At 42.9% G+C, this 50087-nt stretch carries 42 protein-coding genes, 1 tRNA gene and 3 pseudogenes (1 of these 46 running past the window's edge); 18 read left to right on the plus strand and 28 right to left on the minus strand.

What is annotated here, in order from left to right; genetic code table 11:
* A tRNA-Glu gene (locus N0824_RS15165) sits at positions 1-2 on the minus strand; it reaches 71 nt to the left of the window's first position.
* Between the two features lie 128 nt (positions 3-130).
* On the opposite strand from N0824_RS15165, the gene N0824_RS15170 reads away from it, so the two are divergent.
* On the plus strand, positions 131-1636 hold the full coding sequence (locus N0824_RS15170; protein ID WP_108937337.1) for a hypothetical protein: 1506 nt from the start codon (positions 131-133) through the stop codon (positions 1634-1636).
* Between the two features lie 471 nt (positions 1637-2107).
* Here the strand turns inward: N0824_RS15170 and plsY are convergent, their stop codons facing one another.
* The 3 genes from plsY to N0824_RS15185 form a co-directional block, all read right to left on the minus strand.
* Positions 2108-2791: a glycerol-3-phosphate 1-O-acyltransferase PlsY gene (gene plsY / locus N0824_RS15175; RefSeq protein ID WP_108937338.1), complete on the minus strand. Its 684-nt coding sequence runs from the start codon at positions 2789-2791 to the stop codon at positions 2108-2110.
* 69 nt (positions 2792-2860) lie between these two features.
* Positions 2861-3556: a 3-oxoacyl-ACP reductase FabG gene (gene fabG, locus N0824_RS15180; RefSeq protein ID WP_108937383.1), complete on the minus strand. Its 696-nt coding sequence runs from the start codon at positions 3554-3556 to the stop codon at positions 2861-2863.
* Between the two features lie 82 nt (positions 3557-3638).
* Positions 3639-4664, minus strand: coding sequence for an ABC transporter ATP-binding protein (locus N0824_RS15185; protein WP_002789414.1), 1026 nt, complete (start codon positions 4662-4664; stop codon positions 3639-3641).
* Positions 4665-5398: 734 nt separating this feature from the next.
* On the opposite strand from N0824_RS15185, the gene lpxD reads away from it, so the two are divergent.
* Both lpxD and N0824_RS15200 read left to right on the plus strand, forming a co-directional pair.
* Positions 5399-6430, plus strand: a complete 1032-nt coding sequence (gene lpxD, locus N0824_RS15195) for a UDP-3-O-(3-hydroxymyristoyl)glucosamine N-acyltransferase (protein WP_108937339.1) — start codon at positions 5399-5401, stop codon at positions 6428-6430.
* A gap of 307 nt (positions 6431-6737) precedes the next feature.
* On the plus strand, positions 6738-8273 hold the full coding sequence (locus N0824_RS15200; RefSeq protein ID WP_108937340.1) for a TolC family protein: 1536 nt from the start codon (positions 6738-6740) through the stop codon (positions 8271-8273).
* Positions 8274-8353: 80 nt separating this feature from the next.
* Here the strand turns inward: N0824_RS15200 and thiO are convergent, their stop codons facing one another.
* Positions 8354-10285, minus strand: coding sequence for a glycine oxidase ThiO (gene thiO / locus N0824_RS21675; RefSeq protein ID WP_108937341.1), 1932 nt, complete (start codon positions 10283-10285; stop codon positions 8354-8356).
* Between the two features lie 243 nt (positions 10286-10528).
* On the opposite strand from thiO, the gene N0824_RS15210 reads away from it, so the two are divergent.
* Entirely contained in the window at positions 10529-11155 is a 627-nt protein-coding gene (locus tag N0824_RS15210) for a DUF2301 domain-containing membrane protein (protein ID WP_108937384.1), read from the plus strand.
* A gap of 31 nt (positions 11156-11186) precedes the next feature.
* Here N0824_RS15210 and N0824_RS15215 read toward each other — a convergent pair whose 3' ends face one another.
* The 4 genes from N0824_RS15215 to N0824_RS15230 all read right to left on the minus strand — a co-directional run bounded on the left by N0824_RS15215 (position 11187) and on the right by N0824_RS15230 (position 16780).
* On the minus strand, positions 11187-12185 hold the full coding sequence (locus N0824_RS15215; protein ID WP_108937342.1) for a nitrate ABC transporter ATP-binding protein: 999 nt from the start codon (positions 12183-12185) through the stop codon (positions 11187-11189).
* A gap of 46 nt (positions 12186-12231) precedes the next feature.
* Entirely contained in the window at positions 12232-14238 is a 2007-nt protein-coding gene (locus N0824_RS15220) for a nitrate ABC transporter ATP-binding protein (RefSeq protein ID WP_108937343.1), read from the minus strand.
* A 248-nt stretch (positions 14239-14486) separates the two neighbouring features.
* A complete protein-coding gene (gene ntrB / locus N0824_RS15225; RefSeq protein WP_108937344.1) occupies positions 14487-15314 on the minus strand; it encodes a nitrate ABC transporter permease in 828 nt (275 codons plus the stop codon).
* Positions 15315-15457: 143 nt separating this feature from the next.
* Positions 15458-16780 carry a CmpA/NrtA family ABC transporter substrate-binding protein gene (locus N0824_RS15230; protein ID WP_108937345.1) on the minus strand — a complete coding sequence of 441 codons (1323 nt, stop codon included), beginning with the start codon at positions 16778-16780 and terminating at the stop codon, positions 15458-15460.
* An 860-nt stretch (positions 16781-17640) separates the two neighbouring features.
* On the opposite strand from N0824_RS15230, the gene N0824_RS15235 reads away from it, so the two are divergent.
* From N0824_RS15235 to N0824_RS15245, 3 genes are all read left to right on the plus strand, one after another.
* Positions 17641-17832, plus strand: a complete 192-nt coding sequence (locus N0824_RS15235) for a hypothetical protein (protein WP_108937346.1) — start codon at positions 17641-17643, stop codon at positions 17830-17832.
* Positions 17833-17855: 23 nt separating this feature from the next.
* A complete protein-coding gene (locus tag N0824_RS15240; RefSeq protein WP_108937347.1) occupies positions 17856-19598 on the plus strand; it encodes an ABC transporter ATP-binding protein in 1743 nt (580 codons plus the stop codon).
* Positions 19599-19674: 76 nt separating this feature from the next.
* Positions 19675-21336 carry a metallophosphoesterase family protein gene (locus N0824_RS15245; protein WP_108937348.1) on the plus strand — a complete coding sequence of 554 codons (1662 nt, stop codon included), beginning with the start codon at positions 19675-19677 and terminating at the stop codon, positions 21334-21336.
* A gap of 332 nt (positions 21337-21668) precedes the next feature.
* On the opposite strand, the pseudogene N0824_RS15255 reads toward N0824_RS15245, so the two are convergent.
* Positions 21669-22818, minus strand: a pseudogene (locus N0824_RS15255) (IS1634 family transposase).
* 335 nt (positions 22819-23153) lie between these two features.
* Between N0824_RS15255 and kdpC the strand changes: the two are divergent.
* Entirely contained in the window at positions 23154-23798 is a 645-nt protein-coding gene (gene kdpC / locus N0824_RS15260) for a K(+)-transporting ATPase subunit C (RefSeq protein ID WP_108937349.1), read from the plus strand.
* A 132-nt stretch (positions 23799-23930) separates the two neighbouring features.
* On the opposite strand, the gene N0824_RS15265 is transcribed toward kdpC, so the two are convergent.
* Together N0824_RS15265 and N0824_RS15270 are read right to left on the minus strand one after the other, a co-directional pair.
* Positions 23931-24614, minus strand: a complete 684-nt coding sequence (locus N0824_RS15265) for a YdcF family protein (protein ID WP_108937350.1) — start codon at positions 24612-24614, stop codon at positions 23931-23933.
* A gap of 3 nt (positions 24615-24617) precedes the next feature.
* Positions 24618-27278 carry a DNA topoisomerase (ATP-hydrolyzing) subunit A gene (locus tag N0824_RS15270; RefSeq protein ID WP_108937351.1) on the minus strand — a complete coding sequence of 887 codons (2661 nt, stop codon included), beginning with the start codon at positions 27276-27278 and terminating at the stop codon, positions 24618-24620.
* Between the two features lie 82 nt (positions 27279-27360).
* Between N0824_RS15270 and N0824_RS15275 the strand changes: the two genes are divergently transcribed.
* Positions 27361-27765, plus strand: a complete 405-nt coding sequence (locus N0824_RS15275; protein ID WP_108937352.1) for a response regulator — start codon at positions 27361-27363, stop codon at positions 27763-27765.
* A gap of 78 nt (positions 27766-27843) precedes the next feature.
* Here the strand turns inward: N0824_RS15275 and N0824_RS15280 are convergent, their stop codons facing one another.
* From N0824_RS15280 to lepA, 8 genes are all read right to left on the minus strand, one after another.
* Positions 27844-28536, minus strand: coding sequence for a M15 family metallopeptidase (locus N0824_RS15280; RefSeq protein ID WP_108937353.1), 693 nt, complete (start codon positions 28534-28536; stop codon positions 27844-27846).
* A gap of 70 nt (positions 28537-28606) precedes the next feature.
* The gene (dndC, locus tag N0824_RS15285; protein WP_108937354.1) at positions 28607-30208 is read right to left on the minus strand and encodes a DNA phosphorothioation system sulfurtransferase DndC; all 1602 of its coding nucleotides are present in this window, start codon (positions 30206-30208) and stop codon (positions 28607-28609) included.
* 18 nt (positions 30209-30226) lie between these two features.
* Positions 30227-31186, minus strand: coding sequence for an HNH endonuclease (locus N0824_RS15290; RefSeq protein WP_108937355.1), 960 nt, complete (start codon positions 31184-31186; stop codon positions 30227-30229).
* 217 nt (positions 31187-31403) lie between these two features.
* Positions 31404-31691, minus strand: coding sequence for a DUF4164 family protein (locus tag N0824_RS15295; protein WP_046663852.1), 288 nt, complete (start codon positions 31689-31691; stop codon positions 31404-31406).
* 141 nt (positions 31692-31832) lie between these two features.
* Positions 31833-32186, minus strand: a complete 354-nt coding sequence (locus N0824_RS15300) for a DUF4164 family protein (protein WP_108937385.1) — start codon at positions 32184-32186, stop codon at positions 31833-31835.
* A 57-nt stretch (positions 32187-32243) separates the two neighbouring features.
* Complete coding sequence (locus tag N0824_RS15305; RefSeq protein WP_108937356.1) at positions 32244-34058, minus strand: ABC transporter ATP-binding protein; 1815 nt, start codon at positions 34056-34058, stop codon at positions 32244-32246.
* Positions 34059-34401: 343 nt separating this feature from the next.
* Complete coding sequence (locus N0824_RS15310) at positions 34402-34716, minus strand: hypothetical protein (RefSeq protein WP_233256456.1); 315 nt, start codon at positions 34714-34716, stop codon at positions 34402-34404.
* Positions 34717-34775: 59 nt separating this feature from the next.
* Positions 34776-36587 (minus strand): translation elongation factor 4, encoded by a 1812-nt coding sequence (gene lepA / locus N0824_RS15315; protein ID WP_002762209.1) that lies wholly within the window; start codon positions 36585-36587, stop codon positions 34776-34778.
* A gap of 333 nt (positions 36588-36920) precedes the next feature.
* On the opposite strand from lepA, the gene N0824_RS15320 reads away from it, so the two are divergent.
* From N0824_RS15320 to N0824_RS15330, 3 genes are all read left to right on the plus strand, one after another.
* Positions 36921-37151, plus strand: coding sequence for a type II toxin-antitoxin system CcdA family antitoxin (locus N0824_RS15320; protein ID WP_002732463.1), 231 nt, complete (start codon positions 36921-36923; stop codon positions 37149-37151).
* Positions 37152-37377: 226 nt separating this feature from the next.
* Positions 37378-37698 carry a hypothetical protein gene (locus tag N0824_RS15325; protein WP_108937357.1) on the plus strand — a complete coding sequence of 107 codons (321 nt, stop codon included), beginning with the start codon at positions 37378-37380 and terminating at the stop codon, positions 37696-37698.
* Positions 37695-40526: a CHAT domain-containing protein gene (locus N0824_RS15330; protein ID WP_108937358.1), complete on the plus strand. Its 2832-nt coding sequence runs from the start codon at positions 37695-37697 to the stop codon at positions 40524-40526. The genes N0824_RS15325 and N0824_RS15330 overlap by 4 nt, the downstream gene beginning before the upstream one ends.
* Positions 40527-40553: 27 nt before the next feature.
* Here the strand turns inward: N0824_RS15330 and N0824_RS15335 are convergent, their stop codons facing one another.
* The 5 genes from N0824_RS15335 to N0824_RS15355 form a co-directional block, all read right to left on the minus strand.
* A complete protein-coding gene (locus tag N0824_RS15335) occupies positions 40554-41282 on the minus strand; it encodes a trans-aconitate 2-methyltransferase (RefSeq protein WP_052276598.1) in 729 nt (242 codons plus the stop codon).
* Positions 41283-41285: 3 nt separating this feature from the next.
* Positions 41286-41417 (minus strand): hypothetical protein, encoded by a 132-nt coding sequence (locus N0824_RS21615; protein WP_002744308.1) that lies wholly within the window; start codon positions 41415-41417, stop codon positions 41286-41288.
* 95 nt (positions 41418-41512) lie between these two features.
* Entirely contained in the window at positions 41513-41965 is a 453-nt protein-coding gene (locus N0824_RS15340; protein ID WP_002744307.1) for a hypothetical protein, read from the minus strand.
* A gap of 5 nt (positions 41966-41970) precedes the next feature.
* Positions 41971-43464: a hypothetical protein gene (locus tag N0824_RS15345; RefSeq protein ID WP_108937359.1), complete on the minus strand. Its 1494-nt coding sequence runs from the start codon at positions 43462-43464 to the stop codon at positions 41971-41973.
* 448 nt (positions 43465-43912) lie between these two features.
* Positions 43913-44101, minus strand: a complete 189-nt coding sequence (locus N0824_RS15355; protein ID WP_104397005.1) for a hypothetical protein — start codon at positions 44099-44101, stop codon at positions 43913-43915.
* A 348-nt stretch (positions 44102-44449) separates the two neighbouring features.
* Between N0824_RS15355 and N0824_RS15365 the strand changes: the two genes are divergently transcribed.
* Together N0824_RS15365 and N0824_RS15370 are read left to right on the plus strand one after the other, a co-directional pair.
* Positions 44450-44674, plus strand: a complete 225-nt coding sequence (locus N0824_RS15365; protein WP_108937360.1) for a toxin-antitoxin system HicB family antitoxin — start codon at positions 44450-44452, stop codon at positions 44672-44674.
* 163 nt (positions 44675-44837) lie between these two features.
* On the plus strand, positions 44838-45071 hold the full coding sequence (locus N0824_RS15370; protein ID WP_108937361.1) for a DUF433 domain-containing protein: 234 nt from the start codon (positions 44838-44840) through the stop codon (positions 45069-45071).
* 102 nt (positions 45072-45173) lie between these two features.
* Here N0824_RS15370 and N0824_RS21755 read toward each other — a convergent pair.
* A pseudogene (locus tag N0824_RS21755) lies at positions 45174-45368 on the minus strand (tail length tape measure protein); the annotation flags it as partial.
* Between the two features lie 141 nt (positions 45369-45509).
* Between N0824_RS21755 and N0824_RS15375 the strand changes: the two are divergent.
* The 4 genes from N0824_RS15375 to N0824_RS15400 all read left to right on the plus strand — a co-directional run bounded on the left by N0824_RS15375 (position 45510) and on the right by N0824_RS15400 (position 48426).
* On the plus strand, positions 45510-47000 hold the full coding sequence (locus N0824_RS15375) for an HlyD family efflux transporter periplasmic adaptor subunit (RefSeq protein WP_108937362.1): 1491 nt from the start codon (positions 45510-45512) through the stop codon (positions 46998-47000).
* A 476-nt stretch (positions 47001-47476) separates the two neighbouring features.
* The gene (locus N0824_RS15390; RefSeq protein WP_108937363.1) at positions 47477-47680 is read left to right on the plus strand and encodes a hypothetical protein; all 204 of its coding nucleotides are present in this window, start codon (positions 47477-47479) and stop codon (positions 47678-47680) included.
* Positions 47677-47946: a type II toxin-antitoxin system RelE/ParE family toxin gene (locus tag N0824_RS15395; protein WP_108937364.1), complete on the plus strand. Its 270-nt coding sequence runs from the start codon at positions 47677-47679 to the stop codon at positions 47944-47946. Before N0824_RS15390 ends, N0824_RS15395 begins: the two co-directional genes overlap by 4 nt.
* A 141-nt stretch (positions 47947-48087) precedes the next feature.
* On the plus strand, positions 48088-48426 hold the full coding sequence (locus N0824_RS15400) for a XisI protein (RefSeq protein WP_108937365.1): 339 nt from the start codon (positions 48088-48090) through the stop codon (positions 48424-48426).
* Positions 48427-48975: 549 nt separating this feature from the next.
* Here the strand turns inward: N0824_RS15400 and N0824_RS15405 are convergent.
* Both N0824_RS15405 and N0824_RS21930 read right to left on the minus strand, forming a co-directional pair.
* Positions 48976-49662, minus strand: coding sequence for a DUF3782 domain-containing protein (locus N0824_RS15405; protein ID WP_108937366.1), 687 nt, complete (start codon positions 49660-49662; stop codon positions 48976-48978).
* Between the two features lie 271 nt (positions 49663-49933).
* Positions 49934-50087, minus strand: a pseudogene (locus tag N0824_RS21930) (RNA-directed DNA polymerase); the annotation flags it as partial.

Genomic DNA, 50087 nt, shown 5'->3' on the forward strand with positions numbered 1-50087 from the left:
GCGTGGATTTCAGACCTTTTTAAATATAACAATAATCTTTCTGGGAGTCAAGGGTTTTGGCAAAAATTTTTTTTTATCCCGCCCTTGCACAATAGGATAGTCTAAATGAAGATGTTATCGCCCAAAATCCATGGCTGCCGATCCCTATAAAAGCCGACTGTTCAACCTGATCAACCGTCGCTTGATCCGTCTGAAAGATAACCTCGGCCGCGTTTCCCGTCGCGGTCAAAATGCGATCGCTCTTGCCCTGCAAATAGCCATCTATCCCGTCTATTTGCTGGTACAATCCCTGCGGGTGACAGCTAATCAATTGGGGAACAGTCTCCAGAAACAATTATCACCCCCCGGCAACGATGGAACCGATGCGATCGCAGAATTTCTAAAGAGCTTATCCGACCGAGAAACGGCATTTATTGGCATAGCAGCCGATTTAGAGGATCAAGCTTTAGTTTTCGTCACTAACGATCACCAGACTGTTAAAATCACCGATAATCAAACCCAAAGACAAATAGAAAAACAAATTAGGACGGCACTGGCTAACTACGCCCTCGAAAAACGGAAAATTAAGCGATTAAATCGTCAATATCCGCCTTTATTACCAAATTTTACCGATAAAAATCCTGTCTTGCCTCCGATCCGTTGGTTTTGGAACCTACTACGCTGGGAACAACAGGGACAAATAGCGATCGCCATAAATCTATTCCAAGAATCCCATCTCGTCAAAACCCCGACACCACTCTCCTTACCACTGCCTAATTTAAATTCCCAAGCGATTTTAGAAGTCATTGACGAAAAATTAGCAATTTTCGAGGCTAAATTTCTCGCTATCTCCCCCGCAATCCCCAGCAGTTTGAGCCACACCTCTAAACCCCCTTCCGATCTCGTTAACGAGTCCCCGAATCTGGAGAAAAATTCCTCCTATCTCTGGCGACTTTATTGGTTAATTTATGCGGCGATCGAGCATTTCTGGGCAAAAGAGAAGAATAATTTAGAATATAGTGCCGATTCCCCCGCTTTATCGGCAAAATATCCCCTAAGTCTTCCTAATTCTCTGCTGATCACCTTCAAGCAACGTCTCCAGGATTGGCTAGAAAAACAAACCCAAGCGGATCCCTTCACGATCGGCAAACTCATCCAAGCGGCGATCGATCACTTCTTTTCCTCTGGCCAATCCCTGACGTTTTCCGCCGTCAGTGAGCCACCTTGGCTAGAATCCGCCGATATCTTGGCTATTTCTCCCCAAGACTCCGAAAAACCCCGCCTTAACCCCGCTAATTCCCTTCGCCAGTCCCTAGAAATCACAGCCGAGCCTACTATCACAAAAAAAGCTTTTAGTCAAGAAAAACAAAATAAATCTTTACAAAAAATCCCCCCGGCCGCTGCCCAAATTACTCCTGGAGAATCCTCCCTCCCAACCCAATTAGATCCCCGCTATGCCAAGGAGATAATTCAACCAATTAACGAAGAATGGTTAGAAACCGAATCAACCCCCGTCGGTTACGTTAAACACCCCTTAGAACGGATTTTAGAGGGATTAGATGCGATTATTTTATGGGTAGAGGAATTAGTCATTAAAATTTGGCGTTGGTTGCGGTATGATCGACGCATTTCTAAATTACTCAAACGCAAACGTTAAATTGATCGGTTTTGGGTATAGTCGATCGGGTAGTCTTTCTGTTGTGAGAAACTTGAGACTATCTTTAGGGACTTACACCAATTTTCTAAACTAGCGGCAGAGATGGCTAGTTAAAAAAGGCACTCAACTCACCGATATTATCGTATGGGAATGCACCACCGTTTTATTGCTTTTGATAGTCCCTTCGATTAGTCCCAAACCCTATCAAACACCGAAACCAACTTTTTGGCAAAAAGTAACCAGAAAACTCGGCTTAGGAAAACAATAATTAGGAGTGATACTAAATCCGGTTATTAAAGACCGATTATTTATTGCCCCTTTTGCCTTTTGCCTCTCCTGATATGTAGCCTATACTCAATGGATTTAGTATCAGTTATCTTAAGGGTGAGTTACGAAGTCTCTGGTTTTAGGGAACAGGCAACAGGCAACAGGGAACATTAGTCAGTCGTCTGGGGATGATAGCAAATTAGGTTACATTTTATCTGTAGAAGAAACGCTGTAACCTAATTCCGATGATGGCTGTACTTTCTGACCTATTTTCGGTTCTGTGCCTGCCAACAATCTTTTAATATTACCCTGATGACGAACAATCACATAGATTCCCCCCATCAAACTAAATAAAATATAGGGGAGAGGTTGACCTAAAATAACCATTAAAATATTCACCACCAGCGCCCCGATAATCGAACCTAAAGAAACAATCCGGAAAAGTGCGAGAATAACTAAAAAACTCGCCAAAGTTCCGAAAGCCACTAGGGGATTCATCACTAATAAAACCCCTAAACTGGTGGCGACGGATTTACCCCCGCTAAAATTCAAGAAAATCGATTTACTATGACCAATGATTGCCCCCAATGCTGCCCCGATAATTAACCAGTAATACCAACTTTCTGGGAGAGGATTGACATCAATAAAATATAGCCCGCGTACCAGGGCCACCGCCGCCATTCCTTTTAACATATCAATTAATAACACCGTTGCCCCAGCAGTTTTTCCCAGAGTTCTTAGCACATTGGTAGCCCCAGTAGAACCAGAACCATAGTCACGAATATCGATACCTTTGCTGTATTTACCGATTAAATAACCCGTGGGAATCGAACCGAACAGATAGGATAAAAGTAAGATACCAAGACTGATAAGAATCGGAATAAGCATAAATTAACCCCAATTTTTAGCAAGAGCGAGCGCCGTCATCAGTGTATCAGCCTGAAGACAAAAAAACACTCACAGGGAACCATAGACGGGAATTGCCGCCCCGCGCAAGTCTTTCGCCCCTTCCCCCGCCAGAAAACAGATCACCTCGGCTAGAGATTGGGGACTTACCCAGTCCTTGGCATTTGCCTCTCCCATCGCTTCCCGGTTACTGGGAGTATCGATAATGCTGGGCAAAACCACGTTAGCGGTAATATTAGTCTGTTTGGTCTCTTCTGCGATCGCTTGGGTTAAAGCCACTACCGCCGCTTTCGAGGCACAATAGGCGGCCAAATTTGCCCCCGGTTGTACGGCGCCACGAGAACCGATAGTGACTATACGACCATAATTATGGAGTTTCATCGAGCGTAAACAGTGTTTACACAGTAAAAAAGTGCTATGGAGGTTTAAATCGAACATTTTTAGCCAATCTTCATAGCTAAACTCCTCCGTCGCCCCCATGGTAAAACCCCCGACTAGATGAATTAAAACATCGACCCGACCGAGATCATCAATTAATCTAGCCACGGCAGTTTCTTGGGTCAAATCCACCCTGACAAAGCGAATACGCTCAAATTCCGCCGCACTCAGCCGAGATTTCAGACGACCTACCTCCCTTTCCTCCCGATAGGTCATGGTTAGATGACCGCCATGGTGTAAAACCGCCGGAGTGACTCCTAAACCCAGTCCTCCCGTACCGCCGGTCAGCAATACCCGTTTATCTTTCATATTGATTGATAGATAGTCGATCGCTCCAATTATAGAGGATTTAACCGGGCAATTGGGCAATATTACAGCCTTTCTCGCCGGACTAGGATTCCTTCATCGCTTGTTTTTTCTCCGCCTTCAGGTCGCGACTGCTGGCGGCGGCAATTTCCGCATCCATCAGGGTGCGTCCGGTGGCCGCTAGATAGACATCATCGAGACTAGGACGGGATTGGGCCATGCTAAACACGGGTAATCCCGATTCGGCTAGGGTTTGTTCAATTTTGCTTAAAGGATTGCTATTGGCCGTGACGATAAGATTAAGGGAGTTACCCTGGGCGGTATTGACGATCACTTCCTCGACAAAAGGCAGACGGGATAATAACTCTTTCGCTTTTAGGGCCTCTTCCTCTGGGGAAAATTCTCGCACTTTTAGGGTAATGCGATCGCCACCCAGTTGCTCCTTCAGTTGTGAGGGGGTACCGCGAGCGATGACGATACCATTGTCGATAATTGCCAAGTTATCGGCCAAAGCGTCGATTTCTTCGAGATAATGGCTGGTAATTAATACACTGGTTCCGGCCGCCCGCAATTGTCGCAGAAAATCCCAGACAATCAAACGACTTTCGATATCGAGGCCCACAGTCGGTTCATCCAGCACCAAAACTTCCGGCTGATGCAATAATCCCGCCGCTAAATCCAGCCGTTTTTTGATGCCGCCGGAATAGGTCCCCGTTTTTTTGTCGGCGTATTCCTCTAATCCTAAAAGATTTATTAATTCTTTAATTCTATCTCTTGACTTTTGAGCGGGAATGTGATATAGAGCCGCTTGTAGTTGCAACAGTTCCCGGCCGGTGAGCATTTTATCAAGGGCGACTTCTTGGGCAACGTAACCCAGGCGTTTACGGGCGGATTTGGGGTTATTCAGGGCATCGACACCCCCCACCTCGATTTTGCCGCCATCGGGTTTAGCAAGGGTGCAAAGACAGCGAATCGTGGTGGTTTTCCCCGCACCATTGGGACCGAGTAAACCGAAGATTTCTGCCGCTGCCACGGTAAAGGATATATCTTTAACCGCTGCTGTCTGACCGTAGGATTTTTTTAACTTTTCGATCGCCACCGCAAGGGTCATAAGCTAATTTTCGCCCACTTGAGCGAGACAATTTTTTTGTTAACTTTCTCGGTCTATTTTAACCCAGATTCCCCACTTGAAAATCTGCTATTGTAAATTTGACTTCCTCACTGCGCTCTCGGTGGCGGTGATGACTGGCAGCTCAACTGTTGAGAAGGTGGCACTCGTTGGCAATCCCCACGGATTGGCTATTGTTTGGCCAGGGTTTCCAGTGTAATCTCAACGACAAGGTGTAAAAAATAGCGATTCGCAGCGTCTTTAATTACCGTAACTGCTCAAGGTTCTGAAGAGATCAACAAAGGCCGTCGTGAAACGTGGGCTTTTTAACCTCAATTTTTCGATAACTTCTCCTTTGTAGCAAAGTTTCTTCCCCCTTGACCAGGAAAATATTCAGCCAGTTTTAAGCCAGTAGATACGGTTGTTTATTGGGGAGATTCAGGAATTTTTCACCTAGATTTTCCAACAGTTACCGAAGCATCAACTAGGATCGGCTTAATACTGTTCGGATCAATTTTATTAACTCGATCAAGCAGTAAAAACTAAAACTAATCGGTTTTGGAGAGAGCCAACTTATCTCCAAAACCGCTCTAGATCGACATCGGCTTTGTTGAAATGGAAAACAGGGATTATTCCCTAAAAAACTAGCAACTTTTTTGACTATAATAACGACAAGATTATCAGTATAGTTTTAAACTATCCTAGGATAAGCCCTATCTCGATCGCAGTATATATTTATGAAATTTAGTGAAATTGCCCAAAAATTAAGCCCTTTAGTCTCTGCTCACAGTTTAACTGCCTATCCCGACAGAAATCCCCAAATTAAAGCCATAACTCCCATCGAAACCGCCCTAGTCGATACCATTAGCTATATCGAAGGGGGAAAATTTGCTTCCTTTGTCGCCAAAACTGAGGCTACTGCCCTAATTCTGCCTCTGGATACCAATTTACAACAACAGGCCGACGAACGCGGCATCGCTTGGTTAGCTAGTGCCAATCCCCGACTTTTATTTGCCCACGCCATCAAATTATTCTATCAACCCTTTCAGCCCCAACCCTACATTCACGCCACCGCCGTGGTGCATCCATCGGCCAAAATCGGCCATAAAGTCGCCATCGGGGCCCATGCTGTGGTGGAAGCCAATGTCACCCTCGGTGATGGCGTGTGCATTCATCCTAACGCCGTTGTTTACCCCGGGGCGCATATTGGTGAGCGCACAATTCTCCATGCTAACTGTACTATCCATGAACGGGTACAAATCGGCAATGATTGCGTTATCCACAGTGGCGCTGTTATCGGTGCTGAGGGCTTCGGTTTTGTGCCGGTTCCCGAAGGCTGGTTTAAGATGGAACAATCCGGTATCGTGGTCTTAGAAGATGGGGTAGAAATTGGCTGTAATAGTGCCGTGGATCGTCCGGCAGTGGGAGAAACCCGCATCGGTAGCCAGACTAAGATCGATAATCTCGTCCATATTGCCCATAATTGCCAAATTGGCCAAGCTTGCGCCCTAGCAGGACAGGTGGGCATGGCAGGAGGCGTAAAATTGGGCAATCGGGTTATTTTAGCAGGACAGGTGGGCATTGCCAATCAAGCAGTAATCGGTGATAGTGCGATCGCAAGTGCCCAGGCTGGCATTCACAACGATATCGGGGCAGGAGAAGTGGTTTCTGGCTCTCCCGCTATCCCCCATAAACTATTCCTCAAGGCAGCAGCCGCTTACAAGCGTTTACCCGAAATCTATCAAGCGGTTAAACAGTTGAAAAAATAGCCCTATTCGGGAGTCAGGAGACTCCGAGACAGGAGACTCCGAGACAGGAGATTATTTCTATTTATTCTTCCGACACCCCACAACCCTACACCCCACACCCTACACCCTCTTTCCAGTCAGTCCTGTGGATTGGGCAAAAAAGAGAATTAAGGAGACAATTCCAAATCAATCGAATCTGATTTTAGCTGGTGCTTAAAAGACGGTGGCTTTCATGCTCCCGTGTTACTATCGGTAATTAGTAATCGGCCAACATAGTGGTGTGAGCTTGTTTACTTCTTATCGTTTACTGTTTACTTTCGAGATACTCATGTTGCTCTTGCGTTATGGTATTACCGTGAGTGCGGTGCTTGGGTTGATTTTCTTGGCTGAATCCTCGGTTAAGGCACAAACTCAGTCCGCTGCCGATTTATTGAAGAAACCCCGACCTACTGCCAATCCAGTGTCTCAATTACCCAGTCCCTCGGCGGCACCGGCAACCACGGAAGCGGATCCCAAAGCCCCTAATTATCTTAATCCTAGTGGCAATCCCCTAATTTTTCCCACCAAACCGGATGAGGTGAATATTAGGGTAGTACAACCGATCACCTTAAATCAAGCGATCGAATTAGCTTTAAAAAATAATCAGACCTTACAGACAGTCCGGATTAATTTGGAAATCGCTCGCGCCCAATTAAAGGAACAACAGGCGGCCTTATTACCCTCAGCCCAAGCGGAAACCAGTCTCACTCAAGATCAATCGGCAGCGGCCCAAAGACAGAATAATTTGGCTCGTCAACAGGGAATCCCAGCAGTTACACCCGAAGATAGTACCATTCTTCAGGGTAGTGTTCGGATTGTCTATGGGGTTTATACAGGGGGTGAACGGGCAGCCCAGATCAAAAGGGCAGAAAAAGTTATCCAGCAACAGGAATTAGAGGTGGAACGAGTCTCGGAACAAACTCGTTTTGATGCCACCGATGCCTATTATGAATTACAGAGGGGTGACGCTCAGGTAGCGATCGCCCAAGCCTCGATCGAAGATGCTAGTCAAAGTTTACGCGATGCACAATTATTGGAGCAAGCGGGACTAGGAACCCGATTTGCTGTCCTACAGGCGGAAGTTGACCTCGCTAACGCCAACCAAGACTTAACCCGGGCGATTTCTAACCAGCGTATTTCCCGACGGCGACTGGCACAGATATTGAGTGTCGGTCAGCACATCGAGTTAACGGCAGCCGATGAGATTCGCGAGGCGGGAACTTGGGGCTTGAGTCTTGATGATAGTATCGTTTTGGCCTATAAAAATCGTGCGGAATTAGAACAACAACTCTTACAACGGGAAATTAACGAACAGGATCGCTCGATCGCCATTTCGGCGGTGACTCCCCAAGTAGACCTTTTGGGCGAGTATAATGTCCTCAACGATCTCAGTGATGAAGCTGGTTTTGGCGATGGTTTTAGCGTCGGTGGTCGGATTCGTTGGACTTTCTTTGATGGTGGTCGTGCTTTTGCTCGCGCTCGTCAAGCGGAAAGAAATATCGATCGCTCCGATACGGAATTCTCCCTCCGTCGCAATGCAATTCGCCTTCAGGTGGAGGAATCCTACTATAGTTTGATTTCTAACCAAGAAAATATCAAAACCTCGCAAAAAAGCATTGAATCCGCCGCGGAAAGTCTGCGATTAGCCCGTTTACGCTTTCAGGCGGGTGTGGGAACCCAAACCGATGTGATCAACTCCCAACGGGATTTAACCGATGCCAGAAGTCGTTATCTACAGGCGATCGTCGATTACAATAGATCCTTGAATAGTCTCCAGCGAGCGATTAGTAATTTACCGGATAATCGTTTGTTTGAAGTGCGTTAATTGTGGGATTTATTGATGTGTGGTGTGGGGGAAGATTTGCCTATCTCCCCTATTTTAACGGGTTTCGATAGATCACCTGGTTAGGCGATCGTTCCCGTCAAGGGGGAACTAGGACTAGCATAGGACTTAATCGGCATTCTTCCCGCTAAATAGGCTAAACGTCCCGCTTTTGCCGCCATTGCCATGGCTTGAGCCATCATAACCGGATTGGCTGCCATAGCGATCGCACTGTTAATTAATAAAGCATCGGCCCCCATTTCCATGGCCCGGGCCGCTTCTGAGGCTGTACCGATCCCGGCATCCACTACCACGGGAATTTTGGACGATTCGATGATAATCGCGATATTTGCCTCATTTTTCAGTCCCTGTCCCGACCCAATCGGCGATCCTAGGGGCATAACCGTGGCGCAGCCGGCTTCCTCTAAACGTTTGGCTAAGAGAGGATCGGCGTTAATATAGGGCAGTACGGCAAAACCTTCTTTAACTAATTGTTCGGCCGCTTGCAAAGTTCCGATCGGATCGGGTAATAAATATTTAGGATCGGGAATAACTTCGAGTTTAATAAAGTTATTGTCTTCCTGTCCCAATAATTTGGCCATTTCTCGCCCTAAACGGGCCACCCGAACCGCTTCTTCGGCCGTTTGACAACCGGCAGTGTTGGGTAACATCCAGATTTTCGACCAATCGATCGCCTCTGCTAATCCCTCATGGCCGGGTGCGTTCGTTTGTACTCGTCTAACGGCAACCGTGACAATCTGACATTCACTGGCACTAATACTTTCCTGCATAGTCGTCAGATTGGCATATTTGCCAGTCCCAGTCATCAAGCGGGAGTGAAAGGTTTTCCCAGCAATAGTGAGGCGATCATTTTGGGGCGATAAAAGCGCTTGGGGTTTATTCTCAATAATAGTTAAGGACATAGGTGGAATAGTAACGGGTGATGGTTGATTAAAGCGATCGCAGCGAAAATGGGTCAAAATGGGATTAACTTTGTCATTAATCACCAGGTCAGCGATTAAGGAAGCAGTGACAGGAGCGAGTAAAATGCCATTGCGATAGTGACCGGTGGCTAAAATCAGGTTATCACAGCTACTGCGGCCTAAAATGGGTAATTCATCTGGTGTACCCGGACGGAATCCCCACCACATCTCCTCGATTTCCCAGTCAGCTAAAGGGGGATAGAGACGGGTAGCGCGTTCAAAAAGGGTTTGCAGTCCTTGGGGTGTATTGCCAGTTTGCCAGGCCACTTTTTCGGAAGTGGCCCCGATAATTAAACGACCATTGCGACGGGGAACCAGATAGGTTTGCGGACCGAATAAAACCCTAGCTAAGGTCTGGTTAGGGGGCATTTTTACAGCGGCCATTTGACCTTTGACGGGATGGATAGGGAGGGGTAAAAGTTGACTAGCCCAGGATCCGGCCGCTAAAATGTAAATTTTTGCTTCTAATTCCCCAATTGAGGTATAAATACTCTTGACTTTTCCCTGCTTTTGTTGTAGGGCGTGGACTTCTACCCCTTGGCGAATTTCTACCCCTAAATTTTCGGCCGCTTGTTGCAGCGCAGTCACTAGCTGCCGGTTGTCCACTTGTCCATCGTCGGGATACCACCAACCACCGATCACATCTTTACCTAGGCCTGGTTGGTAGAGGTGAACTGCATTGCTGTCTAACCAAATTTTATTAGCTGTATTGGCAGCAATGGGCTGATCTAGCTCGTAAATGGGAGCAAGAATACCACAGGGATAGTAACCGCTGTTTATTCCCGTTAAATCCTCGATTTTGCGGCTCCATTCTGGATATAGCCAGCGCGATTGCAGGCAAAGATCGAGAAATGGACCCGGGGGAATCCCTTCCGCGTGGGGGGCTAACATTCCCGCAGCCGCACGACTAGCGGCCTGAGCTATATCTCGAACTAGGAGGGTAACTTTTGCCCCGCGCAATTGCAAATCGACGGCGATCGCTAATCCGATGATACCACCGCCCACGATCAAAATTTCGCTAGTTGAGTTCATAAAGTCTCTGGCACCAACAATAATTACTGAAATGACAAGGAATCAGAATTTAGAAAAAGAAAAACGTATTAAAATAACATATATAGTTTTTTTATACCAATTAATCATAATTTTTAGCTTGATTGACTACTAAACTCCCAAATGGTTGGCCGAGAGGGGGGAGAAGTGAGGCTACTGGCATAATTTAAGCTTAAGATGATTTGTAGTCAATCTTTTCTAAGCTTCCCTTTTTCTTTAGAGCTTATGACTTCCTCTACTGTCGATCGAGTTTATCAAGGTCAATTCGGAGAGTTTACGATTACGGATAGCGATCACCTAGGTGTGCGTCTCTACCGTCTGGGGTTAAATTTAGCGGCTTTTAGTTTCGCTGTCGCTACAATTATAGTTCTCACCCGACCGCAATTATTGCCCCTGACTAACCTTTTATACATGGGTTTTTGTCTGGGGTTAGGCATCAGTTTATTGACTATCCATATTTATTTAATTCCCCTCCATCGTCTCCTGCAAGTTTTTTGGCTAATCGGGGCGATTACTTCCCTAATTTTCAGCCTCTATTCTCACCTTTCCCCCCTAGAATTTGTCTATCACCATCCGGTGAGTTTATTGGGTGTGGGCTTTATTTTTGCTAGTCTCACGGGGATTTATTTCAAAGAAGCTTTTTGTTTTAATCGTCTAGAAACCAAGTTTTTAACCCCTCTAGTTCCCACCCTTTTACTCGGTCATCTTTTGGGGATATTGCCCCTAAATTGGGAAAAGGGGCTATTAATTCTCTGGGCGACTTTATTCGTTATCTTTGCTCTGAGAAAGTTAAGCCAACCTCTCCCCAACGATATCGGTGATAAATCGGTCTTTGAACATCTTAATCATTGATAACTGATAACTGATAACTGATAACTGTTACCTATCTGGGGGCCTCAATGGTAGCCGGATTAGTAGTATTGGCAGTCTTGCTGGTGAACATTTGTATTAGACTAAAACCGACAAAAGCGAGTAAAGCTATGCCACCAATAGTAGTAACAATTTTACCCACGAGATTTTCTGTGCGGGGTTGTTCGGTGGCATCCTCGTTGGGATCCTCCGAATGGGCAAAACGATTGTAGAGGAAATCGAGGGCTTCATTGCGGAGTTCGTAGTAACGGGGATCCTCGGTAATTTGGGAACGAACCCGGGGACGAGCAAAAGGCATCTTTAACACCTCCCCGATTTTAGCACTCGGGCCATTGGTCATCATCACCAAGCGATCGCACAAGAACAAAGCCTCATCGATATCGTGGGTAATCATCAACACGGTTAACTGGTGTTCTTGCCAGATTTTCAGCAATTCTTCCTGTAATTCCTCTTTGGTGATCGCATCTAAAGCCCCAAAAGGTTCATCGAGGATGAGGACTTGGGGACGAATAGCCAGGGCGCGGGCGATCGCTACCCGTTGTTTCATACCTCCCGATAATTGGGGGGGTTTTTTCTGGGCTGCTTCTGTCAATCCCACTAAGGATAGATTTTCTTCCACGATCCTCACCTTCTCAGCGTGAGATTTTTCGGGATAAACCGAATTAACCCCGATATAAACGTTCTCAAAGGCAGTTTTCCAGGGCAGAAGCGAATAATTTTGGAATACCATCATCCGGTCCGGTCCTGGTTCCTTAACCTCTTTATCCTGTAGCAGCACTTGCCCACGACTAGGAGAAGAAAACCCCGCCACCATATTTAAAAGGGTCGATTTACCGCAGCCGGAGTGACCGATAATGCAGACAAATTCCCCCTCATTGACTTGCAGCTCCACACCGTCTAAAACGGTGTAAACCCCTTCGGGGGAGGGGTATTCTTTGGCAACATTACTAACTAATAAAAAAGGCTGGGTGGTGGTGCTGGAATTCACGGTCTTATCGGTAAAAGTTTGCATATTCGTCCTAGATTTATTTTAAGGTGGGCAAAGCCCACCACAATCATTAATTAGCGACGGGATCATCGAGGAGAACTTCTGAGACGCGATAATCGCGACGGATGGAAAAACGTTCCAGATAGCCGATCGGATCGTCGGGATTGAAAATAAGATGATCAAAGAGGGCGAAACTGTGGCGATCGGGTTCCAAATCGGGAAGACCCAGGGACCGGCAAGCTTCGCCAAACAGATCGGGACGACGGACGCGTTCAATCACTTCCACCCAGTTGCGGGGAAAAGGCGCGTAACCCCAACGGGCAAGCTGAGTTAGGGTCCATAGGGCCTCACTGCGGCCCGGACAGTTAGCTTGATCGACGTAAAACTGATTAAATCGGAATAGGGGTTCGGGGGCAGTTCCTAAACCGCGATCGTAACCATCGAGGAAACCGGGGCGAATAATTGCCCTATGCACGCCCACATACTGGGACTGACTGAGAATATTAACGATTTCTTCTCGATTACGCCGATCATCGCAGTATTCACAGGCTTTAATTAAAGCTTTGACCATGGCGATATGGGTTTCGGGATGTTTCGCCGCCCAAGCTTCCTTGACCCCGAGGACTTTTTCCTGGTGTCCGGGCCAAATATCAAGATCGGTGGCGATAACGTAGCCTAATTTTTCCTGAACGGCGTAGGAGTTCCAGGGTTCCCCCACACAATAACCGTCGATCTTACCCGCTTTTAGCAGGGAAACCATTTGAGGCGGCGGAATTACGGCTAAATTGACATCACTATCGGGATCGATGCCGCCACTAGCTAACCAGTAGCGTAACAGTAGATTGTGCATGGAGGCGGGGTGAACCATGCCGAAAGTGGCGATTTGGTCGGGACTTTGCAGGAGGGCCCCCTTTAAGTCCTCCAGTTTTTCTACCCCCAATTCCCTGTATTTATTGCTGAGGGTGATGGCGTTACCGTTGCGACTGAGTACCAAAGCGCTAATCACGGGGACAGAGGGTTTATTGCCGGCCCCAATGGTCATGCTGAGGGGCATTCCCGCCACCATCTGGGCCGCATCGAGACGACCGGTGGCTACTCCTTGGGCGAGTGCTTTCCAGTTGGGTTCCCGTTGCAGGACAACATCCTCTAATCCTTCCTCGGCGAAGAAACCTTTCTCTTTGGCGATAATAATCGGGGCGCAATCGGTGAGGGGGATAAAACCGATGGTAGGATTGGTTTTCAGTCGGGTAGCTTGGCCGATCACTGTCACCGGTCCGGTGGGTTGACCGACTTTCTTCGATCGCTTCTGTTGGTTGAGGAAGTAAACGATCTCGTTACGGAGGGAGTAGTAACTGGGGTGGTTAACTACTTCCAAACGATGCCGGGGCCGGGGAATGGGAACATCGAGAATCTGACCGATATGGGCCTCCGGACCGGTGGTTAACATCACTACTCGATCGGATAGTAATAGGGCTTCATCCACATCGTGCGTGACCATGATACAGGTAACGTGGCTTTCTTCGACGATTTCCATCAAACGTTCCTGTAAATTGCCTCTGGTTAACGCATCCAGGGCCCCAAAGGGTTCATCGAGTAGCAGGACTTTTGGCCGTAGGGCTAAGGCGCGGGCGATCGCTACCCGTTGTTTCATGCCTCCCGATAATTCTCCCGGTCGTTTGTTGGCGGCATGGCGCAGGTGTACCATATCGATACTATGTTCGATGACACTTTTGCGTTCAGCGGCCGGTAGATGACGCAGCACACGGTTAACTCCTAGGGCGATATTTTCCCGGACGGTTAACCAAGGCAGCAGCGAATAATTCTGGAAGACCACCATGCGATCGGGACCGGGACCTTTAATTTCTTTTCCCTCTAAAATCACCCCTCCCACCGTCGGGCGATCGAGTCCCGCGACCATATTTAAGAGGGTGGATTTCCCGCAACCGGAGTGACCGATTAAAGAGATAAATTCCCCTTGAGTAACGCTGAGATCGATATTTTTTAGGGCGATATATTGACGGCCATCGGGCAGAGGGAAAACTTTATCAATGTGATCGACTTCAATAAATGCAGACATTTTCAGTTATCAGTTATCAGTTATCAGTTATCAGCTTCTGAAGGCAAGAGGCAACAGGCAAGAGGCAAAAGAAAGAATCTAGCAATTCTCCTATCTAACAAGAAGGTTAGAAACTAGGTAGATCAAAGCTTTTAGCTTAACAAATTAGGTTTTAGATTCGACCCTTGTTATCGGGGGTGAGGTGGGTTGGGTGGCTAATAATTTAGTTTTGAACCTCACCCACTTTTATTTACTTGTAACAATTAAACTTATTTATTTTCTTCGGGTACAACTAATTTAGCGATGTAGGCCATGAGGCGATCGAGTAGGAAACCAACAATACCCACATAAATCAGGGCGAGGATAATTTCACTGATCATGGAACTATTCCAAGCATCCCAGATAAAGAAGCCAATTCCCACGCCACCGATCAGCATTTCCGCCGCTACAATCGCCAACCAAGATAAACCGATACCGATTCTTAATCCCGTGAAAACGTAGGGAACGGTGGCGGGAAAAAGAATATTAAAAAAGTATTCAACTTTGGATAATTTCAGCACTCTAGAGACGTTTTTATAGTCTTGGGGAACCTGTTGTACTCCCACGGCTGTGTTAATAATAATTGGCCAAATTGCTGTAATAAAAATTACAAATATAGCACTAGGTTCGTTATTACGAAAAGCCGCTAGGGAAATGGGTAGCCAAGCTAGGGGGGGAACGGTACGCAGGATTTGGAAAATCGGATCGATCGCATCATAAACTAGGGCGCTACTACCGATTAAAATTCCCACGGCGATGCCAACAATAGCGGCAAGGGTAAAACCGACGGCCACCCGTTGTAAACTGGCGAAAATTTGCCAGAATAACCCCACATCCGTGCCACCATTATTGAAGAAGGGATTAATAATTAATTCCCAGGTATCGCTAACCACTTTGGTGGGACTAGGGAGGGGGGCATCGGGACTAAAACAGAGTATTTGCCAGATGACGAGGAAAATTAATAAAGCAATCGCCGAAGTTGCTAGTTTGGGTAATTTTTTTTTGAGGTCTTTTACCCATTTTGAACCTTGAGAACGACGAGAAATAGAAACAGCCATAATCAGTTATCAGTTATCAGTTATCAGTTATCAGTGGTTCAGTGATCAGCATCAGCATCAGTGATCAGTTATCAGTTATTAATTACCAGTTATGAGCAAATCATCTTTAACTGTTGACGGGTTACTGATCACTGAACACTGATTTAAACCTTTTTAATCTTGAGAGATTTCAGGTAAGCTTGGGGATTTTCGGGGTCAAAAGTAACACCATCAAAGAAAGTTTCCACACCGCGAGAGGTAGAGGTGGGAATTTGATCAGCCGGAACATTGAGGGCTGTGGCGGCTTCTCTCCAGATATCTTCCCGGTTAACCTTATCAACTAAAGCTTTGATGTCCGTATCGGCGGGAATATAGCCCCAACGGATGTCTTCAGTCACAAACCAAGTATCATGACTCTTGTAGGGATAGGAAGCGTTATCAGCCCAGAATTTCATGGCTACGGGGCTATTTTCGATTTTGCGACCATCACCGAAATCGATATTACCCTGCATTCTTCCCAAGATATCGGCGGGGTCAATTTTCAGCCATTCCCGTCCTGAAATAATCTCGCACATTTCCTTAACATTAGCGGGATCGTTGCACCATTGCTGCGCTTCTAGAACAGCCATAGTTAAAGCTTTTGCCGCTTTGGGATTTTTATCCACCCAATCGGCGCGTAAAGCGAAGGCTTTTTCGGGGTGATCCTTCCACAGTTCCCCAGTAATCAAGGCCGAATAACCGAGTTTTTTGTTAACTAATTGGGCGTTCCAAGGTTCCCCCACACAGAAAGCTTGCATCGTGCCGACTTTCATGTTAGCCACCATTTGTGCCGGAGGAACAACAATTAGGGATAGATCTTTATTCGGATCGATACCACTGGCGGCTAACCAATAGCGCATCCAGAGATCGTGAGTACCACCGGGGAAAGTGACGGCGGCTTTAACTTCTTTGCCGGCAGATTTAGCTTTAGCGAAGGATTCTTTCAGTACACCGCTATCGAGGGCAACTTTTAGATCCATGTATTCGTTAGCCACAGAAATCGCTTGACCGTTGGTATTCAAACGCGCCAGAATATACATTGGTACGGGCTGTTTGGTGATTTTGCCCAAGGTCATTAGGTAGGGCATGGGGGATAAAATATGCGCCCCATCGATACCGTTACCCGCCGAACCTAATTCGAGGTTATCCCGGGTTGCAGCCCAAGAGGCTTGTTTCATCACTTGCACATCGGGCATCCCGTGTTTAGCGAATAAACCTTTTTCCTTGGCGATAATTAAAGGTGCCGAGTCAGTGAGGGCAATAAAACCTAGTTTGGCGGTGGTGACTTCGGGAGTTTCTCCACCGGCAGCGGGGGAAGCGGCAGGACTGCCGGCCGGGGAGGGACTGGTCGCGGTATTATTGGGAGTGGCGCAACCGTGGAGAATTGCTGTTCCTACGGCAGTTGCCCCGGCAGTGAAGATAAATCTACGTCTAGAAAGTTTACTCATGGACTAAAAAATCGTGATTAGAAACTAAACAAAGGTGATGAAACGGTGAAAAATTCTCATTATTTCCCCTAACTGACTGCGGTGATAACCGAGAAAATTTCTGGAAAGTAACTGTTGATTCAGTAAGGAGGCTTTGACTATTTTTATCTCTCGATCGCTTTTGCTTCTCCATCTGGGGAGATTTAGCAGTAGTTTTTGTCTAAGAGATTTTTTCTAGAAGCATAACAGTTTTGAGGAGTCGATAGATAGATAGGGGCGGTTTTTGGTCATCTGGGCTAGAAAGATCAGTTTATTTCAGGGTTATTACCGAAGCAATTAACTTAAATTTACAGTCTTCAACAGGAAAATTCGTATAGATTGTTACAAAATATTGCCAGTCATGTAATAAAAGCATAAAAATTTGTCTGAAACGCATGGCAGAGCGATGGGGGTTTTTAGCTATCTTGACTCAGTTATCGGGTTTGAGTTTGCAGTTCACTGATTACCGGTTACTATTTACCGATTACGGAAAAATCCCCGCAAGTATTAGCGATGCCAGCAGCTTGAGACAATCTCTGTTATGCTTTGGAACTTGCCAAGGGCAAAAGCATATTATTATCGATCGATGCTTCCCTTTTATTAGATGAGTTCGCCGAATTAGAAGGGGTAGTTTTAACTATTGAAGATAAGCTAAGACGAATTTAAACTGGGCATTATTAAGTTAGCTAAAAAGCAGATAACCCTTGCTGTTCCAGTGTTCCAGTATTCTGGTGTTGCCCTATCGATCTAGACTAATTTAGATGCGCGGGCGGCTTATTTTGATTAATGCAGAGGAAATTCGCTATATTGAATTTTGGCAGCATCAAACAGAGGTAACTTAAATGTCGGACAAACAAGAAAGACGATATGATAAATTTAAGCGCGGCTATCAAGCTAAAATTGATCAACCCCCGGGTAAACCGCCCCAGGGTGGTTCTAATGTTAAACCGCCACTAAATCAGGACAAGGAGAAAAATAACCCACTGATTATCTATGCCCCCTTTTACCTGTTCCCTGTTCCCTGTTCTAACTGATAACTGATAACTGATAACTGAATATGGCTTATTCTCGCATTAAAAAACTAGCAAATTATCTACGTCCCCATTGGCAAATAGTAACTTGGGGGGTAGTTGCTTTGCTTGTTGTTAATCTTTTGGGTGTTTATATACCGCTTTTAATCCGGGATAGCATCGATGATTTAAGTAAATCCTTTGACTTCCAAAAAATCATTTACTATGTGATTTTTATTATCGCTTTAGCCTCGATTATGTGGTTTATCCGCATGATATCCAGAGTGTTATTATTCGGGATCGGTCGTCAGGTAGAGTTCGATCTTAAACAAAAAATCTTTCAGCATTTATTAACCCTTGAACCTGCCTATTTTTCTCGGCAAACTTCAGGAGATTTAATCAACCGTGCCACTAGCGATGTGGATAATATTCGTCGTCTGGTGGGTTTTGCTTTGCTTAGTTTGGCTAATACTTTTTTTGCCTATGGGTTAACTTTGCCCGTAATGTTAGCGATTCATATTCCCCTTTCAGTCGCCGCTATTTCTGTCTATCCTTTGATGTTAATTGCCGTGCAGTTATTTAGTGGTCGTCTCCAGCGGCAACAACAAAAAGTACAGGCAAAACTATCGCATCTGAGCGATTTAATTCAAGAGGATATGAGTGGTATTACCCTGATTAAAATCTATGCCCAAGAAGTTAACGAGCGCCTAGCATTTAAACAAAGAAATCGCGAATTATTACAGGCTAATTTAGATTTAGCCCAGACTCGTAATTTTCTTTTTCCCCTGGTCGAAGCTTTAGCCTATGTCAGTTTATTGGCCTTGCTTTCCCTCGGTACTAGACAAATTATAGCGGGTAATATCACGATCGGGGACTTTATTGCTCTGTTAATTTTGGCGGAAAGATTAGTTTTTCCTACTACTTTATTAGGTTTCACTATTACGGCCTACCAACAGGGAGAAGTGAGTATCGATCGCCTAGAAACTATTCTGTTAGCTGAGGCTAAAATTAAAGATAATGCCGATTGTATTCACTTAAAAAATATTCAAGGAAAAATTACCGCCAAAGCCTTGACTTTTTCCTATCATGATGCTAGGGAACCCGCCTTAAAATCTCTTTCTTTTACCATTAATCCGGGGGAAATGGTAGCGGTAGTCGGTGCGATCAGGTCGGGAAAATCTACCCTTGCTAACGCTATTCCCCGTCTTTTGGATATTGCGGAAGGACAGTTATTTATTGATCATCAAGATGTGACTCAAATTGCTCTTGAAGAGCTGCGGAAAGCGATCGCTTATGTTCCCCAAGAAAGTTTTTTATTTAGTACCACCATCGAAGATAATATCCGTTACGGAGATCCGCTGCTGAATTTTCCAGCAGTGAAATCGGCAGCCAAACAAGCGAGAATTGAGGAGGAAATCGAGAATTTCCCGCAAAAATACGGAACTTTAGTGGGAGAACGTGGGATTACTCTTTCTGGAGGTCAACGTCAACGGGTCTCTTTAGCGCGAGCTTTAGCCATCCAAGCACCGATTTTAATCCTTGATGATGCCCTATCTAGCGTCGATAATCAAACGGCCACGGCTATTTTGGAAAATCTCAGCCAAGAAAGCCAAAAAACCGTGATTTTTATCTCCCATCAATTATTGGCCGCTGCCACTGCTGATCGGATTTTTGTCATGGATCGCGGAGAAATTGTCCAAATGGGAACCCATGAGGAGTTAATCGCAGTCCCCGGAGTCTATCAAAATCTCTGGCAACGGCAGCAGTTAGAGTCTAAGGTTTTAGATTAACCGATAAAATAGGGAATCTGCTAGTTATTACCGGTGAAGCTGGGGACTATCTCAATTATTCCTTAGGACTGTTTAAATGCAGCACAGCAGTTATCTTTTAGCGACAATGAACAAAGATCAACTTTTAACCGAACCTTTTTTACAATTACCCACCGAAACATCAATACAAGTGATTTGGTTTACGGAATTTTTTGGCACTGGTCATCAGGTGCGCTACGGGGAAAAACTAGAGAAAATGGCCCCCGCTCGCACTAGCAAATTAACTAGAGTTAGAGAAGATGCTCAATCGAGAACCCTTCAAGCTTATCCATCTTTAACCGATCGAGAAATCTGGCGACATCAGGTCGAAATTACTGGTTTAAATCCAGGGGAAAGGGTTCCCTATCAAGTCACCAGTTTTCAGGAAAATACGGCGATTAGAAGTGATATTTATACCCTTACACCAAGACCCAAAAAAGGAACTAATCTCAAAATTCTGCTCACCTCCGATCATCAGTTAATGCCCATGACTGCCGCTAATTTGCAAAAAGTTATTGAAACTATTGGACAGGTAGATGCAGTTTTTTTAGCGGGAGATTTAGTTAATATACCCGATCGAGCTTCTGAATGGTTTGATGATAGTCGCGGTGGGGCATTTTTTCCCTGTTTACAAGGTCGTGCTAATTATACTCTTACCAAGAATGGTATTCAGACTATTTATAAAGGGGGAGAAATTATTCAAAATGCCCCCTTATTTCCTGCGATTGGTAATCATGAAGTTATGGGCAGATTTTCTAATTCCAGAGGTTTAAATGAACAGTTTGAAGATGCTATCCCTCAATTTATTGCTAAAAAACTAGCAGAGGATACATCGGCAATTAATGAAAACTGGTTAAAAAATAATGCTTTTAACACAGAAACCTACGAAGAAATTTTTTCTTTGCCTCAAAATAAATATTATTCTCTGACCTTTGGCGATATTCGTTTAGTGGTTTTATATGTTACTAATATCTGGAGAAATCCCAATTTAGAACCCAGTACAAGGGGAAGATATTACGAAAATCAAAGAGATTTAGATAGACCAGATCGCTGGGGTTACGGTCAGCATATTTTTGAGCCAATTGCTCAGGGTAGTCCCCAATATCAATGGTTAGAAAAAGAGTTAAATAGTCGAGAATTTCAAGAGGCTAAATATAAAGTAGTTATGTTTCATCATCCTCCCCATACCCTAGGGGTCAATATCGTGCCACCCTACACCGATACCTTGCCGACAATTGAACGGGATGCCACGGGAAAAGTTAGATCGGTACGTTATGATTATCCCCAAGAAAATGATTATATTATTCGTGATCTAATTCCCTTATTAGAATCAGCCAAGGTTAATTTGGTTTTTTATGGTCATTCCCATTTATGGAATCGTTTTCTTAGTCCTAAGGGTATGAATTTTCTTGAATCTTCTAACGTTGGTAATAGTTATGGTGCTTATTTAGGTGATAAAAAACGTCCTGTACCTGTCGATAGAAATTATGCAAGCATCGGTAATCCCAATGGATTACCACCAATTATCCCGAATATTGCTCCTCTAGTGGATTGGGTTAATCAACCTTTACCCTATATTGCCAGTAATGATGTGACGGTTTTTAGCATTTTAGATACAGAAAAAGGGACCGTGAGCAGTTATCGTTTTGATACTCGTTATCCTGATTCCGAGGTAATTAAATTTGATGAATTTGACCTTTTTAGCATAGGTGAAGTATAATAAAATTAAAAGATGCTGGTTAAATAGATTCTCTTAGGGGTAATTGTATGACTACTGTTACTAGCAATGATATTCAAGAATTGAAACCCACATTCCGCACCCTAAGTGTCACAACGTCTCAAAAGGGGAAGGGGCGTGAGTCAAAATACTTATCTAGAGGACTGAGTTGGCGGCAAGCTGCCGGCAACTAAGCGGAAAATTTCAGGGTTCCCCCAGTCATTCTCAATAAACAGTGCTTATTGAGAATGACTAGGCAATCAGACTTAACATCTAGGGGGAGATGTTCCAGTTGCTCGCTTTGTTTTGTCACCCCTTGAAGTCAATCCATCTGGTCAAGATAAGAGATAATATTCCTGGCAAGGTTTGGGAAAAAATCTCAAAATGTTGCGCCTCTCATCCGTTAAGTTACTAATCTTTTGATTGTCTTGAATAGGTCGGAGATGAATCCCTTGAAAGTTCTGAAATATCCAGCGTAATGTTGGTCGGTCAGTTAACTTACCCAACTGATTTTTAAGTCCCGTCTCCTGCTGTTTTAAACTTAAACGAAGTTGTCTTTGACCAATAGTATAAACCAGCAGGCACAAGCCCATGAGCATGGCCATGACCTCAATTCTATGGGGAGATTTGAGAAAGACAATGTCGGCAAAAAAGCAGGGGTCTTTGAGAAAAGAAAATGCTCTTTCTGGAGCTTGTTGCCCCTTATATTTTTTGAGTATATCCTCACTGCTCAATCGTTTTTTCTCCAAGTCGTTAGTTGCTAAAACGAATCGTCCTGCTCGTTTCTTTAGCCTCTCAATCGCTGCCAAATTCAACTCTAATTCGGCTTGAACCTGATAGCCTTGAGAGGGTAAATCGTCTTTTGATTGAAGTTTTGACTGCTGGGACTCAGGCGGAATGATATTGACTTTAATCTCCGTTAACTGATGATATTTTAAGGAGTCAGATAATCCTTTGGCTATCGCCAACGCCACCGCTCTATTCTCAAATTCTCTTCGGGATAGTTGGCGGATTTTTTCTTGGCCAGAATTCTTTTCCTGCTCGATTTTTTTCTCTAATTTTTTCAAGTCTGATTCTTGTCTAGCTTGACTTTCAACTAGCAACCATCTTTGTTCTATCCCCCCATAGTTAGAGATGGTTTCCCGCCAGGAATAACCAGGTATTTCTGAATCGGTTAACTCTTTTTCTGAGATGCTATCGACCAATTTTATCATCATTTAATTGTTTGGGTTCAATGCCCTCTCCCAGCAGATGTTCGGTTGCTTTATCTTCAAAAAATTGAGGAAATAAATACAAAGCCCGGGAGACAAATCCCAATCCATTCAGGATAATTGCTTTCACGACTTGCCCCGCTGTGACAATTTCTCCTCGCTCACTTGAGACTTGTTCGTTGATAATTTCAACGATTCCTATTTCATCGATAATTCCGGCTACTAATCCCAGATGGTCTAGATTTTTGACTTCAATTTCTGTTGATTGATTCATGGTCGAACAGTCCACTCGCCTAAGTTTTCCAACAATTCCTATTTTTTCATAATTAGGGGTCTCAAGACCCCCTAACTGGTGCCGAGAAAACCTTCACCAGCTAAGTATTTTTACTCAAGTCTCTGGAGGGGGACAGCTTATGTGACAGTTGAGGCTGCGGAATGTGGGTTTATACCGGAGAGGTTTTAAGAGATTTCTGGCATAATTGATTTTTGAGAGTTCAAAAATGGGAAAAAGCAGAAAATCTCTAAATAGACTCTTTAATTGATTGTGGTTTATTCCTAATTCTCCTGACTCCTAACCCCACCAACAAACTTTTTCAGTAAACCCTAATTATGAGTTTTGCACGCGAGGCCGGTAGAGCCATCCGTTCTACCCTAGTTCTCTGGGTAATTACTGCCCTGATCTATCCTTTCTCGATGATCGCCATCGGTCAAATTCTTTTTCCCTGGCAAGCGAACGGGAGTTTAATTACCAATAATCAAGGTCAAGTGGTGGGTTCGGCTCTAATTGGGCAACCTTTCACCAGCGATCGCTATTTCAATAGTCGTCCGAGTACCACCGCCTACAGTACGGCCGATCCGAAAAACGATCCTAACAAGATCCTGCAAACCGGAATTTCGGGAGCGAGTAACCTAGCTCCCAGTAACCCTGTATTGATCGATCGCATTAAAGGAAAACCCGATCCCGATCCGGCGAAAGCTATAGAGGGGGAGATTCCCCGATTAGAGAAAGCGGGAATTAAACCCACCGCGGATCTGGTGTACACCTCTGGATCGAGTCTCGATCCCCACATCACCCCGGAAGCCGCCAGAGCGCAGATCGAGCGGGTGGCGCGGGTGCGGGGATTACCGACGAATCAAGTGGAGATCCTCGTTACCAAAAACACCGATGATCGCTTTCTCGGCATCTTCGGCGAACCGGGGGTTAACCTACTGAAACTGAATCTGGCTCTAGATGCGATCGCAAATACCCGATAGGGCCTCTGATACTCAATCCTGTTTAAAAGGTATAGGAAAGTGGGAAAAGAGAGTTTGCCTTTAAAAACCCCAAGTTAGTAGATTTACAAAAATGGGATGCAGCCGCTAAAAAACTAACTGGGAGAGGATTGTTTAGCTGATCTTACCTTGAGATTCACATTGAAAACCTTGATCGCGCCAAGCTTCTAAATCAACGGAATTTAAGGGAATGACTTGCCAACAGGGGGGAGAGATTAATTGTCCCACAAAAGCCCAAATTATACTTCTAGTCACATCCAACCCAGTTTTTAGCTTTGATTCGCGATTACCCGGAATACCAATTTCTCGGACTGCATCGATTTCTACTGCTATACCGTGGGATTGCAAGTGAATTGCTGCTAACCATTGAGCGCGGGGTAAATGAGTAGGAGAGGTGACAACTTTTACTTTATGTACTCGCCATTGTTTTAAAATTGGCACGGCAAAGAAAAAATTACCGAAGGTAGAATCGGCACACTTTTCTAACCAGACGTTAGTTTTTGGTGCTTTTGCCCGTTCAAATAGTAATAAAATACAGGGGTCTTTCGAGCCTTCGGAAATCAAAATCGGTATATCCTGGTATTGCTGGGCTAGATTGGCCACATAAATTTCCCGACGAATGCTGCCCCCCAAAACTAAGATGGCATCAACGGGTTTTTGTTGATTCATTGGCAAGCGTATGGCTAAATTAATCGCTAAATTAAGGATAATAAACCCAAAAACCGCAATCAGAGTTAGTTTTAACCATCTTTGCCAATGCCGGTGTTTACGCGCAACATTTTTCGGTTTTTTCGCCATTGTTTAGAGACGATGTAACAATTGTGCTTTGATAATTTTTTCTGCGGGGTTGAGTTTGACTAATTGTGAACCTGTCCCATCTTTACCCGTAACTGTCACAGTTTCCACCTCTAAGGGTAGTTTTCGATTCTGATTGGTACTTAATAACACTATACTCCCCGCCCGCGCCGCTACCATGGCCGCTAAACTATCCTGTTTGTTGACGAATTGTAAAGCAGGTGAACCAAGATCGCCTAATTGTGATAGACGTAAATTCTCGATCGCCAGTCTTTTCCCGTAACCTAATCCCGAAATCAGCAGCAGATTTTCCCGATGAGGGAGAGAAACACAGCCGGCTAGATGTTCCCCGTAGCGCAATCGCAAAATTGCTAAACCCTGGGCAGATTTACCCATAATTGGCAATAATTCCTCGCGCACGGGATAACGTAACACTCGACCGCTACTGGTGGCGATCGCTAAGTCCAGGCCCTCGTGAGTAAAAATAGCAGCATATAGGCGATCGTCTTCTTTCAATTTCATCAGGGACAAACCCCGACTACCAACCCCCTCTAATTCATCGATTGAAAGCCGCTTTATTCGCCCCTGTTGACTCAGTAAAAGCAATTCTTGATTTTTTTGAGGTTCTGTCAAGAAAAATTGATTTAACACCGCTTCTGACTCTTTTTGGGCGGTTTTGGTCAGCAGACTGGAGATCAACACCGGTTGATTCGCTTGCGGGGGGACTTCCCGGGTAGCAATCGGGTAAGCTTTGGCATTATCGAGGATAACTAGAAAATTTTCCCGTTTTTCGATCGCCTGTTGATAGATAATTAAACCCTGGTCCGGCGCTCGCTCTTCTGGTGTCGTCCAACTCATTTTATCTTCGGCATCAAGCAATAAAATCGCATTTTCTGGGGGTTCTTGGGGCGTAAATAGGCTTAAACTCGGTGTATTCTCACTCTCAGATTTTTTCTTAACTTTATTCTCCTGTTTTTTAACTTCTGCCTTCAAAGAGGGTGTGGGGTGTGGGGTGTGGGGTGTGGGGTGTGGGGTGTGGGGTGTGGGGAAAGAAACCTCTTTCATCTGTGGGGGTGAAAATTTTTTCATCGGGACTGTCTCCTGTTTTTTCACCACAGAATCCAATTTCTTCCCTGCTGTCTCCTGTTTCCTGTCCCCCGACTTCCCGGTGCGAATTTTTGTCCGTCTGCTATCGGCGAATTTTTTCTTTAAAGAGCGCAATTCTTTTTTCAGAGACTTGAGAAACTCCTGACGGTTATGGAGGAGGGTTTCCAACTGTTGAATTTTTGTTTGTAATTCCGTCGCTTCCGTCTCTAACTTTTGTCTTTCCAAACCGGTTAAACGACGTAGGGGCATAGCCAAGATAGAATCAGCTTGAGGGTCACTAATGCCTAATTCTGCCTGAAAACGATACTTAGCCGTCGTCCCATCGGGGGCATTTTTGAGAATATCCACCACTCGATCGATATTCTGCAAAGCTAATAATAAACCCTCCACTAGGTGTAAGCGATCGCTGGCCTGTTGCAACTCATCGCCATACTGACGGGTGAGAGTTGTTTCTCGAAAGCGCAAGAATTCCTGTAAAACTTGTTTTAACGATAACTGCCGGGGTTGATTATCGACTAAAGCGAGGATAATCGCCCCAAAATTAGTCTGTAGGGCCGTTTGTTGGTATAAAGCCGCCAAAACCTGCTGCGGTTGACTTTCCCGCTTTAATTCAATCACCACCCGAATGCCTTCGCGATTGCTTTCATCGCGGATATCGGCAATTCCCTCCAATTTCCCTAAATTGACTAATTCAGCGATTTTTTCAATCCATGCCGCCTTATTCACCTGAAAAGGCAACTCAGTAACCACAATTGCCGTCCTTTCCCTTCGGCGCTTGCCCTCAATGATAATTGTTTCAGTTTTCGCCACTCCGCGCACGGGAATAATCCCCCTACCAGTGCGATAGGCCTCGCGAATGCCAGTATCATCTAAAATCTCGCCTCCCGTGGGAAAATCGGGACCGGGGATAATTTCTACTAACTTTTCCTCGCTTAAATCGGGATTATCAATCAAAGCGATTAAACCTTCCACCACTTCCCCTAAATTATGGGGAGGAATATTAGTCGCCATTCCTACCGCAATACCCGAACAACCATTAAGAATCAGTATCGGTAACTGAGCGGGTAAAACAACGGGTTCCTGTTGAGAATTATCAAAATTACTGCTAAAATTAACGATAGCTTCGCTAATTCCCCCTAAAACCGCCTGATCACCGATGCCGGCCAAACGGGTTTCTGTGTAACGCATGGCCGCCGGGGGGTCGTTATCGATCGAACCAAAGTTACCATGGCCCGATAAAAGTGGGTAACGACTGGAAAAATCCTGTACCATACGAACCAGTGCCTCGTACACTGACTGATCACCGTGGGGATGATATTTACCCAACACATCCCCCACCACCCGCGCACATTTACGAAAAGGGCGATCGGGAGTTAAACCCAGTTCGTGCATAGCGTATAATATGCGACGATGTACTGGTTTTAAGCCATCGCGTACATCCGGCAAGGCTCGCCCCACGATCACACTCATGGCATATTCTAGATAGGAGCGTTCCATCTCTTGGTGTAAAGCCGTGGGTATAATTTGACCACTAGCTAAGAAATCCAGTTGTTTGGCCATGAGTCTCTCGTTTTCAATCTGTCTAGCTGTGAATCATAAGGCATTTTGCCCTTTTTAACCTTGTTTATCCCTGAGCATCCCTATGACGACTGTTTTGATTGTAGAAGACGACCCGATAAATTTTCGCGTTTTTGCCAAAATTTTGACCAAACGAGGTGGTCTAGAGGTCAAAGGGACCGAAGATGTGGAAGAAGTGCTTCGTATTGCTCGGGACAAGGAAGCGGATGTGATCTTAATGGATGTCTCCCTCTCCCATAGTGTCTATGAAGGGAAAGCGGTAGATGGCATTAAAATCAGCCAAATTCTCAAAGCTAACCCCGAAACCGCCGATTTACCCGTTATTCTCGTCACTGCTCACGCTATGGAAGGCGATCGAGAGAATTTTCTCAAGCAGAGTCGGGCCGATGGTTATATTTCTAAACCAGTGGTTGATCACCAAGCTTTTGTTAATCAAATTTTGGCGATCGCCGATCAGAAGCCGGTCTAAGCTTTGAGTCTTCTTTTGTTAGTATATCAGTATTTATCTAGACCAGCTGCTTTCAGTTTACTCCTAACAGCTATCTCCCTAATCCTCCACTCTGCCATAGATGGCGTAGGCTCGATCGAGCGACCAGGCCCACATCTGATCCCCTAGGGAAAAATGCCACCATTCCCCCTTATGTCGGCTAAATCCCGCCTCCTCCATCACTTTAGCCAATAAAACTCGTTTTTGATGATAACTCTGTTCTTGTGGGCTTTTTGCGGCGATATAATAATCGGGATGCGATCGCTCTCCGATCTCATCGATTTCTCCCCCCATGTCGATGGCTTGTCCCTTCTCGTCCACCAGGGTAATATCGATCGCCGCTCCGGTACTATGGGGAGGCGGAGTGGCGGCATTATCGCTGGGAATTGCCCAAATAGTGTAAACTTCTGTTAAAATCGCTTGACTTTCTGCCTCCGATAGTTTCTCTTTGGCTAATCCTCTTGTGTCTAGGAGAGTCTGAAAAGTATAATCGACCATAAATTGTTGCACTTCCACCGGTCGATAGGCATCAAAAATCAGAATTTGCCAACCAGGTTGATAGACTTGCAGACGGTTTTGAGCGTCAATCAGGGCATTTAACACCCCTTGTCGCAAAAAATAGGGAGATTTACCCCGATAATTAGCTCCTAATTTCTCGTAAGCGTGGGGAGAAGGGATAACAAACTTATCTGCGGGTATAGGTACTAGGGGTTCCCCACATTCACGAATAGGAATTTTTTGGTAGGGTTTCATCGCGTCGTCGAGAAATGGTAATTTTATTGATGGTCAACTCGATCGCCGGTTTACGGGTAAAATAAACCCGTTATTCCTCCTCCTCATCGGTTGTAGGGAATTTCATACTGGCCCAAGTTAACTGTTTTTGCGGGTCTTTTTCCGGTTCACTAAAACTCTCTTTGAGTTGTTCTTTCACCTGGGCAATATTACCACTTTGAGCGGCATTCTTTAGATCATAGACATAACGAGCATTTTCGATCGCTTCCTCTTTACTACGAGAACTAGACTCAAAGCATTTTTCTAGGTCTTTGTAAATACCCTTGCGAGAGATTTTGAGAAAATATTGACGTTCCGTATCGATCAGTTTAGCCAATAATTCTAGGTGCATGGAATCCTCGGCACAGATATCCGCGAGGATATCCCATTCTTCACTCCCCAAAAGATTATTATCCGCTCCAGGTCGCGGGTCTTGAAAAGTTTCTCCAGTCACTTGTTTATAAATCTTCGGTAATTGGTCATCAAATTCGTGCTTTTCTTCCCTCCAAATCCGGCGAATTTCGCTGAGTTCCTCCGTGGTAATTAGGGTAATATCTTTCATATCCTCTGGGGCATTAGTACGCACGCTCTCCTGAGCTTCTAATACTCTTCTCAGCCAATATTCCCGCCATTGTTTAGTATAGGGTCCCGGTATGGGTTCGATCGATATTTCTCCATTTAAGTTTCTTTCAAATAATTGTACTTTCCCAAAGATACGGCGAAAATCCCGTTTTGGTCGGTCATCTTCTATATCTAATTCGTTGCGAAGGTCTAAAAGTGGTTGTAACCATTCTTTTTCCTCGTCATTCTGTATCATTGCCTCCATGGATTTATCTTTATTTACCAACGTACACACCCAACAACCAAAGCGCGAATCCCCACAGCTAGGAGTGGAAGTATCCACCACTAGGGGACATTCATTATCCGCAGTCGCTCCTCGATACATTGCTAATAATTCTTTGTTATCTCCTCCCCAGGGATTTTCCCACTGCATTAAGTACATCCATACTTCATCAGTACGCCAATCTTCTATGGGAAGATAGAAATATGAATTAGGACGACTAGGATTAGCATTCAGGCGATCTCGAATTCGCCATCCCCGATGTTTTTCCATATTTCTAGCGCGGGCAATACTTTCAGCTTTACGAGTACCTAAAACAAGAATTGCCTCTCCTTCATCTCGAATAATATCTCTAATAAAAAAATCTGTAGGCTTAATTTTCATTCTTTCAGTACACCATCTAAATCTTTTTCTTGGGGCAGGATATCCTTTACCAATTAAACAACTCCAAAAAGTATCTTCAACTGAAGGAAAAGTCAATTTAGTTTTAATAGGCATCTGTTTTTTTGCAGCAGCTTCCTGTAATTTCTTCAAAGAATTTCTGACCCAAGCTGCAACAATAGGATTTTCTACCAAAGTATCATTGGTTATTACATAAATCGTTTTAGTTCTTTTTTTTATCGGTAGCAATTCGATAGCATTCCAAACTAATTGTAATACTGTTGTTGAATCTTTTCCTCCACTCCAACCAACTACTAACGGTCTATTATCCTGACAGTATAATTCCTGAATTTCCTTAGTTAATAATTGAATATCTTCGATTAGTTCAGGAAGAGTACGATTAGGTAAAATGTTTGTTTGCTCTGATTTCATAATTAATAATTTAAGTAACTAATTTCTAAAAATATTCTGACGATGCCATTGGATAGCTTCAGGTTTCGGATAGTGATCTTCTAGAGTGGGTAATAAAATATTCATACCATGGAAGTCTTTAATGGCTTTAGCATTAGGAGAAATTTCTTGAAAGTCTTTACTAATCATAATTTTGTATTGATCGTCAATAGTAAATAGTCCTTGATCGAATGCCCAATGATGATTTTTACAAAGAGATAAACCATTGTTTATCTGGTTATCATAGAATCTGGCAAAAGGTTTGATATGTGCGCCATCGACAATACTTTGTGTCAAGGAGTGGTTTACTTTAAGACCGCAAAAAGAGCATTGATAATCGTATAAATGGACGACTGATTTACGAAATAACGCATCTCTAACTATAGACTTTTTAAAATAATATTTTGCTGGTGTTTCTCCTTCAGCCACAACACTACGATCTAGTTCAGTGCGATCATCTTGTTGTAGGACTTGATTAATTTCCAAAATGTCTTCTAATTGCTTTTGACTAGAATAAAACCAAGCTTCTATTAGAGTATCAATTAGCTGTCGTCTAGCTTCCGGTTCCTGTAAAAGTTTATACAATTCCTGATCTAAAATCGCATAATCTACATCTGCTCTAATTTTGGGAATAGTTTGAGGACGGCCTCCATCATAGCTATCACTAAACTTTAGCTTCCAAAATCCGTCATTTTTTAGATGAAAAAACGGTAAAGCTAACCCACCTTTGAAGGCATCTGGGTTTAAACGCTTCCAATATTTATCAAAAGTATCGATTAATTCATCAGAAATATATATTTTATTGTCTTGAATTTGAGAATCACTAATTAACTCAATTACTGATAATAATAAGATAGGCTTATAAGGTGCTTCACCACTTTGCTTAGACTTATTGACTTTAATTTTAGAAAATAAGTCACAATAATATTTTAAATTGCGTAGGGGAAGACTATCGACCATAGGGGGGGGAGATATGCGGATAAAAAAAGGAAACCATTACCAGCATACAGAAAAACATCCCACCGAGAGGAAAAAATATAAAAAGCCTAGAGAGATCGTGATAATAAAATCGATCGATCGCGGCTGACGAGCGATCGCAAGCCATAAAACATTTGTATTAATAAAAAAAGCGGGCTTGTGGAAGAGTAGTTAACCTAATAATAGCCACGGGTTAATTCTAGGGATTACCTGAAAAAAATACTTTCCAACCGGCAGTAGCGATCGCACTTGCCAAAAGAATAATCAATGTCCAAACCTGATTTTTTTGGGTTCCTTCCACTGATTTTAGGCGATTATCGATGCCCTCAACCTTTTCGGTTAACTTTGCCTGTCCTACCTCTAGCTTATTTAACCGTTCATCGATTTTGTCAAATTTTTGATTAACATCTTTTTGGAGACTGTCAATTTTCCCCTCAATCCTAGTCAAAACAGCTTCTAGGGAATAGGTAACGGTTTCGTTAGACATAGTATCAACTCCCATTAGATATATTTTCTCGGTTCCCTATCGGGGACTATTTTAAGACTAAACCGGTTTGAGGTTGTCTGAGAAGAGCGTTTTTCTGGGATGACAAAACTTGAAACCGTGAATAATAGCCACAGGTTAATTCTAGGGATTAGCTGAAAAAAATACTTTCCAACCGGCAGTAGCGATCGCACTTGCCAAAAGAATAATTAATGTCCAAACCTGATTTTTTTGGGTTCCTTCCACTGATTTTAGGCGATTATCGATTCCCTCAACCTTTTCGGTTAACTTTGCCTGTCCTACCTCCAGCTTATTTAACCGTTCGTCGATTTTGTCAAATTTTTGGTTAAAATCTTTTTGGAGACTTTCAAATTTTTGGTCAACATCTTTTTGGAAACTGTCAAATTTTTGGTCAACATCTTTTTGGAGACTGTCAATTTTCCCCTCAATCCTAGTCAAAACAGCTTCTAGGGAATAGGTAACGGTTTCGTTAGACATAGTATCAACTCCCATTAGATATATTTTCTCGGTTCCCTATCGGGGACTATTTTAAGGCTAAACCAGTTCGCCGCTTTCTTGTAAAGAGTGGAGACGCTGATAGATTCCCTGCTGATTTAATAATTGGTCATGGCTACCGATCTCGACAATGCGACCATTATCCAAGACGACAATTTGATCCGCTTCTCGAACGGTACTGAGACGGTGGGCGATAATAATCGTGGTGCGAGTGCCTAAAATGGATTTCATGGCTAGTTGAATGGCTCTTTCTGACTCATAATCTAAGCTAGAAGTGGCCTCATCAAAAACTAACACATCTGGATCAACAATTAAGGACCTAGCAATTCCTAAACGCTGTCTTTGTCCCCCCGAAAGACGCACGCCCCTTTCCCCTACAATAGTGGAATAACCATTAGGTAATTCGTGGATAAATTCATCGACACGGGCGATTTTACAGGCTTCTGCTACCTTCTCGAAGCTAATATTAGGATTACCATAGGTGAGATTTTCTAACACCGTACCATTAAAAACATCTACTTCTTGATGGACAATCGCTAACCGTCGCCGATACCAAGTGACATCCAAGCGACGAATATCCTCGCCATCCATCAGAATTTGTCCTTGATTCGGTTCAAAATAGCGGAAAAGTAACTTAACTAAAGTGGATTTGCCTGAACCTGATTTTCCCACTAATGCCACGGTTTGATAGGGTTCAATCAGCAGATTAATATCCTTGAGAATGGTTCTTTCTGGACTATAGCCAAAGTTAAGATTTCTTAATTCTAATTTCCCCGTAAAACGATAGGGATTATGTTGAGCATGATCGGCTAAAAGACTACCTGCATCAGTGCCACTGGGTAAGTTGATAAATTCCTGTAAACGGACCATAGAAGCATAGCGACGGGCGAAAGTTTCTGCCATTTGGGATAGGGGATCTAATTCCGCATAGGCCATACTAGCTAGGGTATAGGTGGTGATAAAATGCCCGATCGAGATTTTCTGTTGAACGGTGGCTAGGAGAGTAAAGAAAAATACTCCAAATAAACTAGCTTGGACGAGGGTTTTTTCCCAAGTAATTAAGTCCACATAACCCTTATGAATGCGATAGACAACGTAGGTAAATTCTCTCTCTAAACGCTGTTTCTGACGATATAATTCCTGTCCTTCTGTGGCAAAAGCTTTGACAGTTTTGATATTAGTAATAATCTCAGAATTGCGACTTTGGGTATTTTCGATGTGCCGATCAAGAATTCTTTCTTTTTGCATTAAATCTTTTAAATCTCTCACAATAAAAGCTAGAATTAATACAAAAGAAATAACAAAAGCGAGGGCGATCTGCCATTGAATTACCCAAATAACAATAAAGATACCCAAAACTCTAAACAATTTTGGGATCATCATTCCCGCCACTTCGGGATAAGTCCAAGTATGATTTTCTATCCCTTTGGCGATCCGGTTAGCGATGCGTCCCGGATTATTTTCATCGTAAAAAGATAGGGGTAAGGTGAGAATTTTGGCAATAATTTTTTTGAGATGATCTCGTCTCGCTCTTAAGGATATTTCCCAGTGAAACCATACACCCAGCCAAGGCTGAATTGGTGCTTTAATTACTGTAGTTAGGAAAATTAAGCCTAATAATACCGCCAAACTAACCCACTTTTCTGAGGCAAAGGGAGTTAAAATCATGGTGCGATCAACTAAAGATTGGACGAATCCATCTAAAGGTTGATGAGAAAGAACATTAAGAATCTGTCCGACAGCGTAGGGAACCATCAGATCGATAATTTCAAAGACACTGGAGGCAGCAATGCTCAAAAAGGCGGCTTTTTGATAATTGCGATAGTAACTGAGAATATCGCGTAAGGAAGCCATAACATCAAGTAAATTGCCAATTTTTAACTTCTATCTGATAACTGCTAACTGAAGAGACTAAAGGCACTTTTAGGATTGTTTTTCTGGAGTTACTATTATACTTGTGATAAAATTGTACAATATGTTCATCAAAATATGTGTCAATTTGATTAAATTCTGCTCGGATGGGTAAAGATCAGGTTTAAGAATTAACAGTTCTGCAACACTATAAAGAGGTGATAATTGACAGATTTTTTAAGCATTAAACCAAGTTTGAGCGTTTTCTCTTTTAATTATTTCCCTATTCTCTCTATAAATATAGCGTTTCCTGTTCGCAAGAGGTACATTATCGATGTTGAAAAGCTTAATCAGCAAGGGTTAAACTGTGCCACACAGGTGTGAGAACAGCTATATATTCAGTGACTAGGGTTTGATCAGAAGTAAATTCACCCAACCAATGATAACGAATATGCTCGGTTGTTAAAAATTCTACATCCCATTTTACTCCATTTATAGATGCACCATTAGCGATTCTTTTTAAATTACTAATTGCCTTTAAAATCGAGGTTTTTCCTGCACCTGAGATACCGACTAATAAATTCAAATCTGAAAAAAAGTCGCAAGAATCTATACTTAATCCAGAGGATAAATCTTGATAGGATAATCTCAAAAGTTTCATAATAATTTCTTTCCCTCTGCTAAAACTAAAAAGGGTGAGTTAATTCTCACCCCAAGACTTTACTGAGGATCGAGTTTTAGGACTGCCATAAATGCCTCTTGCGGGACATCAACAGTGCCGATCGCTTTCATCCGTTTCTTACCTTTTGCTTGCTTGTCTAACAGCTTTTTCTTGCGGCTAATATCACCACCATAACACTTAGCTAAGACATCCTTTCTTAAAGCGGGAATATGTTCACTAGCGATAATTTTAGAACCAATAGCTGCTTGAATGGGAACCTTAAATTGATGCCGGGGAATCAATTCTTTTAACTTTTCGGTTAACGCACGACCAACATAATAAGCTTTATCCCGGTGAACGATCATCGCTAAAGCATCAACGGGATCACCATTGACCATAATATCTAATTTAACTAGCTCATTTTCCCGATAGCCAATTAATTGATATTCCATACTAGCGTAACCGCGCGATCGAGATTTTAATTGATCGAAAAAGTCCGTCACCACTTCTGCTAAAGGTAACTCATAAATCAAAGCGGTGCGAGTTTTAGTAAAATAACGCATATCCTTGAAAACTCCCCGACGACTTTGACATAATTCCATCAAAGCACCTACATAGGTTTCGGGAGTAATCATTTCCACTTGGATATAAGGTTCCTCAATTTTTTCCCGTTTTTGTGGGGAAGGTAACAAACTAGGATTATCCACTTCGACAATTTCCCCATCGGTGGTAGTGACCTGATAAACTACCGAGGGAGCAGTGGTAATTAAATCTAAGTTATATTCCCTTTCTAGTCTTTCCTGGACGATTTCCATGTGTAGCAGTCCCAAGAAACCGCAACGGAAACCAAAACCCATGGCGCTAGAAGTTTCCGGTTCGTAGGATAGAGCTGCATCGTTTAATTTTAACTTTTCCAGCGCATCTTTGAGATCGGCGTACTGATCGGCATCGGTGGGGAATAATCCGCAGAAAACCATCGGTTTTGCTTCTGTATAACCGGGTAAAGGCTCTTGTGCTGGTTTAGCGGTTAGAGTAATCGTATCACCCACCCGGGCATCGGCGACGGTTTTAATCGCGGCTGCCAGATAACCCACTTCTCCCGCGTGCAGTTCATTTACCTGTACCTGTTGCGGTGATAAAATTCCCAATTCATCGATCACAAATTCTTTACCAGAAGCCATAAAACGAATTTTATCGCCCTTTTTCACCCGACCATCCATGACGCGGAAATAGACAATTACCCCTCGATAAGCGTCGTAATAACTATCAAAAATTAAAGCTCGGAAGGGTTCTTCAAGGGTATCTTGGGGAGGGGGAACTAATTGGACGATCGACTCTAGAATATCATTAATACCGATCCCAGCCTTAGCCGAGGCCCGAATCGCCTCACTACAGTCTAAACCCACCACTTCCTCGATTTCCGCCGCGACTCGTTCCGGTTCGGCACTGGGTAGGTCGATTTTATTTAAAACTGGGATAATTTCGAGGTTATTTTCCAGTGCTAGGTAAACATTGGCTAAAGTTTGCGCCTCTACTCCTTGGGACGCATCCACAACTAATAAAGCTCCCTCGCACGCCGCTAGAGACCGAGAAACCTCGTAGGAAAAATCCACATGGCCGGGGGTATCAATCAGATTGAGAACGTATTTTTGACCATCCTTAGCGGTATAATCCATGCGTGCCGCCTGTAACTTGATGGTGATACCTCGTTCCCGTTCCAAGTCCATATTATCGAGAAATTGTTCTTTCATCTCCCGTTGGGCTACGGTTCCCGTAATTTGCAGGAGGCGATCGGCGAGAGTTGATTTACCATGATCGATATGAGCGATGATGGAAAAATTGCGAATGCGAGAAACGGGAACGTCAGTCATCGTGGTTCACTGTTGGCAAAAGTCAGGGGTTTATAAAATTTTAGATTCCTTAATTCATTGTAGAGGTAAAGTCTCTAAGGCTGGAGCAAAAGCGAAAAGTAAAAGGTAAAAAAAGCTAAACTGCAAGTATAGTCAGGGTTTTGACCTTAGCTTCCCCTCTCGGCATCCACAGGAAACTATGGTAGGCTTGATTATGCTGACAAAATCAGGCAAAGGGCAATGGCTAAGGAAAGGCTCTATGATTTGTCCAAATCGGATTACTATAGGTAAACTCTTGGATGACAATCCTCGACTGACGGGTAGAATGATAGATAGCAATCATTAATAGAGCTTATGAACGACAATGCTACACCGACTCAGCGCACGGCGGAGAAAGTTGAAATCGCTATTCACCTTGACTCGGAAGTTTTAGACCAGATTAAACACCTGACTAACGATCCTAGTCGCATTATCGAAACAGCGATTAAACAGTGGCTAAGAGGAGAGAAACAACCGGATGAGGACTTAACCCGTCATCTTCGACGCAATCCCCCCGTACCACCCAAAGGGGAATGGAATGACTAAGATTTTTCAGTCTCTAATAGGTTATTTCCCGACGGAGAGACTGAAATATTTTCTTAGGTTAACCATTGATGGTAATTGAGATTTTTTCCCCAACTAAGCTGGTCATACTAAATTCGTTGAGTATAGGCTAGATATCAGGACAGGCAAAAGGGGGAATAGATAATCAGTTTTTAATAAACGGATTTAGGATCATTTTGCTTGGGTACTGACAGGAGGAACAAAACTGATGCAGATAGAAATTGAAGGCCTCGATGCTATCAAAGTTGCTCAGGACATCCTAGATATGGAAGGGGTGCAAGGCAGCTACGAAGTTATCTCTGAAGTGGAGAGAGAGGGAACCCTTGCCACCATCGCCACCATCATCGGCATTATTAGCGGAACAATCGCCATCGCTGAGAAATTGTACCAATTAAAGCGAAAAATTGACTCTCCTGAAACCCCGAAGATCGAACGAGTGTTAATTGTCAGCAAAAACGGCGATCGCCTGCTGCTCAAAGATGCTACCCTAGAGCAACTACAAAAACTCTTGGAACAAGAAAAATCATGAAGATACTGCATATTGATCTTCAGGAGAGGGGTAGCAATAGGGTTGAGTTCGGATTTTTCTGGGATAACCCCGACCAGACTCGTACCTACACAAGATGCTTGAGTGAAATAGACAACCTAAGTAAAAAGGCTGACACCGATTACTATACCCGTTTACCGAAAGACCACGCCAGAACAGGACAAGGTTTATACCGATGGTTAGATGGTACGGAGCGCATCCTCCAGAACGAATTAGATAGCCACCGGGGAGAGGAAATAATAGTTCTGGCTATCAGCACCAGCCAAGGATTAGCTCATCTACCCTGGGAATTATTACACGATGGTCAGGGTTTTTTGGTGGAGAAAAGACCTGCCATTATTCCCGTGCGGTGGTTTTCCAATAATAGACCGAATCAGATTGTCAGTCCGCCGCAAAACCGCCCCCTCAACTTGCTCTTTATGGCTACCTCTCCGCTAGGCGTTGAACCCGTCTTAGATTACGAAGCAGAAGAGGGGCAAATTTTAGCAGCCACCCAGCGCAATCCGGTGAACTTGAGAGTAGAAGAAAGTGGTTGTTTAAATGAGTTAGGCTATGTAGTTCGGGAATATGACCAAGGCTACTTTGATGTCTTTCACTTAACAGGTCATGCAACTCATCAGGACGGAAAACCCTGCTTTCTCACCGAGGATGAGTATGGCAACCGGGTTGATAGCGACACCAATGCCATTTATGATGCGATCGCTCGTTCTTCTTTACCGCCTTTAATTTTCCTCTCTGGTTGCCGTACAGGTTATGCTCCTGACAGCGCAGTTCCCTCCATGGCGGAAGAATTTTTGGACTTGGGGGCAAAAGCTGTTTTGGGTTGGGGAGAAAGGGTTCTAGATACGGATGCAGCAGTAGCAGCGAAGGAATTGTACGGACATTTATCCCAAGGGGAAACGGTAATTGAGGCCCTATCTGCTACCTATAGAGCCTTAATTGACCAGCAAGCAAGGGATTGGCATAAACTGCGCTTATATGTAGGAAACACTCTACCTCAAGCCCTAGTAACTCCCTTAAGGACACCGAAACGCACACAACTGCCAAAACCGACAATTACCAGAGAATTTAGAGATGATGAAAATCGGCTTAGGGTGGTCAAAAGGGAAGAGTTTGTCGGTCGTCGTCGCCAGTTACAGAATTGTTTGCGAACGCTGAAAACGGATTCGGAAAAGGTTGGGGTACTAATTCATGGTATGGGAGGATGGGGAAAAAGTAGTATCGCCTCTCGACTGTGGGAGAGATTGCCTGAATCGGAAAAGCTTCTCTGGTGGCGACAAATTGATGAAGTTTATTTGATAAGAAAGTTAAAAGATAAACTCATCAATCCTAAAACTAGAGAACTTATTGCTGATTTAGAAAACAATCAAATTGAACTTAAATCTCGATTATCTTACCTATTCATTCGGTTAGCTGAATTGGGAGAAAAACCGTTTCTTCTGATTCTTGATGACTTTGAATGGAATCTTGAACCCCGTGACGGTCGCTACATTCTTAAGGCTCCAGTCGCCCCGATTTTAGCAGCATTAGTCACGGCAATCCAAGAAACGGGAACTGACCATCGGATTCTGATTACTTGTCGCTACGAGTTCGATTCTGATTTATTAGAGGCTTTTTTCTTGCAGGGATTAGAACCATTTAGAAAAGCCGAACTGACTAAAAAACTCGCTCGTCTAGCCAATTTTACCCCGGATCAACTTCCTGAACCTCTCAGGGAAAGGGCGTTGAATTTAGCCGATGGAAATCCTCGATTACTAGAATTTCTCAATAATGATATTTTAGGTAGAGAAGAGGCAGAAGCTAAATTAGCTGAACTAGAAAATAGTCCCGATTTGTGGAAAGATAAAATTATTTGGCAGGAACTGTACCAGCTTATCGATCAGCCATTACAGCAGGTTCTTAGTCATTGTTTAATCTATGAGATACCCGTCCCGATGGTAGCTTTAAAAGCTGTTTGTAGCTCCATTTCTAATTACCAAGGACAATTAAAACGGGCAAGAGAACTGGGACTACTGGAAATTAGTCCTGAAGTTGAACAAAAAAATCAACTTTATCGTGTCTCTCGAATTTTACCTAATATTATTTTCTCTGTCCAACATCCGGTCGCAACAGAGGTTTATTCATTATCTAGGAAAGCTCATGATAAATTATATGAATTATGGGGAAATAAAGAGAACAAAAACGAGGAAAGATGGGCAGAGATTTTCCGTCTAGCTTTTGCAGAGACAGAAAACCCTGAAAGGTTTAGGGAACAATTCGATAAGATGATCTCGGTACAATATCACAAAGAGGCTGATCGCGCCTACGAAAAAGAACTGAGAAAACAGAGGGAACATCTCATAGAAAACCAAGAACAAATCTATCAAAAACTAGAAGAGTACCTAGAGCAACAGGATTGGAAAAAAGCCGACTACGAAACCGCTTTCATTATGTACCAGTGGATGGTCATAGAAAATTATGATGACTTCTATGATCTTTTTAGAGGGGTATCCCTAAAGGTAATTAATGAAATCGACCGACTCTGGATGCAATACAGTAACCAGCAATTCGGGATCAAGGGACAGGCGAGAATTTACCGTGACCGAGGGGGTACAGAAGACTATAATCGGGAAGTATGGGATCGTTTTGGCGATTGCGTTGGCTGGCGAAGAGGAGGTATATGGTTGGAGCTTGAAAATGCAGACTTGAGCGACTTTACATTTCCAATTCTTATATACCATCACTTTTACCAAGGTGGGGGTGGGGGAATTGTTTATGGAGCGAAGAGAATTTCCACGTTAGCTTCAAGACTTGAATCCCAAAATATTTAACTTAGGTGCTAACAATCGGGTAAAATTCTATTTAGAGGCTATAATCAGTGCATCCATATATTGACGTAAGTATAAGGTAACTTCTTGAAATCCAATTTCTGAAAGTTCAGAGATTGTTTCATCTTCATAGCGTATTCTATTAGGTTGTTCATCCGTAGTATAGTGCAACATAACCTCTTTCAGGAGATCGAACCTTTCAGCAGATACAAGGACTTCAAAGAATTTATCATATTGCCACTTTATATCACGGTTATGCTGTTCACCTCTTTGCGCGATTTTATCAGCGTCTAATAACTTACCTCCAATGAGAAGCCGACTATATAATAGTTGAAATACTTGAAAACGATAGAGTGCCAACATATTGTGAAAAGTGAATCCAGAAACAATAAAATTAAAGTTATTCAAAGGATAACTTTGCAAAAAGTTTAAAACATCATCCTGAATAACAACAAGAGTATCTTGAGATAGGTAATGTGAAAGCCTTGAGCGGATTTTTTGAATCATCGAAGGTTCGTTATCGATAGCGATTATCTTAATATTTTTTGCTTCAGATAGGATCATCTCAGTTAATTCTCCATCGCCACACCCAATTTCTAGGATCAGCGATTCCTTTGGGCAAGAGTTTTGATAGTTAATTAGTAGTTTGACTAACTCTTGTCTTAACTTTTTAAGATGAGGACGAGCAGATTGCCAGAGACTATAATCATCACCTATCTTGCCGTCAAACCTTCTTTCTATAAGTTGATTATTTTCCATAAATTATAACTTAGCTATTTTGGTGTACATAGTCAGAGACTTAATTTTGCTGAAAGACTTGCCGAACATAATATTTAGCTTTTGATGGCAATTCGCTACTTCCTCTAAACGCTTAACTTTGGTACTTTGACTCATTCCAATTATAGCATATCTTTACAATTGCAGAACTTCCACAAGCAAACTTAAGATAAATATCTTATCTGAAAGCAGAGCTAGACTCTAGCCTACTATTAATCATGTATTAGCCTCATAATAATGCTGAGGTTTCCAAGACTCCTACGTATCCCTTCAATTTCTACAATAAAATCTTCCACTAATTCATGTTCTACATCTTCACGAACTCCTATTTTACTCGTCCATCTTCCACTGTTTAATTGCCGACAGGCGTGAGAGGGCCTACCATCAATAGTATAAATAGCGATTTTTTCAACAAAAAAACCGTTAGGACTAAACTCTAAATGAGGATCACGAGTTGGGCAAACTTCAAAACCGTTGGTGCTATAGGCATCTATGAAGGCACTTAGAGTGTTCTCCCTTCGTACTCCAGCCGGCCAATATTCAGTCTCAAATCCATCGGGAAACCAACAACGTTCTTGATCATTTACTGCCCAAGCAAAGGAATTGTAATAAAGAGTTATCGGACTGGTTATATGACTATCACCGTTAATGATTACAATACACATACTTTTTAAATAGATGATTTAGTGTTCATTAATATATCCCCTTTAATATATCCCTTTCGGATACCCCAGTGCAACCAAGCATCGATCATCTGCTTAGACTTACCCCGGCTGTCTTTAGGAACCGGATCTTCACCAGAAATAGCTTTTAATGCCCAAAACCAACGGCTAGGAAGGCTTTTTGGCTCTTTAAGATTTTTGAGCAAAAATGGTATGACATCTTGCCCCATTCCAATAATTCTCTGATAGTTAGGATGTATAATCGCCTCATGGGTTGAGGATAAATGACTTGTTTCATTAATCCAATCTTCAGCAAGACTTTCAAACTCCCTTAGTCTCTCTGCCCGAGTTTGTTTGTTAACTAATATGGCAAGTAAAGAAGAAAAACTTTGTAAAAAGCTAAGATTATTATCGAATAGCTTGAACTTATATCCAAAAAATAGAGCAATAGCTCCGATGAATTTTCCCTCAAAGAAAAGTGGGAAAACGCCAAAGGCTTCAAGTTTTGAATCTTCAAAATGTTTTAAATCAGTTTGAATAAACCGATTATTGTTTTTCTCCTCATGTACTCCTTCAATAAATTGACAAGTATTTGAAGAGATTTTTTCTGCAAACTCCTTTCCAACCTCTTCAAGATAAACTCGACATGAATTACTTACTCCAGATACTTCAGAAAATCGTAAAACTTCCATTACTTCAGAAGACAAGTTTTTTCTGTAAAGAATGGCAACTTTATATGGAGTCTCGTTGCCGACTAAGTATTTGAAAATTTCGTCATACATCCTTTCTTGATACTTGTCAAAGGAATCAACTGGGATAATATCTGCAAGGTATGTCAAGTAATTGAGTATATTAATCTCAGAATCCCTGTGAATATTAGATAGTTTAGCAGAGGCGACTCCTGCTAAGAAAGCTACTGTACAGGGATCAAAGCTTGCCAGATCGTCAATATTGCCCTGATCATCAACTTTGTTTATAATTCTCAATACTCCATAGGTTTTGTTTCGTCCATTCAAAGGTAAGGCAATGGCAGAGATTAATTTGCCTAGCTTATCAGAATACTCCTGCCTATACTTCAAATTTTCATACTGGAAAAGCTCTCCAGTAACCTTCCCATATGATCCATCAGATGGATTGGCAGCGCTGCCAGTGAAACTCTCCCCTTTCGCATACCTCTCTTCTTGTAGCCATGTATCATCTATTGGCTCACCATTAACGTCTTTGCCTTGAATGGCAAAACGCTCTAGTACATCATCCTTAGAGATTAAAAAAATCGCTGCAACTTGACACTTAGCTTCTTCACAAACTTTTTTTAGAATATATTTTACCGTATCTTTCTTATTGCTTGTAAAATTCATTAAGGCTTGCTCAAGTTGTTCAAAATCAGAAAGATTGTCTAATCTTTTTGTTTGATAACTTATAAGGTCGTTTCTAGTATTTAAAAATTGATTAGCCTTAGTTGCAGTATCGTCACATTTCTCACCTTGTAAACTCTCGGGCATTTAGTTGCTCCTTGAAATTTAGTCAATTTACTCAAGATTACCATCACACTCAAACTGAAATATCGAGGCTGATGAGAATAAAAGTATTATGGTTAATTAAGAACAATCATGCTAATGATAGTTTTATCTATCAATTATCAATTGTAACATGGATTTACAGGTTTGTCAATTGTAGTGTCTTCGAGCTGCCATCTTTGTGCCGATCACTCATCACCGTTAGATGCCCTTGGTATAGTTAAGCCGATCAATGCCCTGGAACTCAATACTTCTCGGATCTGCTCAGTTTCAAACTCCGGAACAAGACGACCCGAAAAGGGAAAATTAGCAATCTGTTCTGAGCGTCTGGTCGATCTTTCAACCAGTCTTTGAGCATATTGAGGGGAGTTTTGTGATATGTAGTTGTAGATGGCTGATCAATGATTAACGGCGGTTTCTGTCCAGAAAACTTTCATGGCTCTAGCTTGAACTTAGTGCGTACTTCTGCCACAGAAATAACCTTTTCCGCCTCACTATCGGCTAATCCTGCTTCAATTGCCTGTCTCACATAAATCTCATACATCAAATCATCCCATGTAGAATTATCCGGCAATTTATCGATTAAATTTCTGGCTTTTTGTTTAATGTTATTTATTTCCATGATGGTTTCCAAAATGACTCCTGACAGTTTACATTATAGCAAGATAGGCTCCTAGAGATGGTGTATTTTTAAACCACCACTAACGCTCAGAATATCCAAAAAGGCTTTTCCCTCTCGATACCCTCAACGAAACCTCAACCCGTGATTGGTGTTGTTTGTTGGATAAATGCTGTTATTGGCATGGAGAGGGTTAAGGGCGGGTGGTAGAACTGTAGCATATAAGCTATTGGGTTAGCAATCAAGCTATAATTAGCCAATGAACAAAAAACAGCGAAAAACCTATAAAGAACTAAAAAGATACCAAATTAAAGCTCTTCGTGAATTTTTAATTAAAGCAGGAGTAAATTAATGCAATACAAAGGCTATGAAGGTGTGATTGAATACGATAAAAGCGATCGCTTATTTTTTGGTCGTGTCATCAACATAGAAGATATTATCGTTTTTGATGGTCTTTCCGTTGATGAACTAGAACAAGCTTTTAAAACCGTCATTGAACAATACTTAACGGATTGCCAAACCCTGAATAAAAACCCTAATCAACCGACTTATTCCTTATCTTCCCATGGGCGGTGAATAGATAGCTTTATGAGAAAAAGGAAGAGGAGCCAAGCTTACAGCCCGGAGCAACCTATTTACTCTCGTCGCCGCTTAATTCACACGCAGCAGCGCAGAAACTTGCTCAACATTCATTGCTGTATGTAACAATACAGGAGGAGTTTATCTCAGGAGTTCCACGGTGATTAGAGAGCTAGACCGTATTACTGTTAATCCACAAATAGGTCTTGGACAGCCAACGATTCGAGGAATGCGTATCACTGTAGGATTTGTTCTGAAACTGTTGGCTAGTCAGTTATTTATTCAGGAAATATTAGAGGCTTATCCAGAGTTGGAGGAGGAAGATATTCGCCAGGCTCTTAATTATGCAGCTTGGGCTGTATCCGATTATATTGTTAGCTTCACTTCAGCATGAGTAGCTTGCGTTTACTGGCTGACGTTCATATCTGGACTTCCCCGTTGACAAAAAGCCATAACCTGTGCTGTAGAAGGGATTAAAAGAATTTCCGCCGCCCCCTTACTGGGTACAAATCAGGGAAACTCCTAATAAATCTAACGCTTTTTGTTGCAGTTGGGTCGGTCGAGTTATCTTAGAAAAACGATAACTTCCCTCTCTAATCGTACATTCCACTGTATTCAAGCAAATTGTCCCCAGGTCTTCCAACAAAGTCCGAAAACTATGCACAGGGAGGTTCTCTTGATTCCGTTCTTGACTCCCACTTCATCGTGAAGATAGACTTATACCCATAAGGCTAACTCATACACAAAAAACCGTCAAGTGGAAACACTGAAGTTTTTTTGTCCGTGTTCTTGCTGAACCCAGTATTTTTACTGACATATCTCCCCGTTAACCATGACTAGCAACTCACTTCCCACCTTTATCTCCCCTCTGCACCACGATGAATTTTTACCCCGTATTAGTCCCTGGATGATTCTAGCAGGCAGTTCTTTAGCCAGTACCGTTGCTATCGCCATTGCTATCTGTACCTTTACTCCTCTCCCCGTCACCGTCAAAGGGCAGGGACTGGTGCGCCCACTTGGAGAAATCAAAATCATTCAAGCCACCAGCGAAGGAACGGTTAAAATGATTCTAGTCAAGAAAAATGAAACGGTTAAACGAGGAGAAACGCTTGCTATCCTAGATAGTAGCAAATTTATCGAAAAAAAAACGCAATTGCAAAGTAATATTGCCCAAAACACCCTGCAATCAGCCCAAATCTCTGCCCAAATTAACAGCCTAGAAAATCAACGAGCGGCAGAATTGAATCGCATTCAGCATACCGTCTCCCTTTCCCAGGCAGAACTGCAAAAAACAGAACGGGATTACCAAGAAAAACGACAAACAACTAAAGCCCAGGTCAATGAAGCCCAAGCCAATCTACAAGTTACCCAAAAAGAATTCAGTAAATTACTCACTGATGAACGAGCCGCCCAAGCCGCCGTTAGGGGAAGCAAAGATGCCCTAACAATCGCCAAGGATAGATTAAATCGCTATCAAACGATTGCTGATGAAGGAGCCCTGGGACAGGATAGGTTTGATGAAGCGAAATTGCAAGTTAGTCAAGCAGAGCAAACCTTAAAGGAACGCCAAGCTAATCTCGAAGCCGCTCAAAAAAATCTCAACCGACAAGAAAATGCGATTCAAGCCGCCCGATTCCCATTAAATCAGACAATTGCAACTCAGAATCCGAGTAACGCGGTGATTACTATCGCTAAAGAAAAAATCTCTCAGGAAAAAGCATCAGGAGAAGCCTCTATTTCTCGTCTCAATCAAGAATTGCAATCCTTAAATCAACGTCAAACAGAACTGATGAAACAAATTAAGAGTGATCAACACGAAATTGCTCAAGTTAAATTAGAAATGGCAAAAACCGTGATTACGGCTCCCAGTGAAGGGACGATTTTAAGACTTAACTTAAGAAATCTAAATCAATCGGTACAGACTGGTGCTGAAATCGCTCAAATTTCTCCTATTAATGCTCCCTTAGTCATTAAGGTTAAAGTTTCCACCCAAGACCGAGGTAAATTAAAACTTAATCAACTGTCTCAAATGAAAGTCGCGGCTTATTCTTATCCTGATTATGGATTATTAAACGGAAAAGTAATCAGTATTTCTCCTGACGTGATTATTCCCCAACAAAATGTGGTTAATCCAAATCAAAATCAAACCACTCAACAAAGTCCTTATTATGAAGTAACCATCAAACCCGATGTATTGTATCTTAAAAATAATCCTGAAAATGTTATTAAACCAGGAATGGAAGTTACGGCGGATATTGTGTCTAAACAGGAAACTGTGCTTCAATTTATCTTAAGGAAAGCAAGATTATTTATTGACAAATAGGAAAAGCAATCACTGTTTAGGGGGAAAGGGTTCAAGGGCGATCAAAGTCTGGATTTCAAGTAAAGGGGGCAAGGGCGATCGCGGTTTAGATTGAGGGGAAGGGGTTAAGGGCGATCGCTGTTTAGATTTAGATTTTGGGAAAAAGGGCGATCGCAAAAATCCCTCTGTAGAATTTGTTCACATTGTAGAGTATCGAACAGACAAATTATATTTTGCTTTTATTCCAATCAAGTATTCTACAGCCAAAGATGCAGGTTTATCCTGTTTAAACTTACCCAAAAAGCCTGATCCATAACAACTTAAGTTATGCTGAAACAAGCTACAAAAGCGATCGCGCCCTCACCCATGGCCAATCCGCCCTCTCCCTCTCCCAAGAACTTGGCATTCCTCTAGTCAAAGACTGCGAAGAACTCCTCGCAAAAATTCAGGCTACATTAGAATTAAGATCAACAATCCTATCAAAATGAGGAAAAATTATGAGTGTAAAAGATTATCCCTTTGCCCAAGAATTGATTATGGATCATCAAGGTCAGATACAGCAAGTCATCATTAACTTTGAAGATTATCAACAAATGATAGAAACTTATGAAGACACTGAACTCTATCGTGCCATGATAGACGTTAAAGATGAAACTCCCTTAAGTCTTGAGGAAGCCCTAATTGAATTAGAAAAAGAATGAAAACCAATTACCTTCCTACTTTTATCAAGGATTTTAAAAGTTTAAAAAGTACATCCTCTTACTCAATCATAAAAAACCTTGTCTTTACTGATATTTTAGCCGTTCAGAATCTTAAGGAAATTAGCAATCTGAAAAAATTAAAAGGAGACGATAATGCCTATCGTATTCGAGTCGGTGACTATAGAATTGGCTTTTTTCTTGAAAACGATACAATTACCTTTACTCGCGTTCTTCATCGCCGAGAATTCTATCGTTATTTCCCTTAAAATTTCAGTAAATAAAGAATAATTGAAAAGCCCTTGTCAAAATAGCCAACAAAACCGATCACAGCGATCGCGCCCTTAATGATTGCTAAATGGTATTATTCAGTCATTTAGTTTTGATCCCAACCAGGAGGTAATTGTACGATGGCTTCCTTAATTGCCCAATATCGGCAAATTATTGAAAAAACATTCCAAGATTATGCCGACTTCCTCGATACCGATCGCCAAATCAAAATCGAATTAGTCCTAGCTCAAACCCGCGATCGCTATTTATTGGTTGAAACAGGTTGGCAAAATGGTTATCGAATCTACGGAACCCTATTACATATTGATATTATCGATCAAAAAATTTGGATTCAACATGACGGAACTGAGGATGGTATTGCCGATGAATTAGTAGCCGCAGGAATCCCTCAAAACCAGATTATTTTAGCCTTTAAATCCCCTAAAATTAGACCCTATACAGGCTTTGCTGTCGCTTAATTAAGGTTTGAGTCATGGTTCTCAAATATTTAATATTTGGCTATTATAGCAAGTATTTAAAATAGCGATCGCATTTTAGATTGAGGGTAAGGGGTTAAGGGCGATCTAAAGTCTGGATTTCAAGTAAAGGGGTCAAGGGCGATCGCTGTTTAAATTTTGGGAAAAGGGGTTAAGGGCGATCAAAGTCTGGATTTCAACCCATCTTCCGCACTTCTTAACATTCAATTGATAATTTTTACTAATACATTGCTTACAACCCTTTGCCAGTAAGGATTATAGCTACAATTATGGATTTTTATCAAGGTGAAGAATTGTAATTGGTTTTCTCAGAAAAAATCAATTATTGAAAATAGTTCTCAATAGCATTCTCTACAATGACAGTTTTTCGTAAAAACATCTTGGGGAATGTAAAAACATATAAAAATATATGAAGATGTGCGGAATGTCGGTTTCAAGTAAAGGGGGCAAGGGCGATTGCTGTTTAGATTGAGGGGAAGGGGTTAATGGCGATCGCAAAATTACGCCTTCTTAACAAAGAGATTAAACACCTTAAGCAAAACCCAAAGGTTGAAACTGAACATCATTGATAATTTTAACCGTTTCCCCCGACTGCTTAATCACAAACAAACCGCGCCGATAGGCATAGACATCTATCCCCTGATCAATTTCAATTCCTGCCACTGCCCCATAAACCCGAAACTCTCGAAATTGGGGGAAAGCAACCTTAAATCGCTGTAATCGGCTGACAAAATCATCTACATCATCCCTCGACAGTCGAGATTTACATTCCACAGCCACCAACTCGCTCCCATTCACCGCCACAATATCAATCTCCATTGCCGCCCCAGGACGCTTACTTTTCAAGCGACTCATCGTTTGGGTGACATCAATGCCCCGTTCCTGAAATAAACGCACGACCGCAGGCTCTACCATTTCTTCAACGAATCTGCCCCAGCGCGTTGTTAGGTTATTAACGGCTTTGGTCGTTTCTTGTACCTGTTTTTTTAATTCTTCCATCGTGCGATTAGCTTCCTCTCTGCGGCGATCGGCTTCGGCATTGCGGCGATCGGCTTCGGCACTGCGGCGATCAGCTTCGGCATTGCGGCGATCAGCTTCGGCACTGCGGCGATCGGCTTCGGCACTGCGGCGATCAGCTTCCTTTTGAAACTCGGCAAATTGGGCCTCAGTTCTTTCAAATAACTTGTAAATATCGGCGATCGTTACAGAGTCTGACATAGGAAGATTCTTCAAGCTTGAGAAGTCTAGTCCCATTCTAGCGACTTGGCGGGGAAAAAATGTCCCTAGCTTCTCATCCGTGTTTTTTCAATCAATTATTGACTATCAACTAATCAGCGATCGCAGTTCAAGGGGAAGGGGTCAAAGGTCAAAAGGCGATCGCGGTCAATGGATAATAGGCAATTGACAATGGAATTAGGGGTCGAGAAGGTCGTCACCGACCTCCCCTCCCATTCAGAACCGTGCGTGAGACTTTCACCTCACACGGCTCCTAGTTTGACTGTTCCCTTGTTAAGGATACCGCTTGACTTCTCTGTGGTTGCCTGTGATAATTTCCTTGTGGTTATATCGAGGCTTCCATCGGAAGCTGATTTTTCGTCGTGACAGTGGCGGTGTAGTATTTGAAGGTTTTTATACTCATCCTT

Origin of the sequence: Microcystis sp. 0824, from assembly GCF_003112475.1 — a bacterium.
GTDB lineage: Bacteria > Cyanobacteriota > Cyanobacteriia > Cyanobacteriales > Microcystaceae > Microcystis > Microcystis aeruginosa_C.

Coding starts and splice junctions, on each gene's coding strand:
- fabG (WP_108937383.1), bottom strand. CDS start 3,556: ATGAAAGATAAACGGGTATTGCTGACCGGCGGTACGGGAGGACTGGGT.
- N0824_RS15245 (WP_108937348.1), top strand. CDS start 19,675: ATGCAGCACAGCAGTTATCTTTTAGCGACAATGAACAAAGATCAACTT.
- N0824_RS15240 (WP_108937347.1), top strand. CDS start 17,856: ATGGCTTATTCTCGCATTAAAAAACTAGCAAATTATCTACGTCCCCAT.
- N0824_RS15290 (WP_108937355.1), bottom strand. CDS start 31,186: ATGGTCGATAGTCTTCCCCTACGCAATTTAAAATATTATTGTGACTTA.
- N0824_RS15395 (WP_108937364.1), top strand. CDS start 47,677: ATGAAAACCAATTACCTTCCTACTTTTATCAAGGATTTTAAAAGTTTA.
- N0824_RS15215 (WP_108937342.1), bottom strand. CDS start 12,185: ATGCAAACTTTTACCGATAAGACCGTGAATTCCAGCACCACCACCCAG.
- ntrB (WP_108937344.1), bottom strand. CDS start 15,314: ATGGCTGTTTCTATTTCTCGTCGTTCTCAAGGTTCAAAATGGGTAAAA.
- N0824_RS15200 (WP_108937340.1), top strand. CDS start 6,738: ATGTTGCTCTTGCGTTATGGTATTACCGTGAGTGCGGTGCTTGGGTTG.
- N0824_RS15345 (WP_108937359.1), bottom strand. CDS start 43,464: ATGCCCGAGAGTTTACAAGGTGAGAAATGTGACGATACTGCAACTAAG.
- N0824_RS15325 (WP_108937357.1), top strand. CDS start 37,378: ATGCAGATAGAAATTGAAGGCCTCGATGCTATCAAAGTTGCTCAGGAC.
- N0824_RS15405 (WP_108937366.1), bottom strand. CDS start 49,662: ATGTCAGACTCTGTAACGATCGCCGATATTTACAAGTTATTTGAAAGA.
- lepA (WP_002762209.1), bottom strand. CDS start 36,587: ATGACTGACGTTCCCGTTTCTCGCATTCGCAATTTTTCCATCATCGCT.
- N0824_RS15400 (WP_108937365.1), top strand. CDS start 48,088: ATGGCTTCCTTAATTGCCCAATATCGGCAAATTATTGAAAAAACATTC.
- N0824_RS15390 (WP_108937363.1), top strand. CDS start 47,477: ATGAGTGTAAAAGATTATCCCTTTGCCCAAGAATTGATTATGGATCAT.
- N0824_RS15265 (WP_108937350.1), bottom strand. CDS start 24,614: ATGGCGAAAAAACCGAAAAATGTTGCGCGTAAACACCGGCATTGGCAA.
- N0824_RS15340 (WP_002744307.1), bottom strand. CDS start 41,965: ATGTGTATTGTAATCATTAACGGTGATAGTCATATAACCAGTCCGATA.
- N0824_RS15310 (WP_233256456.1), bottom strand. CDS start 34,716: ATGAAACTTTTGAGATTATCCTATCAAGATTTATCCTCTGGATTAAGT.
- N0824_RS15235 (WP_108937346.1), top strand. CDS start 17,641: ATGTCGGACAAACAAGAAAGACGATATGATAAATTTAAGCGCGGCTAT.
- N0824_RS15300 (WP_108937385.1), bottom strand. CDS start 32,186: ATGTCTAACGAAACCGTTACCTATTCCCTAGAAGCTGTTTTGACTAGG.
- N0824_RS15355 (WP_104397005.1), bottom strand. CDS start 44,101: ATGGAAATAAATAACATTAAACAAAAAGCCAGAAATTTAATCGATAAA.
- N0824_RS15170 (WP_108937337.1), top strand. CDS start 131: ATGGCTGCCGATCCCTATAAAAGCCGACTGTTCAACCTGATCAACCGT.
- N0824_RS15280 (WP_108937353.1), bottom strand. CDS start 28,536: ATGAAACCCTACCAAAAAATTCCTATTCGTGAATGTGGGGAACCCCTA.
- N0824_RS15295 (WP_046663852.1), bottom strand. CDS start 31,691: ATGTCTAACGAAACCGTTACCTATTCCCTAGAAGCTGTTTTGACTAGG.
- N0824_RS15330 (WP_108937358.1), top strand. CDS start 37,695: ATGAAGATACTGCATATTGATCTTCAGGAGAGGGGTAGCAATAGGGTT.
- N0824_RS15185 (WP_002789414.1), bottom strand. CDS start 4,664: ATGACCCTTGCGGTGGCGATCGAAAAGTTAAAAAAATCCTACGGTCAG.
- dndC (WP_108937354.1), bottom strand. CDS start 30,208: ATGAAATCAGAGCAAACAAACATTTTACCTAATCGTACTCTTCCTGAA.
- N0824_RS15275 (WP_108937352.1), top strand. CDS start 27,361: ATGACGACTGTTTTGATTGTAGAAGACGACCCGATAAATTTTCGCGTT.
- plsY (WP_108937338.1), bottom strand. CDS start 2,791: ATGCTTATTCCGATTCTTATCAGTCTTGGTATCTTACTTTTATCCTAT.
- N0824_RS15305 (WP_108937356.1), bottom strand. CDS start 34,058: ATGGCTTCCTTACGCGATATTCTCAGTTACTATCGCAATTATCAAAAA.
- thiO (WP_108937341.1), bottom strand. CDS start 10,285: ATGAACTCAACTAGCGAAATTTTGATCGTGGGCGGTGGTATCATCGGA.
- lpxD (WP_108937339.1), top strand. CDS start 5,399: ATGAAATTTAGTGAAATTGCCCAAAAATTAAGCCCTTTAGTCTCTGCT.
- N0824_RS15365 (WP_108937360.1), top strand. CDS start 44,450: ATGCAATACAAAGGCTATGAAGGTGTGATTGAATACGATAAAAGCGAT.
- kdpC (WP_108937349.1), top strand. CDS start 23,154: ATGAGTTTTGCACGCGAGGCCGGTAGAGCCATCCGTTCTACCCTAGTT.
- N0824_RS15210 (WP_108937384.1), top strand. CDS start 10,529: ATGACTTCCTCTACTGTCGATCGAGTTTATCAAGGTCAATTCGGAGAG.
- N0824_RS15335 (WP_052276598.1), bottom strand. CDS start 41,282: ATGGAAAATAATCAACTTATAGAAAGAAGGTTTGACGGCAAGATAGGT.
- N0824_RS15320 (WP_002732463.1), top strand. CDS start 36,921: ATGAACGACAATGCTACACCGACTCAGCGCACGGCGGAGAAAGTTGAA.
- N0824_RS21615 (WP_002744308.1), bottom strand. CDS start 41,417: ATGAGTCAAAGTACCAAAGTTAAGCGTTTAGAGGAAGTAGCGAATTGC.
- N0824_RS15230 (WP_108937345.1), bottom strand. CDS start 16,780: ATGAGTAAACTTTCTAGACGTAGATTTATCTTCACTGCCGGGGCAACT.
- N0824_RS15220 (WP_108937343.1), bottom strand. CDS start 14,238: ATGTCTGCATTTATTGAAGTCGATCACATTGATAAAGTTTTCCCTCTG.
- N0824_RS15375 (WP_108937362.1), top strand. CDS start 45,510: ATGACTAGCAACTCACTTCCCACCTTTATCTCCCCTCTGCACCACGAT.
- N0824_RS15270 (WP_108937351.1), bottom strand. CDS start 27,278: ATGGCCAAACAACTGGATTTCTTAGCTAGTGGTCAAATTATACCCACG.